Origin of the sequence: Aquamicrobium terrae, assembly GCF_040545735.1 — a bacterium.
In the GTDB taxonomy this organism is placed as follows: Bacteria; Pseudomonadota; Alphaproteobacteria; order Rhizobiales; family Rhizobiaceae; genus Mesorhizobium; species Mesorhizobium terrae_A.
The window spans coordinates 114,636-171,195 of record NZ_JBEPML010000001.1 but is presented as its reverse complement, the minus strand read 5'-3'; the positions used below and the strand labels follow the sequence as shown (position 1 = coordinate 171,195).

Sequence of the window (56,560 nt, the reverse complement as noted above, 5' to 3'; positions counted from 1 at the left end):
GCGTACGCGGTCCAGTTCCTTCTGGTCGCTGGTGGCGACAAGCGAGGAATCGCGATTGCGCAGGGCTATGCCCAGATGCTTCACGATCTTGTCCACCACCGCGGCATCCGCGCCGGCATCGTATTTCTTCACATCAGCCAGATAGTCGCTCATCGACATCCCCTCTCGGAGTTAGAAATCCCCACTTCCACGGTGATCCGCCGCTGCAACCTGTCGCCGGGCAGGATTCCCGTACCGATTGCGAGCCTGCAAGATATCGCGCGGCCAAGTCAAGCCAAAGAAATCCGTGCCGACACCGATAATTGCCTGCCTGCGCACTCTTCCATTTGCCGGCGGGACTGCCTATATTCGCACCGTCGGCTTGTCCGACTATGGCGATAAACGGGCGATGAAATAAACCGTTCGGACCCGGGGGCGGTACCCGGCGCCTCCACCAAAAACCGCCGTTACGGGCGGCTTTTGCTGGGGGCGAAACAGGATCGACGAAGGTGTAAAGATCGTACTTTCGCCCGGCATTGTACCACCGTTATCGGGCTAAACTTATAGTTGCCAACGACAACTATGCGGAAGCACGTCTCGCTGCGTAATGCGGTGCGACAGCTTCAAATAAACTCCTAGGGGTTCGCACCTCTAGGCGGGGTTCGGAGGTACCTGGCAACAGAAACCTCCACTTTCTCCCTCTCCTCTTTCATCTCCTCCTCTCCAAGGCCGCTGCGACGCGCCGCCGCGCGCGTTGGCGTGCCGGTTTTCCACCCTGACATTTCCAAGGAGTATCCGATGGGTTCCGAACGCTTCTTCGTCATCACCGGCGGTCCCGGCTCCGGCAAGACGACGCTGATCGAGGCGCTGGGTGCAAAAGGCCATTCGGCCATGCCCGAAGCGGGACGCGGCATCATCCGCGCCCAGCAGGCGATCGACGGTCCCGCCCTGCCGTGGCGAAGCCCGGCCCTGTTTGCCGAACTGATGCTGTCCTGGGAAATGCGCTCCCATGCCGCCGCGCGGGACATGGAAGGCCCGCTGGAAGGCCCGCTGTTCTTCGATCGCGGCATTCCCGACACCATCGGCTATCTGCGCCTCACCGGCCTGGCGGTGCCGGACCATATGATGAGCGCCGCCAGAACCATGCGCTACAACCGCCGGGTTTTCATCGCGCCGTTCTGGCCGGAAATCTTCGAGCAGGACGCCGAGCGGCGGCAGACGGCGGCCGAGGCGGAGCGCACCTTCGACGCCATGCGGACGGTCTATGAGGAACTCGGCTACGAGCTGCTGCACCTGCCGCTTGCGCCGGTCGACGAGCGTGTCCGCTTCGTGGCCGAGGCCGTCGGCCAACCGCCCCAAACATAGCCTCTGGCAGGGGTCGCCGATCAAATTTGCACGGCCTGGGCCCTGGAGGGGGCGTTGCCCCTCTATATGCGGTTTACGCCGTCGCCAAGCTTGATTACAGCTAGGCTGACGATTCAACGGAACTGTTCATGGCCGACGACCATATCAGATACGACATTCTGGCTCAGGAAGCCCTGCGCGGCGTCATGCGCAAGGTGCTGGCGGAGGTTTCGCGCACGGGCCTGCCCGGCAACCATCACTTCTTCATCACCTTCCTGACCGGCGCGCCGGGCGTGCGTATTTCCAGCCGCCTGCGCGAGCGCTATCCCGAGCAGATGACCATCGTCATCCAGTTCCAGTATTGGGACCTGAAGGTCTCCGATACCGGGTTCGAGGTCGGCCTTTCCTTCTCCGACATTCCCGAGAAGCTGGAGATTCCGTTCTCGGCGGTTCGCGGCTTCTACGATCCTTCGGTGAATTTCGAACTGGAGTTCGATGTCAGGACCGAACCGTCGGAGGCCGCCTTGCAGGAACCGCAGGAACCGGCCGCGCAGCCGCCGGCCGAGGTGAAACCCGCCACCAAGAAGAAGCCGGCCGAAGCCAAGAAGGAAGCGGCCGCCGCCGAGCCGGCGGCCGGCAAGGGCGCCGAAGTCGTATCGCTCGACGCCTTCCGCAAGAAATAGGGCGGGCACCGCCGTGGCCGAGATCGTCAACCTGCGCCAGGCCCGCAAGCGGAAGGCGCGGGAAGATCGGGAGCGCGTGGCAGCCGGGAACCGCGCCCTTCACGGCCGGTCGAAGGCCGAGCGGGAACGCGACCGCAAGGCCGATGAAAAGGCGGTCAGCTTCCTCGATGGGCACAGGCGTTCGCCGCCGCCCTCTTCCGACGATGCCTGAGTGAGCCTGCGGACAGTGCCATGGGCCTGGTGAAAAAACGTTCGGTCACCATTCGCGGCCACCGTACCAGCTATTCCCTTGAAGAGCCGTTCTACGACGATCTCGTCGCCATCGCCGTCACCCGCGACATGCCGCTTGCGGCGCTCGTGGCCGAGATCGACGCAAGCCGCCCGAGGGAGTCCAACCTGTCGTCAGCCCTGCGGCTCTATGTGCTCGACTGGGCCAAGGGCAAGCGGGGCTGATGCCCTCCGGCCTACGCATCGTCATCCCCGCACCCGCAGCCCGCGAGAACTTGTCCAAGTTCGGGCATGGATTCCCGACACTTTGCGCTCCCTGCGGTCGCTTAAAGGTCGGGAATGACGGATGTGCTTATACTTTTCCGTCATTCCCGGCCTCGCAATGAGCGAAGCGAATGGAGAGTGTCGGGAATCCATGCCGGAACGCTTCAAGATTCCTGAATCGCTTCCAACTCACGATCACTTCGCCTCCTCCTCGGGAGTGACGGCCGCAGCGCGATTCATCCGCCTTCGAGCGACCGCAACAGGTTCTGCAAGGTGAACGGTTCGGTTGCCGGGGGCACGGTGCCGTTGTCAGTGGCGGGCGGCGGCAGCGGCGCGCGCTCCAGCGCCGGCGGTTCCGGCGAACGGGCGGCCTCCGCCTCGCGGCGCGCACGCTCCTCGGCTTCCGTTGCGCGAGCAGCCTGCTCGGCCCGCAACTGCTCTTCACGCGCAAGGCGTTCCGCCTCGGCCCTTGCCCGCGCTTCCTGTTCGGCCTTCAGCCGTGCCTCTTCCTGCCGGCGCCGTTCCTCCTCGGCCGCGCGCTCGCGCTGCACCTGCAAGGCCGCGTAATAGCGCACTTCGCGCCGCAGCCGCTGCTTTTCGAGCAGGGCCGCCTGCATGGCTTCCACCCGCTGCTGCTCCCGCTCCAGCGCCCGCTGGGTCAGGAATTGCGCCAAGGGCGCGCTGTCGAGGCTGACCGTCATGGAAGCAAGGGGGCCGCCGACCGAGAAGTTGAGCACCGGCTCCGAGCCGACCAGCGCCTCGTTTCCGGCACGGTAGGCAACTGCGCCCTGGACCTGCGCGGTGCCGGCAGCCAGATCGGCGCCAAGATCGGCCGAAATATCCGCTGCCTTGCCAGACAGCTTGACCGGCGGCGCCCGCAGCACCCCGTTCGCGAGCGTGAAGGCAATGTCCGCGTCCTGCACGGCGAAGCTGCCTTTCGTTGCAATCGCCGGCGCGAACTCGGCCGTCCGGCGTGCATCGATGTCGCGGCCCGCGGCATCGGCCGCCGCCAGGAAGGCAGGCAGCGCATCGGCGTTGAGGTTGGCGACCTGCAGCCCCCTGAGCGAGGCCGTACCGGAGCCCGACAGCGAGGTCACCATGCCGTCGACCGACTTGCCGCTGGTCGACAGGGCGGCGGAGAGATCGGTCTTTCCGGACAGGCCGCTGTCCGGCAGGAGCGCGGCAAGGTCCGCGCCCCCCACGCTCATCTGTGCGCTCAGCAAGCCAGTCCCGCCGGAATTCTTGAGCTCGAACAGGCCGGACAGCGCCCCGCCGAACAGCCTGCCCGTGAGATCGGAAACCCGCAGCCCCTCGCCGTCCAGTTTCAGCGACAGGGAGGCATCGTATGCGGTGGCGAAATGCCCGGCCAGAAGGGCGGCCGTGGAAACGTCCAGCTCGGCGCTGACCGGTGCGGTGGAGGTGGCCGCGAAGGGCACTGTCGGCCAGCCCTCGGTGACGGACGCAAAGGCGGCATCGCCCATCAGCATCGCCGCCAGCGGGTCGAGGTTGAGTTCGTCGAGGACCAGCTCGCCGGTAAGATGCGGCTTGCCGTCCTTCACCTCGGCATTGATGTCGCCTGAAAAGGCGCTTTCATTCACTGCGCCGGAGAGGCCGTTGAGGATCAGCAGGCCGCTGCCATAATCGGCATCGGCGCTGAAAGACATCGAGGTTCCCGTGCCCATGCCGGGGATGGCGACGCCGGCCGTCATCAGCCAAGGCTCGATATCGGCCGCCTCCAGGCTTGCCCTGCCCTTCAGCGCCGCGCCCTGTCCGGCCGCCGAAACCGTGCCGTCGAACGAAGCCTTGAAATCGTCGCCGGTCAGCACCGCCATGGTGGCCATGCCGTCGCGCAGGCTGCCCTTGGCGGAGATATCCGCCACGCCGGGACCCGTCAGCCCGAGCGGCAGCGCCGGCAGGCCGGCCAGCGCCATCAGCGTCGTCGCATCGTCGTTGCGGATGCCCAGGGTGACGGACAAGGGCGTGTCCAGCATATCGCCGGCATCGCGCTGGCCCGAAAGGCTGGCTGAAAAGGCGGAACCGCCGGCGCTGCCTTGCGCCGAAAGGGCGAAGCTGCCGCCGCTGCCGTCCTCGGCCGCCACGCTCATCACCGCATCGATACGCGCATCCTCCAGCAACCCGGGATAGGCGCGCGCACGCGCCGCCAGCCCCTTAACCAGTGCCCCGACGATCGGCCCGCTGTCGCCTTGTCGGCCATCCAGAGCCTCGACCAGCGGCGCCAGATCGACGGCGACCAGCGAGGCATCGAGATTTCCGGCGGGACTGTCGGGAAAACCGGAAATGCGCCCGGTGGCGCTGACGGCAGCGCCGGCCAGTCCGGTCAGCGCCAGCCGGTCGACTTCCAGCACACCCTCGCGCAGCCGCAGCGCCGTATCCACCCGCTCGGCGGAAAGACCCCATGCCTCGACCGGGCCGGCCTTGATATCGAAATCGAGATCCTGCCCGGTGAAGCGGTTGGCGCCCTCCGTGCTGACGAAGATCGAGGCAAAGGCGGAAAGCCCTTCCAGGTCGAGCGCCCCGCCATCGAGCGTCAGCGCCACCGCCGGCCTCGCATCACCGGTCTGCACGGCCTCGATACGGCCGCCGAACTTGGCGCCGCCCAGCATCAGTTCCAGATTGCTGAACTTCTGGCGCGAACGCGTCAGGTCCACCTCGGCGCTGAAACCGGCGCCCGGCAGGCGGCGCACCGCCTCGTCGACGTCCCTCGCCAGCCATGCCGCGAACCCGGAAGGCTGCGCCACGGCAAGCAGCATCTTGCCCTTGAAGCCGAAGGACTCGCCGGTGCTCAGCAGGCCGTCGGCATCCAGCGTCGTGCGTCCGGGCAAGGTCGCGCCCAGCGAATGCACCATCCAGCCGGCTTCCGCCGGTTCGGCCGAGAGGTGCACGTCGCGAATGGTGGTGTCGCCGGCCACCACGGCCGGCAGTTGCACATCGACGGAGCCGGGGATCGTCGGGCGCGGCAGCCGCCGCAATGCCGTCTCCAGCGCGGCGATACGCGCTTCGGCGCTGAGCGCCGGCCCGCCTTCGCCCGAGACCGCTTCGTCGAATTGCACCTGCGCCCCCGACGCCTCGATGCGGAAGCGCGGCTCCGGCCCCAGATCGAGCGAGGCGGTGCCGTCCGCGGCATAGGGATTGTCGAGCGGCCCCGTCTCGAAACGGAATTCGTCGAGGGAAAGCCTGCGGTGATCGAGCTGGAACTTGCCGCTGGCCCGATAGCCGGGCACGGCCTTCACCGGCGCGACCGCCACAGCCTCGCCGTCGCTGCCGCGCAATTGCACCGGGCTCGCCTCGTCCTCCGTCAGCCTGAACTGGCCGGCATAGAACAGCGCGCCCTTTTCAATACGCGCATTGCCGTCGCTTTCCATGGTCGCGGCAAGGCCGTGGGGCCGGGCCCGCAGCCTCAGCCGCATGTGGCCGTCGTCGCCGACCCGGCCGGTGGAGGCGGAAATCTCGGTGCGCAGCCCGTCGAACAGCATGGCGCCGTCCACCCGCCATGGTCCCAGCAGCGACCTCGCCGAAACCGTGGCATCGACGCCCGACAGCGTGTGAACGCGCCCGCCCGCGCCGTGCCGCACTTCCACCTCGCCATCGGAAATGGTGAGCTTTTCGACGGCGATCTGGGCCGGATCGAAGGGCGAGGACGGCCGCATCGCCCAGTCGACCGTGCCGTCCTCGCCTATGGCGATGGTGGCGCGCGGCCGCTCCAGCCGCATGTCGAAGATCAGCACCTCGCCGCGCAGGAACGGCGCCAGTTCGGCATCCATGGAGAATGTATCGACGGTCATGGCCGGCTGGCCTTCGGCGCCGCCGGACACCACGACATCGGTGAAGGTGACGGATGGAAACGGCAACAGCCGGGCCGTGGCATCGCCGCGCACCGTGACGTTGCGGCCGAGGATGGCGCTCGCCTCACGCTCGAAATCGGCGCGGTAGCCGGTCCAGTCGATGAACGGCGGCACGGCCAGCGCCGCAAGCAGCACCAGAACCAGCAATCCGCCGACGATCACGAACAGGCGTGCGAGCATGTCCTCACTTGAGCCCTGGAGCATTTCCGCTTTCTGTGAATCGCGAAAACACCCCAACCCTTTGTTTGACGCAATTCCGATCGCAAAACCGCTTCGCACTTTTGCTGGAATTGCCCAGGAAGCAGCCCGATCCTATCCGGATATCGATGACGATAAAGAGGCAATGCCGGTTGCCCGCTGCAAAATGCTCTAGCCGGTGATGGTCTTGCCCGGGTTGAGGATGCCCTGCGGGTCGAGCGCCTGCTTGATCGCGCGCATGATATCGACGCCATGGCCGAGTTCGCGGCGCAGGAAACCGGCCTTGCCCTGCCCTATGCCATGCTCGCCGGTACAGGTGCCGCCCATGGCGATGGCGCGCATGTTGAGCCGGGCGACGAACCCCTCCACCCTGGCGATCTCGGCCGGATCGTCAGGGTCCATCAGCACCAGCGTGTGGAAATTGCCGTCGCCGGCATGGCCGACGATCGGCGCGACCAGACCGTTCTCGGCGATATCGACCTCGCTTTCGGCCACGCATTCGGCCAGCCGCGAGATCGGCACGCACACATCGGTGGAAAGACCCTTGGCGCCGGGCCGCAGCGTGAAGGAAGCCCAATAGGCGTCATGGCGCGCCTTCCACAGCTTGCTGCGCTCCTCGGCCACGCTCGTCCACAGGAACGGCCCGCCGCCCTGCTCCTCGGCGATCATGCCGAACAGATCGGCCTGTTCGGCAACGCCGGCCTCGCTGCCGTGGAACTCGAGGAACAGGCATGGGCTCTCGGGATAGTCGAGCTTCGAATGCAGGTTGATGGCCTTCATCTGAAGGGCGTTGACGAGTTCGATGCGGGCGACCGGAATGCCCATCTGGATGGTCGCGATGACCGCCTGGCAGGCTGCCTCCAGGGTCGGGAACGGGCACACCCCGCCCGAAATCGCCTGCGGAATGCCGTGCAGGCGCAGGGTCAGGCTGGTGATGACGCCAAGCGTGCCTTCCGATCCCACCAGCAGGCGGGTGAGGTCGTAGCCGGCGGCACTCTTCTTCGCCCGGCTCGCGGTCGTCACGACCTCGCCATCGGCCATCACCGCCGTCAGCGCGATCACGCTTTCGCGCATGGTGCCGTAGCGCACCGCATTGGTGCCCGATGCCCGCGTCGCCGCCATGCCGCCGAGCGAGGCGTTGGCGCCGGGGTCGATCGGGAAGAACAGGCCGGTGTCGCGCAGGTGCCGGTTGAGGTCCTCGCGCGTCACCCCCGGCTCGACCGTGCAGTCGAGATCCTCGGCATTGACCGCGAGAATGCGGTTCATGCGCGAAGTGTCGAGCGAAATGCCGCCACCCGGCGCGTTGACATGGCCTTCGAGCGAGGTTCCCGTTCCGAACGGGATCAGCGGCACGCGATGCGCGGCACAGGCCCGCACCACCTGCTGCACCTCTTCGATGCTTTCGGGAAAGACCACGCCATCCGGCATCTGGTTCGGCAGGTAGGTGGTCGTGTGGGCATGCTGCTCGCGAATGGAATGGCCGGTCTGGAACCTCTCCCCGAACGCATCGCGCAGCGTTTGCAGAACCGCCGCGATGCCTTCCTCGTTGCGTTCCACCGCGATCAGGTCGCTGAGAGCCATGCTTCCTCCGCCAACAGGACAGGCGGGCCTCCTGCTTGCGATTAAGCTCGGCCCGCGAATATGTTTCCTGATCTGCCTTTCCGGCAGCTTTGTCCAGCTTTGGAAGGACCCTGCATGACTGTTTCCGCACCCTTCGTCTCGCGCGTCATGGAGGTCGAGAAGGACTGGATCGACTACAACGGCCACATGAACATGGCCTACTACAATGTGCTGTTCGATCGCGGCGCCGACGAGGTGCTGAACCTGCTCGGCATCGGCGCGGCCTATGCCAGGGAGCGCAATCTCACCATCTACACGGCCGAGGTGCATGTCTGCTACGTGCAGGAACTGCACCAGGACGACAAGGTGACGGTGAGCTTCCATCTGCTGGACAGCGACGAGAAGCGCCTGCGCGCCTATCAGGAAATCCGCCATGTCGATGGCTGGCTGGCGGCCACCTCCGAAAGCCTCTCCTTGCATGTCGACATGTCCGGCCCGAAGGTTGCCGCCTTCCCCGAAGATGTCGCGGCCAATATCGAGGCGATGCGCGCGGCGCACAGCCGCCTGCCGATGCCCGAACAGGCCGGACGCGCCATCGGCATCCGCCGCAAGGCGACGGCCTGAAAGGGGCGCCCAAGCGCCCCGTTAACCCTAAGAAAGGATAAACGGGGGATAGGCCCGACGATGCCGTTGCAACGAATCGCGGCAACGGCCAATCCATTGGCATGGCTACGCAGAACAACCTGCCGCCTTCGTCCGCGACGGCCGGCCCCATACGCAGCGTCAAAATGGAAGCCGAGCGGCTGGCCGCCGATCCGCGCGTGACGGACTACGATTTCTGGCGCACGCTGCGCAATGTCGACAATTGCATCTTCGAGATCGCGGCCAGGGGCCAGCCCATTCCCTTCGACATGGTGCGCTGGCGCGCCATCCTCAAGCAGGCGCGCTCGCGGCGCGGGCACGCCTGACGGTCCGCACCACAAAACCCTTATCTGTCAAAGGTTTACGACCGTCCTTGGACTCCATGCCTCAGAACGCATAGGCGGCGGTCGAGGCCACGCCCAGCAGAAGCGCCACGCCGATCAGGATCGCATAGAGGCGCGGCAGGTCGAACAGCACCGCATAGCCTGCGACATAGGCCGTGAAGGCCGAGCCCAGCGCCAGAAGGAAGCCGTTGCGGTCGCCCGCCACCAGATTGGCCGCCATCAGTCCGCCGAGGATCAGCGCCCCGAACACGATGATGACCGCAATGCCGGCCTTGTCGAAATTGTCGTCCATGCCTCATCCCTTGCAACCGGTCCGCTGTCCCCGGGGGAATTCCGAGGCGGACCGGTGAAGCAGACTTAACCGAGCAGACGGCGGGAGCAAGACCAAACTGGTATTCACCGCCCCGGAAGCCGGATCGGTGTGGATTTCAGGAGACGGTCGGCCATTGCGGCATGGGCCGGAAGTGGGGCGATGAGCACCCGCGCCGGAGGCTTTGCTTGCCAGCCGCCCGCCTGCCGGGGTAATCGAGAGCGGTTGCCGGAACAAAACGGCGACACTTCTGGTCTTTCGGGACCGAATCACTACATTCGGGAACAATGTCCGGCTTTTCCGACGATATGCCCTTCTTTGACGAACCGGGCGCCAGGCCTCCGGCCGCCTCCGGCGACGCTCACGCGCCGTCCGGCATCGCCGCACGCGCCATGGCCGCGCGTCAGGCGCAGAGCGGCCCGCCCGACTATCTGAAGGGGCTCAATCCCGAGCAGCGGCAGGCCGTCGAGACCACGGAAGGCCCTGTACTGGTCCTGGCCGGGGCCGGCACCGGCAAGACGCGGGTGCTCACCACCCGCATCGCCCATATCCTGGCCACCGGCCGCGCCTACCCCTCGCAGATCCTGGCGGTGACCTTCACCAACAAGGCCGCGCGCGAGATGAAGCAGCGCATCGGCCTGCTGGTCGGCGAAGCGATCGAAGGCATGCCGTGGCTCGGCACCTTCCACTCCATCGGCGTCAAGATATTGCGCCGCCATGCCGAACTGGCCGGCCTGCGCTCCGATTTCAGCATCCTCGACACCGACGACGTCATCCGCCTCATCAAGCAACTCATCCAGGCCGAAGGTCTGGACGACAAGCGCTGGGCGCCGCGTACTTTCGCCCAGATGATCGACGGCTGGAAGAACAAGGGCCTCGGCCCCGAGGAGATTCCGGAAGGCGATGCGCGTGCCTTCGGCAACGGTCGCGGCCGCGAGCTCTATCGCGCCTATCAGGAGCGGCTGACCACGCTGAACGCTTGCGACTTCGGCGATCTTCTGCTGCATCCGATCCGCATCTTCCGCGCCCACCACGATATTCTGGCCGAGTATCACAAGCGCTTCAGATACATATTGGTGGACGAGTACCAGGACACCAACACCGCCCAATATATGTGGCTGCGCCTTCTGGCCCAGCGCCCCAAGAGCACCCATACCGGCTCATTGCAAACGGCCGAAGGCCGAGCGCGCGACGGCGCGCCGGGCGACGTTTCGTCCGCCCCCGCGGAGGGCCAGCCGCCGCAGGCGGCGATGCGGCCCGTGAGCGAAAACAAAGTCAATATCTGCTGCGTCGGCGATGACGACCAGTCGATCTATGGCTGGCGTGGAGCGGAGGTGGACAACATCCTGCGATTCGAGAAGGATTTTCCGGGCGCGACGGTGATCCGACTGGAGCGCAACTACCGCTCCACCGCCCATATCCTCGGCGCCGCAGCGCATCTCATCGCCCACAATGAAGGCCGGCTCGGCAAGACCCTGTTCACCGACAGGCCGGACCCGGAAGACCCCAAGGTCAATGTCCATGCCGCCTGGGATTCGGACGAGGAAGCGCGCGCCGTCGGCGAGGAGATCGAGGCGTTGCAGCGCAGGAGGCATGCGCTCAACGACATCGCCATTCTGGTGCGGGCCTCGTTCCAGATGCGCGCCTTCGAGGACCGCTTCATCGAGATCGGCCTGAACTACCGCGTCATCGGCGGCCCCCGCTTCTACGAGCGGCAGGAAATCCGCGACGCCATGGCCTATCTGCGCGTCGTGGCCAATCCGGGCGACGATCTCGCCTTCGAGCGCATCGTCAACGTGCCGAAGCGCGGCCTCGGCGAGGCCACCATCCGCCAGATCCACGACACGGCCCGCGCGCTCGGCGTGCCGATGCTTCAGGCTGCCGCCAACCTGGCGGAGAGCGACGAACTGAAGCCCAAGCCGCGCGCCGCCCTGCGCGAGGTCGCCGCCAATTTCGCCCGCTGGCAGGACCTTCTGGAATCGACGCCGCATACCGAGCTGGCCGAGACGATCCTGGAGGAAAGCGGCTATACCGACATGTGGAAGAACGACCGCTCGGCCGAGGCCCCGGGCCGGCTCGACAACCTCAAGGAGCTGATCCGCTCCATGGAGGAGTACGAATCGCTGCGCGCCTTCCTCGAACATGTCGCGCTGGTCATGGATGCGGAGCAGAACGAGGACCTCGACGCCGTTTCGCTGATGACGCTGCATTCGGCCAAGGGGCTGGAGTTCGAGACGGTGTTCCTGCCCGGCTGGGAGGAAGGCCTGTTCCCCCACCAGCGCGCGCTGGACGAAGGCGGCCGCTCGGGCCTCGAGGAAGAGCGCCGGCTCGCCTATGTCGGGCTGACGCGGGCCAAGAAGAACCTGCACATCTGGTTCGTCTCCAACCGGCGCATCCACGGCCTGTGGCAATCCACCATTCCCTCGCGCTTCCTCGACGAGTTGCCCGAGGCGCATGTGGAGGTCAGCGAAAGCGGATCGAGCTATGGCGGCTACGGCAACCCCTATGGCGCCTCGCGCTTCGACAATCTGGGCTCGCCGTCGGGCGGTTATGCCCAGAGAGGGGACCAGGCCTTTTCCAACACCTACGCCACCCCCGGCTGGCAGCGAGCCCGCCAGAACCGCACCGAAGCGACCAGCCGCAACTGGGGCACCCGGTCCGGCCATGCCGTCGAACGCATCGGCTATGGCGAGGCCGATTCCGGCTATGGCGCCGGCCGTGGCTCGGTGAAGGGCCGCACCATCGAGGGCGAACTGGTCGCGAAATCGGTGGCGGATGCCCCGTCGGCCTTCAAGGTCGGCGACCGGGTGTTCCATATGAAGTTCGGCAACGGCAATGTCGCCGCCATCGATGGGAACAAGCTAACCATCGATTTCGACCGCGCCGGCCAGAAGAAGGTGCTGGACAGTTTCGTGACCGCGGCCTGACAGGCGGGCTTACCCGCCCGAGCGCATGGCTTTCAGTTTTTCGGCGGCCGCGGCGGCAAGGTCTCCGAATCGTTCCTCCAGCCGCTCGGCCGCTTCGATGACGGAAAAGTCGTGGTCGAATTTCTCCAGCGTGGCGCGCAGGTCCTCGACGAATTCGGCCTGACGGTCGAGTTCCCCGAACAGCGCCCGCACCTGCTCCTCCGTCACATGCGGATTCTCAAGGATCGCGGGCACCTCGCGCGCCATCTTCTCGCCCGTCTCGGTCTGCTTGCGCAGGATTTCGACCCAATCCGCCACGATATCCTCGTTTCTGTTCCGGCAACCATGACCGCTTGGGCGCAAAGGTCAATCTCCGGTCGTGGGCTGCTCCTTTTTCCCGGCATTGCGCGCCTGCCGCCGAACCGCGCGCTCGCAGGTCTTGCGGATGTTCTCTACCTCCGTCTCGGTCAGATGCTCGATGCCGATGAAACGGTTGTTCGCCTTGGAGATGCGGATGAGTTCGTCCAGTTTCGCCTGTATCGCCACGCCGTCGCGGTTTTGCGTGTTCTGGATCAGGAACACCATCAGGAAGGTAACGATGGTCGTGCCGGTGTTGATGATGAGCTGCCACGTATCGGAGAAGCCGAACAGCGGCCCCGTCACCGCCCATATCACCACCACCGCCACGCAGGCGATGAAGGTGAACGGCATGCCGGCGATATAGGCGACGGCATTGGCAGCTTTGGTGAAGGGCTTCTCGAGCATCGGACTGTCCTCGGACCCATACAGAACAGCGAGGCATGGCAACCGGTTCCATCCCGCCAAACGACTACAACTTTATACAACTTTTAATTGTAAAACCCATATACTGCATCTTATGGATGATCGGCCACAGTTTTCATGCAGGCGATGGTGCCTGTTCTTTCCGCTTCAGCGGAACCTCCGGCCCCTTCCGCCTCGCCACCCCCGCACGGCGGAAGGGGTACCGGCCTCGGGAGGGAGACGACATGGCGCGAAAGCCGGAGCGGCGGCGAGCAGGCAATGCATCGTCCGGCCGAGCGCTCCTTCTCGCAGCCCCTGCCCTCCTGTCGCCCCTCATCGGTCCTGTTGCCGCCGGGGCTGCCGAACCGCAGCTATCGGCTTCCATCGAGCGTCACTGGACCAGCAACGCGTTGGACAGCGAGATCGCCGTGGCGGACTGGTACACGCTACTGCGCGGCGGCATGCGCCACCAGGTGGGTGACGACGACGCCAATGCCGGCATCGACGCCGAGTTCCAGCTTGCCCGCCATGATCGCATCGCCATCGAGGACGATCGCAGCCTTGCCGTCTCGGCCCACGCCTTCCGCCGTCTGTCGCCTGCGCTGGAGTTGCGCGGAACGCTCGCCTATTCCGCCATCAGCAAGGGCGACCATCTCGAAATCGGCCCGCTGGTCATCGGCACGCGCGCCCTCAAGCAGGTGGCGAGCGCGCAGGTGCAGATGGGCTTGGCGCTGGGCGGAGCCACTGCCCTCGTCCTCGATATGTCGAATGCCTTCGAGACGACGGGGCGCACGCATTTCGAGCAGGACCTCCTCGATCCGGTGCGGCTCGATCCCGATGTGAACAAGTTCAGGGCCGCGGCGCGCCTCATGCGCACCCTCGGCCCGCTCGCCGCCGGCGGATCGCTCTCCGCCCTGTTCGCAACGGTGGAAAAGCTCGGCTCGCCGCCTGTCGCCCTCTCCTATACGCTCTACGGCGCGCAGGGCGAACTGGAGCTGCGCACAGCCGCCGGCATCGCCTTCGGCATGGCGCTGGGTGCGGAGAACTTGCGCGGGGCGCATGGCATCTATGATGAGGTCCGCCCCGCCTGGCATGTGAAGGCATCCATGCCGCTGCCACGCGATTTCGAACTGCGCGGCGCCTGGTTCGGCCGCTTCGAGACCGCCGACAGCGATGATCCGCTGGCCTCCTGGCTCGACCGGACCGAGATCGAGCTGGGCTGGAAGGCGACGGAACGCCTCGCTTTTTCCGCCGGCGTCTATCGCGAAGTGAAGCAGAACCTGCTTATGGAAAACGAGGAGCGTGGCCGGGGCTTCTATGCGCAGGCCACCTATGCCTTCGGCAAACCGCTCAGCGCAATATTCCGGGTGGATGTGTCGAAGACGTTCAAGACCATCCTCGACATCCGGGAACGCACCACCGACGCCTTTATCGGCCTTCGCGCCCGGATTTGAACTGTACCTGCTCACGAGTGCGGGCAGGAGGGACGCGAACCTTCCTGCCCGCAGCCGGACCCGGACATCCGACTTATCGGCTTAGCGGCGCTTCTTCACCGCGTAGGACTTGACCGAATAGGTCGAGTAGGAGTTCCCGCTGTCGTAGGTGTTGCCGCTGTTGTCGGTGTAGCTGTTGCCGCCGCCGCCAATGCCCACCGACGACTTGGCCGAACCGTTGCCGATGCCGAGAACGCCGAGCCCGATGCCGCTCAGGATGCCGTTGCCGAGCACGGTGTTGTTGCCGGACAGGATCGGCGACTTGTTCAGGATCGAAAGGCCGTTGAGCAGCTTGACGTCGCCCAGCGCTATGGCAGGTGCAATATTGAGCAGGCCGCCACTGGAATTGTTGCTGTTGCCATTGGTGCCCCAACCGCCGGCATGTGCACTGAAAGTTGCAAAAGAAATAGCTGCGCCTGCAAGAATAACGGTGAACTTGTTCATGACACTCTCCTCTGTTGCTTCCGTTTGTCCTTGCGCTTCAGATAAATACCTCCGATGTCAGGATACGGAATCCCGATCTGGTTGCAACTAAAGATTGCTATATTTTAGTTCTTCAACCTATAAACAGAATTTTAACGCTAATGTTTTACGTTAAGGGATATGGTTAGCAGTGCTGACCTGAAATCAGCCGCGCTCGACTTCCCACCGGTCCAGGAAATCTTCGATCGACAGGTTCTGCATGTCGCCGATGGCGCGGCCGATCTTCTCCACCGGCCAGTCCCACCAGGCCAGTCGTTCGATGCGCCCGGCTGTTTCCGGCGCAAAGCGCCGGCGCAGCAGGCGCGCCGGGGATCCCGCCACGATCGCATAGGGTTCCACGTCGCGCGTCACCACGGCATTGGCGCCGATCACCGTACCGTTGCCCACGCTTACGCCCGGAAGCACGACGGCTCCGTGGCCGATCCAGACATCGTGGCCGATGGTCACGCGCTTTGCCTGCCTGCGCTCGCGAAAGCCGGCATCGACGCCGAGATAGCGGAAATACTCGTTCGCCCGGTAGCTGACCTTGTGCTGCGTGATGCGCTCGATGGGATGCTCCAGCGCATTGATGCGGGCATTGGCCGCCACCGAGCAGAACTTGCCGAGCGTGGCGTAGATGGCTTCGGCGTGGCGCTCGAAATAGGTGAAGGCGCCGACCGCCACCTCGCGCAGCACAACCCGCTCGCCGATCGCCACGTAAGGCTCCAGCCGGCAGCCCTTCAGCTCCGCCGTCGGATGGATGCGCGGTTGTGGCTCGCGCGGTTCTGGCTGTTGCGGCTCGTCCATCAGGCCGCTGTACGACGTGCCCTGCCCTTCGGCAAGCCTCGCGAGGTCCAAGCCTATTGGGGCTTGCCCTTGGCCCACTCCACCTGTTGGCCATAAAGCGGAACGGTGGTGATCGCCATCTTGGCCGATCCGTCCTGCACCTGCTGCGAATGGGCGACATAGACCAGCGTGTCATTGGCCTTGTCGTAGATGCGCCGCACCACCTGCTTCTTCCAGATCAGGCTGATCGACTGCCGGAACACCTCCTCGCCGCTCTGCCCGAGATCGATGTCGCCGATCCTGATCGGCCCCGTCTGCTGGCAGGAAAGCGCCGCATTGGACGGGTCCTCGAACCAGTTGCCTTTCTGGAGCCGGTCGATGACGCCGCGGTCGAAATAGGCGAGATGGCAGGTCACGCCCTCCACCTTGGGATCGGTCACGGCCTCGATCTTGATGTCGTTGCCGAACCAGTCGACGCCGATCTTGCCCACTTGTTCCGCATGAGCCGGAGCGAGGGTTCCGGCGACGGCCGCAGCGGCCATCAGGCTGGCAATCGTCTTGCGCAAGAGGATCTCCATGCTTTGCATTCGTCGCCAAGCAAGTGGGTTGAGCCTGCGCGCATTGCAAGCACAATAATGTGAAGCACCCGCATTGCGGCAAAGGGACCTCTTTGCCTGCCCCCGCCGGGCCACTAGAACTGGCGCATCTGTTCATCCTTGCGGCCGATGCCGCCTGAAAACCGGAATGTCCTGCCATGCGTAAGATCCTCGTCGGCATTCTCGTCCTCATCGCGGCCGGCATCGGCTGGCTCACCTACAACTGGTACGGCCAGCACTATGGCGGCGAACCCTTCGGCGCCGCCTTCGCGCTCACCGACCAGAAAGGCGAGCCGATCACCGAACAGGCCCTGCGCGGACAGCCGAGCGCCGTGTTCTTCGGCTTCACCCATTGTCCGGAAGTGTGCCCGACCACGCTCTACGAACTGGCGGGCTGGCTGAACGAGCTTGGCGACGAAGGCAAGAATATCCGCGCCTATTTCGTTTCGGTGGACCCCGAGCGCGACACGCCGGAGATCATGGACACCTACATCAGCAATTTCTCCGACCGTATCACCGGCATCACCGGCGACCCCGAAAAGGTCTTCGCCATGGCCAAGTCCTTCGGCATCTTCTGGAAAAAGGTGCCGACCGACGACGGCGACTACACGCTCGACCACACGGCCTCCGTGCTGCTGCTCAATTCGCAAGGTGACTTTTTCGGCACCATCGCCTATGGCGAGAGCCCCGATGCCGCCAAGGCCAAGCTGAAGCGGCTGGCTGCGGGAAGCTGACACCAACAGGCTCTCACCCCATGACCCAGACGCGCCTCCACTTCATCACCTCGAAGGAAGAGGCCGAGCGCATCTTCGCGGGCCTTGAAGCGGCCTTCGAGGACGACGGCTGGCCGATTGCCGTGCTGGAAGTCGACGAGGATCGCGATATCCACGAAGTCTCGCTCTACGCCGACGGCGATATCGACGAGGCGGAAGGCCGGTTGCGCGAGGTGCTGCGCTCCCTGTCCACGGATCGCCCGGTGGAGCGGGAAGAACTGCCGGACATCGACTGGGTTGCCCGCTCGCTGGAGGGATTGCAGCCGGTACGCGCCGGCCGTTTCTTCGTCCATGGCTCGCATGACCGCGACCAGCGCAGGGACGGCGACATCGCCATCGAGATCGAGGCGGGGCTGGCCTTCGGCACCGGCCATCACGGCACCACCGCCGGCTGCCTCGAAATGCTGGAGCAGGTGGTGGAGGCCGAGCACCCGGCCAACGCCCTCGACCTCGGAACGGGAAGCGCGGTGCTCGCCATCGCGCTCGCGAAACTTTCCGGCATCCCGGTCCTGGCCACCGACATCGACCCGGTTGCCACGGAAGTCGCCGCCGGCAATGTCCGGTTGAACGGCGTCGCCGGCCATGTCGAGGCCGTCACGGCCACCGGCTTCGATCATCCCGTCTTTGCCGAGCGCGGCCCCTTCGCGCTGATCGTCGCCAACATATTGGCGGGACCGCTGATCGAGATCTCGCCGCAGATGGCCGCACATGTCAGGCCCCGTGGGTCGCTCGTCCTGTCCGGCATTCTGGACCGCCAGCACGACGCCGTGGTGGAAGCCTATGTCGCGCAGGGCTTCTCGCACATCGCCACGCTGCACCGCGAAGGCTGGGTCACCATCCATTTCAAGCCGGCCGCCTGAAACCGGCTTCCAGCCGCAATTCACCGGCCGTAATTCAATTGTCAGGCCCGCGCCGGAAGGCTAGGTTTCCGCGAGATTCATTCCGGGAAAATCCTGACATGTTCCAGTCGTTCGATTCGACCAGCGATCCCTCGCTTGCCTCGCCGCGCATCGCTGCCCTGCGCGCGTGGCTGGCCGCAAACGGCCTCGACGGCTTTTTCGTGCCGCGCGCCGACGAGCATCAGGGCGAATATGTGCCGGCGCGCGCCGCCCGGCTGAAGTGGCTGACCGGCTTTTCCGGCTCGGCCGGCGTGGCGCTGGTATTGGCCGACCGTGCCGTCATCTTCGTCGATGGCCGCTACACCTTGCAGGTGCGCCAGGAAACCGACCCCGCCATTTTCACCTATGACAACCTTGTCGAGAACCCGCCGTCGGTCTGGATCGGCGACAATCTCGAATCCGGCACGCGCCTCGGCTTCGATCCATGGCTGCACACGACAGGCGAGACCGACACGCTGAAGAAAGCCGCAAAGAAGGCCGGTGTCGACCTTGTGCCGCTGGACAGGAACCCGGTGGATGCCGTCTGGGAAGACCAGCCCGCCCCGCCCGTCACCCCGGTGGAACTCCATCCCCTCGCCTTTGCCGGCGAACTGGCCAGGGACAAGCTGGCCAGGCTGGCGGCGGCGATCGAGGCGGAGGGCGCCACCCATGCGGTGCTGACCGACCCCTCCTCCATCGCCTGGGCCTTCAACATCCGCGGCAACGACGTGCCGCACACGCCGCTGGCGCTCGGCTTCGCCATCCTCGCCGCCGACGGCTCGCACCTCCTGTTCATGGACAAGGCTAAGTTCTCGCGCGAGGTTGAGGCCTATCTCACCCAGCTTGCCGAGCCGCATCAGCCGGATGAATTCGAGGCGGCAGTGGCGGCGCTGGCCAGGAAAGGCGCGCGCATTGCGCTGGATCCTGTCCTGGCGGCGGAAAAGCTGCGCATGCTGGTCGAGGACAATGGCGGCACCGTGGTTTCCGCACCCGACCCCGCCCGCATCCCGCGCGCCGCCAAGAACAAGGCCGAGCTTGACGGCAGCCGCGCTGCGCATCGCCGTGACGGGGCCGCGGTGGCCGCCATGCTGTGCTGGCTCGACCGGCACCGGCCGGGCGGCACCGACGAGATCCGCGCGGTCGAGGCCCTGGAGGATTTCCGCCGCCGCGCCGGCGAGGAAACCCAGATGCCGCTGCGCGACGTCTCCTTCGAGACCATTTCCGGATCGGGACCGAATGGCGCCGTCATCCATTATCGCGTCTCGCGCGCCACCAACCGCAAGCTGGGCGACGGCGAGCTGTTCCTGCTCGATTCGGGCGCGCAGTATCAGGACGGCACCACCGACATCACCCGCACCATCCCCATCGGCAAGCCGAGCGGGGAAATGCGCCAGCGCTACACGCTGGTTCTCAAGGGCCTGATCGACATCTCCATCCTGCGCTTCCCCGCTGGCACGCGCGGCAGCGACATCGACGCCCTCGCCCGCGTGGCCCTGTGGCGGCACGGGCTCGACTATGCCCACGGCACCGGGCACGGCGTGGGTTCCTATCTCGCCGTGCACGAGGGCCCCCAGCGCATCGCCAAGACCGGCATGGAACGGCTGCGCGAAGGCATGATCCTTTCCAACGAGCCGGGCTACTACAAGGAAGGCCACTACGGCATCAGGGTCGAGAACCTCATCGTCGTCACCCCTGCCGAGCCGATCGACGGCGGCGAAATCGCCATGCACGGCTTCGAGACGCTGACGCTGGCCCCTTTCGACCGGCGCATGATCGTGCCGGAGTTGCTCTTGCCCGAAGAACGGGACTGGCTCGACGCCTACCACGCGCGCGTTCTTGCCGAAATCGGCCCGATGGTCGACGGCGAAGTGCTGAAATGGCTGGAAAAGGCCTGCGCGCCACTTACGCCCGAAGCGTAAGGGTCAGGTCATGAAATGCCGGGCTATGACGAGCACGGCGGCACCCGCCAGGAACATCGACATCAGCCCGCCGCGCAGGGCCACGACGCCGGCTACGATGATGGCCGCCCATTCGGCCGGCCCGCCCTGCATGACGGCAGGGGCAACCAGGGTGGTCAGCACCGCCGCCGGTACGGCATTGAGGCCCGCTTCGACGCGGGGATGGATACGGTCGAAGCGCGACAGCACCAGATAGCCGCCGATGCGCGTGAAATAGGTCGCGACGGCAGCCGCGATTATGATCCAGACGGTGCTGCTCACGCCTTGGCCTCCGCCACGCCGACCCCGCTGAAGCGCGGCGGCATGATGACGGCCAGCGCCACTCCGGCCAGCCCGCCGATGGTGACATGCCAGGGCGAGCCCACCGTCCTGTAGGCCACCACCGACGCCACGGCGCTGATCGCCACGATGGGCAACCACAGCGGCCGCTGGCGGAAATCCATGACCAGCCCGAGGAAATAGATCGGCAGCAGGAAGTCGATGCCGAGCGCCGTCATATCCGGAATGAGCGTGCCGAACCACGCGCCGATCCCCGTATTGACCACCCACAGCGCATACATCGGCAGGGCCAGTCCCATATACCAGGCGAAGCTCGGCTGGTGGCGAAGGGCCCGCGTCTCGGTGAGCGCATATTGTGGATCGGTCAGCAGGAAATAGGCGACCCCCTGCTGCGGCTTCGTCCATGGCGCCAGATACCTGCCGACGGCGGCCGAATAGAGCACGTGGCGGAAGTTGACGGCGAAGATCGACAGCACGATCAGCCAGCCGGCCGCATGATGGCCGAACAGCTCGATGCCGACGAGCTGGCTGGCGCCGCCGAACACCATGGCGCTCATCAGCACGGCTTCGAAGACAGAAAAGCCGTTGTCGACCGCCAGCGCCCCGAACAGCATGGCGAAGGGAGCGGAAGCCACGAAAACGGGCACGCTGACGCGCACCCCGTCCAGGAATTCACTCCTCGTCGGCGATGCGGTGATGGCCTGTGCGCTCACGGAAATCCCTTTCAAGCGCCCGTATGTAGGCATTGCGCTGCGGCCTGTCATACGAAATCGATTGAACCAAGCGATCAGAACTAGTGATCTATGCGCCGGCGAGATGCGGGAGCAGCAGGTGTTCTGAACGGCCTCGCTGCTTCAACTTGTTTCTTCCAGCCGCATTTGTGCAACGCCAGGCGATTCCGTCTGGCGTTGCACAAATGCTCTAACCCTTGCCCACGCGTGCGAACCAGGCGTCCTCGTCGATCACCTCGATGCCGAGTTCCGTCGCCTGCTTGAGCTTCGAGCCGGCGCCCGGCCCGGCCACCACCAGATCGGTCTTCTTCGACACGGAACCGGAAACCTTGGCGCCCAGCTTCTCGGCCATGGCCTTGGCCTCGTCGCGCGACATCTTCTCCAGCGCCCCGGTGAACACCACCGTCTTGCCGGCCACCGGCGAATCGGTGGCACCGACCGGCTCCTCGTCGAGCGGCGTCACCTGCGCCAGCAGCGCGTCGAGCACCTGCCGGTTGTGATCCTCCTCGAAGAACTCCACCACCGCGCCGGCGACGATGGAGCCGATGCCGTTGATGTTGTTCAGCTCCTGCCATGCGGCATTGCCGGGATCGCCCTTGCCCTCGGGCATATCCGCTTCTTCGGCCACCTTGCGGAACGCCTCGAACGACAGGAAATGGCGGGCGAAGCGCTTGGCGTTGGTTTCGCCGACATGGCGGATGCCGAGCGCGAACAGAAAGCGCGAGAATTCGACCTCACGGCGCTCGTCGATGGCCGCAAACAGCTTCTTCACCGAGACAGCGCCGAACCCTTCGACATTCTCCAGCTTGGTCAGCGAATCGCGCTGGCGCTCCTTCAGCGTGAAAATATCGGCCGGCGAGCGCACCTGAAGGGCCCGATCGTCCGACTGGAAGAAGAATTCGATCTGCTTTTCGCCGAGCCCCTCGATGTCGAAGGCATTGCGCGACACGAAATGGCGCAGCCGCTCCACCGCCTGCGCCGGGCAGATCAGCCCGCCGGTGCAGCGGCGCACCGCCTCGCCCTCCTCGCGCACGGCATGGCTGCCGCAGGCAGGACAGGTATGCGGGAACTCGTAAGGCACGGCATGTTCGGGGCGCTTCTCCAGCACCACATCGAGGATTTGCGGAATGACGTCGCCGGCGCGCTGGATAACCACCGTATCGCCGATGCGGATATCGCGCCCCTCGCGGATCGGCTGGCCGCTGTTGCCGATGCCCTTGATGTAATCCTCATTATGCAACGTGGCGTTGGTGACGACCACGCCGCCCACCGTCACCGGCTCCAGCCGCGCCACCGGCGTCATCGCACCGGTGCGGCCGACCTGGATGTCGATGCCGTTCAGCACCGTCATCGCCTTCTCGGCGGCGAATTTGTGCGCCGTCGCCCAGCGCGGGCTGCGCGAGCGGAAACCCAGCCGCTCCTGAAGGTCGAGTCGGTCCACCTTGTAGACGACGCCGTCTATGTCATAGGGAATTTCGGCACGTTCCGCCTCGATGCGGTGATAATGCTCCAGCATCGCCTCAACCGTGTCGCAGCGCGCCATGAGGTCGTTGACCCGGAACCCCCAGTCGCCGAACCGCCTCACCACCTCATATTGCGTCTCGCCCAGCCGCGCGGACGTGTCCCCCCATGCATAGGCGAAGAAGCGCAACGGGCGCTGGCGCGTCACTTCCGGGTCGAGCTGGCGCAGGCTGCCGGCCGCCGAATTGCGCGGATTGGCGAAGACGCGGCCGGTTTCGGCCATGCGCTGGTTCAGCTCGAAGAAGTCGTCGCGGCGCATATAGACCTCGCCGCGCACCTCCACCACGTCCGGCGCGTCCTTTGGCAGGGTCTCGGGTATCTCGCCGATGGTGCGGATATTGGCCGTCACGTTCTCACCGGTGGTGCCGTCGCCACGCGTCGCCGCCGTCACCAGCCGCCGGTTCTCGTAGCGCAGCGACATGGAAAGCCCGTCGATCTTCGGCTCGGCGGTGAACACCAGCGACCGGTCCGCCGGCAGGGCCAGGAAGCGCCGCACGCTAGCCACGAAATCGCGCACGTCCCCGTCGGAGAAGGTGTTGTCCAGCGACAGCATCGGCACGGCATGGACCACCTTGCCGAAGGCGCCGGACGGCGCGGTACCCACCTTCAGCGACGGCGAATCCTCGCGCACCAGTTCGGGAAAGCGCGCCTCGATCTCGGCATTGCGGATGCGCAGCGCATCATAGTCGGCATCCGAGACGGTCGGCGCATCTTCTGCATAGTAGCGCCGGTCATGGTCCGCGATTTCCTTTGCCAGCCGCTCCAGTTCTGCGGCGGCCTCGCTCTGGGTCAGGGCGTCAACGGGTTTCTCGGACATGATGAAATCTCTCACCTCGGCACACGGGCCGGAACTGGAGAGAAGTATGTAGCGCGCGCAAAGCCATTGGGAAACACGTGCCTATGCCCGGCTCCTGAATCATCTTGTCAGTTGTGGATAGAGCATGGTCCCGCAAGTCGCGGACTTTTGGGATCAGGAAGCCGGAACGGTGTTTTCCCGCAGCAGCCGTTCGGCCGCCGCCCGCGCCTCGTCGGTGATGGTGGCGCCGGCCAGCATGCGGGCGATCTCTTCCTGGCGGGCATCGCTGTCCATGGCCACGATGCCGGTGGCCACGCGATCCGCACCACCGGATTTCGAGATCAGGAAATGCATCGAGGCGCGCGCCGCCACCTGCGGCGCATGGGTGACGGACAGCACCTGCACGCGCCGCGCCAGCCGGGCAAGCCGCTGGCCGATGGCGTCCGCCACCGCGCCGCCGACGCCCGTGTCAATTTCGTCGAAAACCAGCGTCGGGGCCGAGCCGCGATCGGCCAGCGCCACTTTCAGCGCCAGCAGGAAACGCGACAGCTCGCCGCCGGAAGCCACCTTCATCATCGGGCCGGGACGGGTGCCGGGATTGGTGCGCACCCAGAACTCGACCTGATCGATGCCCTCCTCCATGCGGCTGTCGGGCTCGCTCGACATTTCCACGATGAATTCGGCGCGTTCCAGCTTCAGTTCCGGCAGTTCGGCCATCACCGCATCGCGCAGGCCCCGGGCAGCGGACAGGCGCAGCGCGGAAAGATGCCCGGCAAGCTGGTCGTAGAGGTCGCGCGCCTGCCGCGCCTGTTGCTCCAGCACTCCGAGCCGCTCCTCGCCGGCATCGAGATCGGCCAGGTCGGCCGCCATGGTGTCGCGCAAACGGGCAAGGTCGTCGACCTGCACATTGTGCTTGCGGCCGGCGGCGCGCAGCGCAAACAGCCGCTCCTCGGCCTGCTCCAGCCGCTGTGGGTCGTATTCGGTGGCGCGCAGGGCCGCCTCGACGCCGGATTGCGCTGCATCGAGCGACAGCATCGCCTCGTCCAGCGATGTAACCACCTCGTCGAGCAGGCCGGGCACTTCCGCCGCCTTGCGTTGCAGGCGCCTGAGCAGGCTCGCCAGTTGCGGCAGGGGCGAGGACGGGCCGGACAGCACGTCCTGCGCGTCGCTGATCTCGGAGGCGATCTTTTCGGCGCGCATCATGGTGGCGCGCAGTTCGGCAAGCTCGCTTTCCTCGCCCGGCTGCGGATCGAGCTGCACGAGTTCGGCCACCGCGGCCCTGAGATAATCGGCCTCGCGCGCCGCCGCTTCCACCCGCGCCTTGTGGCGGGAAAGTTCCTGCTCGGCGGTGCGCCAGCCCCGCCATGCCTCCGCCGTCTCGCGCACCGCGCCGGAATGGCCGCCGAAGGCATCCAGAACTTCACGATGGGCGCTGGCGTCGACAAGCGCCCGCTCGTCGTGCTGGCCGTGGATCTCCACCAGCGCATGGCCGATGGCGCGCATCAGGGCCACGCTCGCCGGCTGGTCGTTGACGAAGACGCGCGTGCGCCCGTCCGCCGTCTGGATGCGGCGCAGGATGATGTCGCCATCGTCGTCTATGGCGTTCTCGGCAAGGATATCCCGGGCCGGATGGCCGCGCGGCACGTCGAACACGGCCGTCACCTGCCCCTGGACCGCGCCGTGGCGCACCAGCGAGGCATCGCCGCGCGCGCCGAGCGCAAGGGATAGTGAATCGAGCAGGATCGACTTGCCCGCCCCGGTTTCGCCGGTCAGCACGGAGAGACCCGGAGCAAAGTCTATGTCCAGCTTCTCGATCAGTACGATATCGCGGATCGACAGTCTGGCGAGCATGGCAGCCGTCAGCCGGTAATCAGCTTCCCGGCCTTCGATATCCACGAGCCGGCATTCTCACGCGGCGTCAGCCCGCCGCTCTGCAGCAGCTTGTAGGAATCCTTGTACCACTGGCTGTCGGGATAGTTGTGGCCCAGCACCGCGGCAGCCGTCTGCGCCTCGTCGGTCAGGCCCATCGCGTAATAGGCTTCGACCAGGCGCGCCAGCGCCTCCTCGATGTGGCGGGTGTTGGAATACTGCTCGACCACGGTGCGGAAGCGCTTGATCGATGCCAGGTATTCGCGCCGCTCCAGATAGTAGCGGCCGACCTGCATCTCCTTGCCGGCGAGCTGGTCGTTGGCGAACCGGATCTTGGTCCGCGCATCCTCGGCATATTGCGAGTCCGGCCAGCGGTTCACCAGCTCCTGCATGGCCTGGATGGTCTGGCGGGCTTCCTTCTGGTCCTGCGTCACGTCGCGGATCTGGCGGAAATAGCTGAGGCCGGCGATATAAACCGCGTAGTCGGCGTCTTCCGAAGACGGATAGAGGTTCAGATAGCGCTGGGACATGCTGATGGCGTCTTCGTAATTGCCCTGCCGATAATTGGTGAAGGCGCCCATCACCATGGCCTTGCGGGCATATTCCGAATAGGGGTGCTGGCGGTCCACGGCGGCGAACTTCTTCGACGCTTCGCCGAGGCGGCCGGCATTGAGGTTGGCGAGGCCCTGGTTGTAGAGCACGTCGGCCGGCTCGGTCTGGTCGACATAGGTCGACAGGTCGAGGTCCTTCTCCGAGGACATGCAGCCTGTCAGCAGCAGCGGCGCCGCGACGACCGAAACGGCCAGGACAACGCCCCTCATCGGGCTCTTCACTGGTGCCATCGATCGATCAGCCCGTTTGAACAACATGATTGGGATTCGCCCTTTCGGCACCGTTTCCTCGGTCAGCGTGCAGCCATAAACCATAACCGCCACGCGCGGCAACGCTATCGTCCGGCAATCGCACATTTTTGTGGCAGGCGTGGACTTTGCGCATCCATCCCCGCAAAAACTGTAAACCCTTGCAGATCAAGCGCTCAAATCGCCCAGGGCGCGAACACCGGCCCGCTCACGGCGCTGATTTCGGCGGACCGGCCACGATCGCGGCGCGTCGTCTCGACGATCTCGAAGGCGCTGCGGTCCGAAAGCAGCCGGCGCAGGGCCGCCGCATTGAGCCGGTGGCCGCCGCGATAGGAGCGGAAGCAGCCGATGAAGCGCGCGCCGGCCAGCGCCAGATCGCCCATGGCGTCGAGCGTCTTGTGGCGCACGAATTCATCCGGGTAGCGCAGGCCACCCATGTTGATGACGCGGTTGTCATGGCCGATGACGACGGAATTCTCCAGCGACGAGCCCAGCGCGTAGCCTGCCGCCCACAACCGTTCCACATCCTTGAGGAAGCCGAAGGTGCGCGCCCGCGCCACCTCGTTGCGGAACGAATCGCCGGTCAGGTCCATGGCGAATTGCTGGCGCCCGATGGCCCGGCTCTCGAAATCGATCTCGATCTCGAACCTCGTGCCGGAATACGGACGGAACTCCGCCCAGGAAGCCCCGCTCTCGATGCGCACGTCCTTGAGAACCCGGATGAAACGGCGCTTGAGCGGCTGGACGTCGAGGCCGGCCTGGTCGATCGCCTCGACGAACATGGCCGCGCTTCCGTCCAGGATCGGGATTTCGTTGCCCTCGATCTCGATGACGAGATTGTCGATGCCGACGCCCAGAACGGCCGCCATCAGATGTTCGACGGTCGAGACATGCACGCCGGCCGGGTCGCCCAGCAGCGTCGAAAGGTCGGTCGCGCCAACCTCCGAGACAAGGGCGCGCAATTCCTTGCCCGGCTCCTTGCCGCCGATGAAATGAAAGACGATGCCGGTGTCCACGTCGGACGGGACGAAGGTAACCGACACAGGCTTGCCGCTGTGCACGCCGGTTCCGGCCAGCGTCACGCGCGATTTTATCGTCGTCTGATAATCGTTCAAAACGATCCCCGTATGCCCGCCCATATGCCCGACTGCCCGTCGGCTTCATGCGCGCCGGTCGCCCGGCTTGTACAGCTACGGCAAGAAGGCATCTCCCCCAACCTGCAGGCCGCTTCAAGAATGCTGCCGGCGAAGATAGTGACGCGCCCAACTTCCTCCAAATCACGCTTTCTTACCCGATGTAATTGCGCGCGTCACCGGAAAATGCCTGGTAAATCCTTGTTTTCCAAAGCTTTCAACGAGAAAGGGCAGCCGGTTTCCCGGCTGCCCTTTTCGGATTTGTGACGCTTCTGCGGCGATCAGTTGGCCTGGCGGCGCAGGAAGGCCGGGATCTCGAGCTGGTCGTCCTCGTGAGTCGCGCGCGGCTGGGCGACGAGACGGCCCTGATCGTCGAGCTGGCCGCGGCGCGGCGCGTAGAGCTGCGAGTCATGGGCCGGCATGCGGCGCACTTCCGGACCGGCCTGGCGAAGCTTCGGCTCGCGCGGCTGGGCCGGCTGGAGACGGGCAGGCTCCTCCTCGCGGCGCGTCAGGCCATTAGTGAGGCGCTTGAGCAGGCCCATGGGGCCCCGCTCTTCGTGGCTGGCTGGATTGTTCTTGGCCTCGACCTCGGCGCGCACCACTGGCGGGAAATCCTCCACGCGCGGCATGCGCTGGGGCGCGGCCGGCTGGTGCATTTCACGCTGCTGCGGCGCGGGCTGCGGAGCCGGCTGCATCTGCACGGCGGCCTGCTGCATCACCACCGGCTGCTGGAACTGCTGGGCGGGCTGATGCGGCTGCGGCTGCTGGAACAGCTTGCTCTGCGGGTGGAAGCCGTCTGCGGCGGGAGCCGGACGATGGGCCATGGCGGCGGCGTTCTGCTCTGCCATCTGGAAGGCTTCGGCAACCGGATCGGCAGCGCGCGGCTCCTGCACCGGGGCCGGCTGCGGCGCCGGCTGGACCGGACGGGCTTCGGCGGCGGGAGCCGCCGGGCGCACGGCCGGCTTGGTCTGGGCCGGACGGATGGCGATCGGAGCGGCCGCGATGTCCTCGGCCGACTTGTCGATACCGGTCGCTACGACCGACACGCGGATGACGCCTTCCAGTTCCTCGTCGAAGGTGGCGCCCAGGATGATGTTGGCGTCCTGGTCGACTTCCTCGCGAATGCGGGTCGCCGCCTCGTCCACCTCGAACAGGGTGAGGTCCCGGCCGCCGGTGATCGAGATCAGCAGGCCCTTGGCCCCCTTCATCGAGGTCTCGTCGAGCAGCGGGTTGGCGATCGCGGCCTCGGCGGCGGCCATCGCGCGGCCCTCGCCGGAAGCCTCGCCGGTGCCCATCATGGCCTTGCCCATCTCCCGCATCACCGAACGCACGTCGGCGAAGTCGAGGTTGATGAGGCCTTCCTTGACCATCAGGTCGGTGATGCAGGCAACGCCCGAATAGAGCACCTGATCGGCCATGGCGAAGGCGTCGGCAAAGGTCGTCTTGTCGTTGGCCAGGCGGAACAGGTTCTGGTTCGGAATGACGATCAGCGTATCGACGCACTTCTGCAGTTCCTCGATGCCGAGGTCCGCCGTCTTCATGCGGCGCTGGCCCTCGAAGTGGAACGGCTTGGTGACGACGCCGACGGTCAGGATGCCCTTCTCGCGGGCGGCGCGGGCGACGACCGGAGCAGCACCCGTGCCGGTGCCGCCGCCCATGCCGGCGGTGACGAAGCACATGTGGGTGTTGGACAGGTGATCGTTGATCTCGTCGATGCACTCCTCGGCGGCGGCGCGGCCGACTTCAGGCTGCGAGCCGGCGCCCAGACCCTCGGTCACGTGCGCGCCGAGCTGGATGAGCCGCTCGGACTTCGACATGGTCAGCGCCTGGGCGTCGGTGTTCGCCACCACGAACTCGACGCCGCGCAGACCGGCGGTGATCATGTTGTTGACGGCATTGCCGCCGCTGCCGCCGACACCGAAAACGGTGATGCGCGGCTTCAGCTCGGTGATGTCCGGCTTTTGCAGATTGATTGCCATTGTCCTCGTCCTTTGCCTTTCCCGCCGCTTCGCCAAAGCGGCCGCCTGGGGGCTGTCCCCGTTAACTCTAGAAACTGTCTCTCAACCACTGACTTACGCGATACAGTCGCCCGTCCGTTCCGGTCATCCTGAACCCGGAACCCCCTTTTGCAGGGCGACTCTCGAAATTCGCCACTTGCGGATAGATCAGGAGCCCGACCACCGTCGAGAACGCGGGCCCCTTGGCTGCCTCGGGCAGCCCTGCGACGCCGAGCGGCCGCCCGGCGCGCACGTTACGTCCGAAAATGCGGCGCGCCGCTTCCGGAAGGCCGGCGAGCTGGCTGGCGCCGCCCGTCAGCACGATTCGCTTGCCGATCGCGCTGCCATAACCTGATTTGCCGATCCGGTCGCGCAGCATTTCCAGCGTTTCCTCGACGCGGGCGCGGATGATGCGCGTCATCACCGCACGCGGAATCTGCATCGGCGCGCCATGGTCGTCGCCGATCGGATGGATGGTGACCAAGTCGCGGTCGTCGGCGCTGCCGGGCAGCGCCGAACCGTGCATGACCTTCAGCCTCTCCGCCGCCTCGATGGTGGTGGACAGGCCCTTGGCGAGGTCCAGCGTCACATGGTTGCCGCCGACCGGAATCGCGTCGCCATGCACGAAATTGCCTTCGGAGAAGATGGATATGGTCGTCGTGCCGCCACCCATGTCGATGCAGGCCGCGCCCATCTCCAGCTCGTCGTCGACCAGCGCCGCAAGACCGCTGGCGTAAGGGGTGGCCACCATGCGCTCGACCGACAGATGCGAACGGTTGATGGCCAGTTCGATGTTGCGCAGCGGCGCGGCATCGCCGGTCAGCACATGCATGTCGACGCCCAGCGTGTCGCCCACCATGCCGCGCGGGTCTCGTACCCCGCGTTCGGCGTCCAGCGAGAAGCCCACGGGCAGCGAATGGATCACCTCGCGCTCCGACTTCAGCGCCTGCCGCGCGCCGGCCGCCAGGACGCGCTTGATGTCGCTTTCGTCCACCTCGTGACCGCCGAGGTTGACGGTGGCGGAGAAGGTCTCGCTCTTCAGGCGGCCCGCCGTCATGTTGACGATCAGGGAATCGACGGTCAGCCCGGCCATGCGCTCGGCCGAGTCCACGGCCAGCCGGATCGCGTGCTCGGCGCGCTCCAGGTCGATGACCACGCCGGACTTCATGCCCTGCGACTTCTGGTGGCCGATGCCGATCACCTGGATGCGGTGGGTACGCCCGCGCAGCAGATTGCCGTCCTCGCAGGGCTTCAGCCTGGCAACCACGCAGCATACCTTGCTCGACCCGACATCGAGCACGGTGAGGATGCCGGAGCGCCTGGCCGATGCGTCGCCGTTTCTACGCAGCCAGTTCATATGCGGCTCCCCGGTTTGCGCGCTGCTTTCTTGAGCGCCGCCATTCGTGCCTCGGAAGCATCCGGCGACAACGCCACCGCCACCCGGTCCGGAATGCGCAGATCAACCGCGACGATGTCGCGCCCCAGCAAATCCTGCTCGCGGTCCATGCTGGCCAGCCGCTCGAGGGCGGCATCAATGCCATGCTCTGGAAGCTTGACCGTCACGCCATTGTCGAGATGCAGGTCCCAGCGGCGGTCGCCGACGCGCACATAGCCCTTGACCCGCCCGGCCAGTTCCGGAACCTGCGCGATGCGGGCCAGCAGCACGGGCGCGTTTTCGGGCGCGCCACTGCCCACGATCAGCGGCAAGGAAGCCAGCCGGCCGCCAGTGTACGGCGCAATGATCCGGCCCGATTTCTCGATGACGCTCAGCACCCGCCCCTGCTGCCAGATGGCAAAGGGCTCGCGCTCATCGACGCGCACTTCCAGCGTGTCGGGATAGATCTTGCGAACCGTCGCATGCTCGACCCAGGGCAGCGACGCGATCCGGTCGCGCGCATCGCCCACATCAAGGCCGACCAGCGCAGTCCATCCATTCAGCTCCAGCCTGTCGAGAATATCGATCTCGGACGTGTATTGGTTGCCGACCACCTTGATCTGGTCGACGGCGAAGCCTGTCCGCGCCGTCACGCCCTGCACGAAGCCTTCGAGCTGGCCGCCGAGATAGGCGCCGTAAGTGGCGCTTGAAGACAGGAGCGCAGCCGACAGGATCGTCGCAGCGAAGGGCGGCGCCCGATAGGCGCCCTCGCCCAGCCGGGAAACCATGCGCAGGGGACGGCGCAGCCAGCGCGGCATGACGGGATGCATGGCAGGCAGCAGCCCTGCCAGCCCTCCTTCACCCATTCGGCCCGACCTCAACGAAGACACGAAGCGTCCTCCACCATCCAACTCAACAGATCGCCGAAGGAATGTCCTGCATGCGCGGCGATCTCAGGCACCAGGGACGTCGGCGTCATGCCCGGCTGGGTATTGACCTCCAGCCACACGACCTCGCCATTTTCGGAATGGCGGTCGTCGTAGCGGAAGTCAGACCGGGACACGCCCCGGCAGCCGATCGCTTGATGAGCCTTAAGCGCCAGTGTCTGTATTTTTTGGTAAATATTCGGTGAAACTTTCGCGGGGGTTTCGTGTTTTGAGCCACCCGGAACATATTTCGAATCGTAATCGTAGAAGGCGTGCCCGGTCGGAACGATCTCGCACACGCCAAGCGCCACATCGCCCATCACCGCGCAGGTCAGCTCACGCCCGTGGACGTAGCGCTCCACCATCACCTGCTCGCCGTAGCTCCAGTCCGGCGACGAGATGATCTGCGGCGGATGCGACTGGTCTTCCTTCACGATGACCACGCCGAAGCTGGACCCCTCGGCGATCGGCTTGACCACATAGGGCGGCGCCATCGGATGCTCGCCCTCGACGGCAAAGCGGTTGACGATCTTCGAGTCCGCCACGGGAATGCCGGCCGCGCGCGCAACCTTCTTGGCCTGCTCCTTGTTCATGGCAAGCGCCGAAGAAAGCACGCCCGAATGCGTATAGGGGATGGCCAGATATTCAAGGATGCCCTGGATGGTGCCATCCTCGCCGAACGGGCCGTGCAGCGCATTGAAGGCCACATCGGGCTTCAACTCGGCAAGCACGGCGCCGACATTGCGATCCACATCGACGCGGGTGACCCTGAAACCCTCGGCCTCGAGAGTGTCGGCGCACGCATTGCCCGAGGAAAGGGAGACCGGCCTTTCGGACGAGAACCCTCCCATCAGGACAGCAACGTGCTTCTTGGTCATATCCCGTCATCCCCTTGGCGGGCACTCATCCTAGTTTCCCGAGTCAGAGTCTGAGTCCATGGCCACAGCCCCGTCGGGGACCGCGACCTACGCGCCGAACGACTCAATCAGGAAACGCTTGAACCCAAAGAATCAGAGAGTTGATTCCGTGACAAGCCCTTAGGATTCCGAGAGATTCACTTTCTGCAAATTTGAATGAAAATTTGCGCTTCGTGAGTCCTCAAAGCAACTGTCCGAGGAACTCCTGGACCGTCTGGCCGGGACGGAATTCGCCGATGCGCCTGATCTCCCAATGCAGGCGGATGCCGGAATTCTCCAGCACGCGTGCGCGCACCGTCTCGCCCAGCGTTTCGAGGTCATAGCCGGTGGCCGAGCCGGTGTTGATCATGAAGTTGCAATGCATGGGCGACATCTGCGCCCCGCCGATCATCAGTCCACGGCAGCCGGCCTTGTCGATCTCCTTCCAGGCGGACGTGCCTTCGGGATTCTTGAAGGTCGAGCCGCCGGTCTTCTCCTTGATCGGCTGCACCGTCTCGCGATGGTGCTGGACCTCGTCCATCGCCGCGCGGATCACATCCTTGTCCTCGGCATAGCCTTCCATGACAACGGACGTGAAGATCAGGTCTTTCGGTGCCGAGCAATGGCGATAAGCATAGCCCATATCGGCATTGGTGAGGACATGCAGTTCGCCCTTGCGGTCGAGCGCCCTCACCTCGACCACCCGCTCGCGCGTCTCCACGCCATTGGCGCCGGCATTCATGCGCAGCGCCCCGCCGATGGCTCCGGGAATGCCGTGATAGAAATGGAAGCCGCCGATGCCTGCTTCCAGCGCCGCGGCGGCCACGCGCTTGTCCGGCACGGCCGTTCCGGCGCGAAGCCGGGTTTCCGAAATCGCCTCGACCGCCCCGAAACCCTTGGCCGAGAGCCGCACCACGAAGCCCGGAATGCCGCCGTCGCGCACCAGAAGGTTGGAGCCGATGCCCACGACCATCACCGGCACTTCTTCCGGCACCGCCTTGAGGAATGCCGAAAGGTCGTCCTCATCCGCCGGCTGGAACAGCGCGGCGGCAAGGCCGCCGGCACGGAACCAGGTGATCTTGTCCATTTCCGCATCGGGCGTGACACGGCCGCGCAGGCCGGAAAGCCTGTCGCCCAGACTGTCGAGCAATGCCTGGCCCCGGGTCAATTCACCGCTCCGTTCAGTTCCTTCGGCAGGGCATAGGCCCATTGGGTGATGTTGCCGGCCCCCAGGAACACGACGAAGTCGCCCGGCTGCGCCAGTTCGCGCACCAGCGGCGCGACGGCTGCCGCATCCGCGATATGGCGGGCATCGCGGTGACCGCCGGCACGCATGCGCGCCACCAGCGTATCGCTGGAAATACCGTCGATGGGGTCCTCGCCCGCCGCATAGACCGGAGCCACCATCACCGTGTCGGCATCGTTGAAGCAGACGGCGAAGTCGTCGAACAGGTCGCGAAGCCGGGTGAAGCGATGCGGTTGGGCAACGGCGATGACGCGGCCCTTGGTGGCGTCGCGCGCCGCCTTCAGCACCGCCTTGATCTCGACCGGATGGTGTCCGTAGTCGTCGAAGATCTCGACGCCGTTCCACGAACCGGTGTGGGTGAAGCGCCGCTTCACGCCGCCGAAGGAGGACAGGCCCTTGCGGATCGCCTCGTCGGTCAGGCCAAGCTCGCTGGCGACGGCAATCGCCGCCGTGGCGTTGGAGACGTTGTGGCGGCCCGGCATCGGCAGGCGCAGGTCGGCGATCGATTTCTCCGCGCCGGTCTTGCGGTTGCGGATGACCACGTCGAACACCGAGACGGCGCCGTCCATGCGATGGTTGGCGAAGCGCACGTCGGCCTGCGCGTTCTCGCCATAGGTGATGACGCGGCGGTCGCCGATTCGGCTGACCAGCGCTTGCACCTCGGGATGGTCGATGCACATGACGCCGAAGCCATAGAACGGCACGTTCTCCACGAATTGGCGGAACGCCTCGCGCACCTTGTCGAAGGAGCCGTAGTGGTCGAGATGCTCGGGGTCGATATTGGTGACCACGGCGATATCGGCGGGCAGCTTCAGGAACGTGCCGTCGCTCTCGTCCGCCTCGACCACCATCCATTCGCCGTCGCCCATGCGCGCATTGGTGCCATAGGCGTTGATGATGCCGCCATTGATGACGGTCGGGTCGAGCCCGCCCGCTTCCAGCAGCGTCGCCACCATCGAGGTGGTGGTGGTCTTGCCATGGGTGCCGCCGATGGCGATGGCGTTGCGGAAGCGCATCAGCTCGGCCAGCATCTCGGCCCGGCGCACCACCGGCAGCAGCTTCTCGCGCGCCGCCACCAGTTCGGGATTGTTGCCGCGGATGGCGGTCGACACCACGACCACCTCGGAATCGCCGATGTTTTCGGCCCGGTGGCCGACGAAGCATTCGATGCCCTTGTCACGCAGCCGCTGCACATTGGCGCTGTCGTTCTGGTCGGAACCCTGCACCTTGTAGCCGAGATTGTGCAGCGCCTCGGCAATGCCGCTCATGCCGATGCCGCCTATGCCGATGAAGTGCACGAGGCCTATCGTCTGCGGCATCTTCATGCGTTGTGTTCCTTCCTGAACTGGTCGAGCGATTGGCCCGACGCAATAGCCTCTGTCAGATCGGCGAGCAAGCCGGCGGCATTGGGGCGGCCGACCGAGCGCGCCGCCCCGGCCATCGTCCGCAACCGTTCGGGCGCGGCCATCAGCGCACCGATCAGCCCCGCCAGCTTCGCCGCGTCGAGCGACGATTGAACGTGAACCTCCGCCCCGCCGGCCGCGGCAAGCGCCGCGGCGTTGGCGGCCTGATCGTGGTCCAGCGCATGCGGATAGGGAACCAGCAGCGCCGGCCGGCCGATCACCGCGATTTCGGAGACGGTCGAAGCGCCCGAGCGCGAAATGACGAGTTGGGCATTGACCATGCGCTCGGCCATGTCGGTGAAGAAGGGCGATATTTCGGCGGGAAGCCCGAGTTCCGCATAGGCGGCCGCCACCCGGTCCACATCCTCCTTGCGCGCCTGCTGGGTCACGACGAGCCGGTTGCGCAAGGCGTCGGGAAGCTGCCTCACGGCCGCAGGCATGGCATCGGAAAAGAACTGCGCGCCCTGGCTGCCGCCGAACACCAGAAGCCGGAAGGGCTCGCCTTCCTGCGAAACCTGATAAGGCTGCGCGGCGGCTTCGATCACCGCCGGCCGCACCGGATTGCCGGTGGTGACCGTCTTGCGCCCGGCGGCACTCGCATCCTCCGGCAGGAAGCCGCCGGCGATCGCCGTCACCCGGGCCGCCAGCGCCCGGTTGGCGCGGCCCATCACCGCGTTCTGCTCATGGACCAGCGTCGGGCGGCCACGCCGCGTCGCGGCATAGAGCGGCGGCAGGGTCGGATAGCCGCCGAAGCCGACGACAGCCGCCGGCCTGATCCTCGCGATGACCGTCGAGGCCTGCCGCACACCCTTCCACAGTTTCCAGAACGTCCTCGCCAGTGCCAGCGGGTTCTTCGAGCCGATGGTGGCGGACGGGATCGGGTGGATGGCATCGGCCGGAAACTGCCCGGCAAAGCGCTCGGCCCGGTCGTCGGTGGCCAGATGCACGCTCCAGCCGCGCGCCTTCAGCTCATGCGCCAGCGCCTCGGCCGGAAACAGATGGCCGCCGGTACCGCCGGCGGCCAACAGAATGGTGCCCTTCGCCATTTATTCCGCCGGAAGGATGGAACTGGAAAAACCGTAGGCGAGCGGCTTGCGCTTCTGCGGCTTGCGGCGGGTCAGCGCCAGCACCATGCCCATGGAGATGGCGATGGCGATCTGCGAGGAGCCGCCATAGGAAATGAACGGCAGCGTCATGCCCTTGGCCGGCATCAGTTGCAGGTTCACGCACATGTTGATGACCGACTGGAAGCCGAAGATGGTGACCAGCCCGCCGATGGCATAGCGGGTGAAGTCGTCATGCTCCTTCAGCGAGACGGACAGGCCGCGCAGCACGATGAAGGCAAAGATCAGCATGATGACCATGCAGGTGATCAGGCCGAACTCCTCGCCGGCCACGGCGAAGACGAAGTCGGCATGGCTGTCGGGGATCAGGCGCTTGATGCTGCCCTCGCCCGGCCCGAGGCCGAACCAGCCGCCATTGACCAGCGCCTCATGGCCCATGTCGACCTGGAAGGTGTCGCCCTCGCCGGTCAGGAAGCGGTCGATGCGGCCGGCAACGTGTGGGAATATCTCATAGGCGGCGAACAGCCCGACGACGCCCAGCCCGCCAAGCGCGACGATCCATATCCACGACAGCCCGGCCATGAAGAACATCACGCCCCAGGTGCCGACCACCAGAAGGGTCTGACCCATGTCCGGCTGCGCCAGCAGCAGCGCAAGAACGAGGCCGAGCAGGATCATGGCGAAGAGGTTTCCCGGGATTTCGGGCTGCCGCTTGTGCTCGGCGAACAGCCAGGCGCAGATGACGACGAAGGCCGGCTTGAGGAATTCCGAAGGCTGGATCGACAACCCGGCCAGCGACAGCCACCGCCGCGCGCCCTTCACCTCGACGCCGACATAGAGCACGGCCACCATCATCACCAGCATCACGCACAGCATGCCGAGCGCCAGGCGCCTGATCTGGCGCGTGTTGAGGAACGACACGGCCAGCATCACGCACAGCGCGGGAATGGTGAAGATGATCTGCCTCGTGGCGAAGTGGAAGGAATCGAGCCCGATACGCTCGGCCACGGCCGGGCTCGCGGCGAAGGACAGCACGATGCCGAGGCCCAGCAGCGACAGGAACGCTGCCAGGAACCATCGGTCGATGGTCCACCACCAATTGGAAACGGGGCTGGTGTCGAGACGGCTCTGCATTATCGTGTCCCTCCGATGGGTTCGATCCCATCAATGGCATGGACGGCTTGCCTGAAGGCTTCGCCGCGCACCTCGAAATTCCTGAACTGGTCGAAGCTGGCACAGGCCGGCGACAGAAGCACCACGCCTTCGCTGCCGCCCTCGCGCCCGGCATCTGCGGCGGCATGTTCCACGGCGGCCGCCAGCGTGCCGGAAATCTCGTAAGGCACCGCCTCGCCCAGCGTCACCGAAAAGGCGGGCGCCGCCTCGCCGATCAGATAGGCCTTGGCGATGTGGGGGAAGAGCCCGCGCAGCGGCTCGATGCCGCCTTCCTTGGGCAGCCCCCCGGCGATCCAGTAGATGCGTTCGAAGCTCGACAGGGCCGGTGCGGCCGCATCGGCATTGGTCGCCTTGGAATCGTTGACGAACAGCACATGCCCCTTGCGGCCCACCTGCTCCATGCGGTGCGCCAGTCCGGGGAAGCTCTCGAGCCCGGCCTGTATCTCCTCCACCGTCAGCCCCACGCTGCGGCAGGCGGCAAGCGCGGCCAGCGCGTTCTGGGCATTGTGCTGGCCACGCAGCGAGCCGATGCCGTCCAGCGAGGCGACGCGGGTGTGGCGGCCGTCCACCGCCTCGAGCAGATCGGTTCCTTCGGCGAAATAGCCGTCCTTGAGTGGCAGGCGCTTGGAGATGCGCACCACCTTGCGGCCGGCGCGCTCCAGCCGCTCGGCGATCTGCGCGCACCAGCTGTCGTCCACCCCGATGATGGCCGTGTCGGAGCCCGCCACCAGCCGCTCCTTGATTTCGGCATAGTGCTGCATGGTGCCATGGCGGTCGAGATGGTCGGGCGTCAGGTTGAGCAGCACGCCCGCCGTCGGGTTGATCGAGGGGGCGAGGTCGATCTGGTAGGACGAGCATTCCACCACATAGTGGCGCTGCGGCGCGGGCGGATCGAGCGTCATCACCGCGCGGCCGATATTGCCGCCCATCTGGGTGTCGCGGCCGGTCGCTTGCAGGATATGCGCGATCAGCGCCGTGGTCGTGGACTTGCCGTTGGTGCCGGTGATGGCGATGAAGGGGGCGCCGGGCGCGCGGGCATTGCGCTCGCGCACGAACAGTTCGACATCGCCGATCACCTCGACGCCGGCGGCCCGCGCCAGTTCCACCGTCCAGTGCGGCTTGGGATGGGTCAGCGGCACGCCGGGGGACAGCACGAAGGCGGCGAAGCGCGACCAGTCGGCCTCGCGCAAATCGCCGGTGGCGATGCCCTCGGCACCCGCCTTCTCCACGCTTTGCGGATTGTCGTCCCACGCCAGCACCTCGGCACCGCCTTCGACCAGCGCATGCGCCGTCGCCAGCCCCGAGCCGCCGAGCCCGAAGAGCACCACCTGCCTGCCTGCGAAGGAACTGGCCGGGATCATCTGGCGCCTACCGCAGCTTCAGGGTGGAAAGCCCGATCAGGGCGAGGATGACGGCGATGATCCAGAAGCGGATCACCACCTGGCTCTCGGTCCAGCCGAGCTTCTCGAAATGGTGATGGATCGGCGCCATCAGGAAGACCCGCTTGCCGGTCATCTTGAAATAGCCGACCTGGATGATGACCGACAGGATTTCGACCACGAACAGGCCGCCGATGATGGCCAGCACGATCTCGTGCTTGGTGGCCACCGCGATGGTGCCGATCAGCCCGCCCAGCGCCAGCGAGCCGGTGTCGCCCATGAAGATGGCGGCCGGCGGCGCGTTGAACCACAGGAAGCCGAGCCCCGCCCCGATCACCGCGCCGAGGATGACGGCCAGTTCACCCGTGCCGGGCACGAAGTGGATTTGCAGGTAGTCGGCGAAGATGGCGTTGCCAGACAGATAGGCGATGACGCCGAAGGACGCGGCCGCGATCATGATTGGCACGATGGCAAGCCCGTCGAGCCCGTCGGTGATGTTGACGGCGTTGCCCGCCCCCACCACCACGAAGGCGGCGAAGGGGATGAAGAACCAGCCGAGATTGATGATGAATTCCTTGGCGAAGGGGAAGGTCAGCGAGGAGGAGAACGGCTCCTGCCCGTTATGCATGATGACCCAGGCGGCGATGCCGGCGATCAGGAACTCGAAGGCCAGCCGCGCCTTGCCGGAAAAGCCGAGATGCGACTGCTTGGTCACCTTCAGATAATCGTCGTAGAAGCCGATGGCGCCGAAGCCAAGCGTCACCAGAAGCACGACCCAGACGTAGACGCTGGAAAGATTGGCCCACAGCAGCGACGAGATGATGATGCCGGTCATGATCATCAGCCCGCCCATGGTCGGCGTGCCGGCCTTCTTGAAGTGGGTCTGCGGGCCGTCCGCGCGGATCGGCTGGCCCTTGCCCTGCCGCAGGCGCAGCGAATCGATGATGGCCGGGCCGAAGATGAAGACGATCAGCGCCGCCGTGATCAGCGCGCCGCCCGTGCGGAAGGTGATGTACCGGAACACGTTGAAGACCGTGATCCGGTCCGCGAATTCCACGAGCAGCGTCAGCATGCGTTTTTCGTCCCCTGGGCCGACCTGGCCCCTTCATCAACTCTCGGCGTATGCCGGAAACCTGTTCACCAGCGCCTCGACGATCCCGGAAAAGCCGATCCCCTTCGATGACTTCACCATGATCACGTCGCCCGGCTGCACCGTATCGAGGAGCAGCCGGCTGAGATCGTCGGCCGCATCGCGGTGGACGACGGCGATATCGCTCGGCAGAACCTCGGCCAGCGCCTTCATATGCGGTCCGCCCAGCAGCACATGGCTGATGCCCGTGCCGACGATCAGCTCGGACAGGTCCGCATGCAGCTTCTCGGAGTGCTCGCCCAGCTCCAGCATGTCGCCCAGCACGGCGATGCGGCGGCCGTCGCCGGCAACGGGCGTGGCGTCGAGCAGGTCGAGCGCCGCCTTCATCGAGGCCGGATTGGCGTTGTAGCTTTCGTCGATCAGCGTGAAAGGCCCGCCCGCATGGGACAGCACGTGGCGTCGGCCGCGCCCCTGCTGTGTGGGCAAGGTGCCCAGCGCCATCGCCACCCGGTCGATGTCGGCGCCGACCAGATCGGCCGCGCCCAGGACCGCCAGCGCATTCTGCACCATGTGGCGGCCGGGCGCGCCGATGCGCGCCACCAGCTCGCGACGGCCGATGCGGGCCGTCATCGTCGAATGATCGGCGTTGAGCACGCAATCGATGAGCCGGTAGGTCGAGCGCTGGTGCTCGCCGAAGCCCAGCACATGCTCGACGCCTGCCTGCCGCGCCATCTTGCCCAACAAGTTGGCGCGCGGATCGTCGCGGTTGAGCAGCGCGGTGCCGCCCGCCTCGATGCCCTCGAAAATCTCCGCCTTGGCGGCGGCGATCTCGTCGAGGTCGCGGAAGAAACCGAGATGCGCGGCGGCCACCAGCGTGACGATGGCGACATGCGGGCGCACCATCTTCACCAGTGGGCGGATTTCGTCCGGATGGTTCATGCCGATCTCGAAGACGGCATATTCGGTGTCTTCCGGCAGGCGCGCCAGCGTCAGCGGCACGCCCCAATGGTTGTTGAACGACTTGTCGGAAGCATGGACGGAACCGACCGAGCCAAGGACATGGCGCAGCGCCTCCTTGGTGGTCGTCTTGCCGGCCGAGCCCGTCACCGCGATGACCCGGCCCTTCGCCCGCGCCCGCGCGGCGACGGCCAGCTTTTCCATGGCCGTCAGAACGTCCGGCACGACGATCTTCGGCGCCGTCAGGCGCCCCAGCGCCGGCAGCTTGCCCTCGGCGACGACCAGCACCGCCGCTCCCGCCTTGACGGCAGCGGTGGCGAAGTCGTGCCCGTCCATGGTCTCGCCCTTGATGGCGAAGAAGGCATCGCCCGGCTCAAGGGTCCGGGTATCGATGGAAATGCCGTGCACCCCGTCCGGCATCTGGCCGAGCGGGCGTCCGCCCATCGCCTCGACCAGCGCCTCGATTGTCCAGAGATAGCTCATCCGGCCACCTCCTTCAGCGCCGCGCGCACCTCCTCATGATCGGAGAAGGGGAACGTCTCGGCGCCGATGGTCTGGCCTTCCTCATGGCCCTTGCCGGCCACGATCAGCGTGTCGCCGGCGCGCAGCATGGCCACCGCCTCGTGGATCGCCTTGCGGCGGTCGCCGATCTCGATGGCGCCCGGAGCCGCCGCAAGAATGGCGGCACGGATTTCGGCCGGCACTTCCGTGCGCGGATTGTCGTCGGTGACGATGGTGACATCGGCGAGCCGCGTGGCGATCTCACCCATGATCGGACGCTTGCCGCGGTCGCGGTCGCCGCCGCAGCCGAACACCACCACGACGCGGCCTGTGGTGAACGGGCGGACCGAGGCCAGCACATTCTCCAGCGCATCGGGCTTGTGGGCGTAGTCGACATAGACCGGCGCGCCGGCGGGCGTGACACCGACCAGATCGAGCCGCCCCGGCGCGCCTTTCAGTTTCTCCAGCGCCGCCATGACAGTGGGGGCGGAAGTGCCCGTGGCGATGGCAAGGCCGGCGGAAACCAGCGCATTGGCGATCTGGAAATCGCCGGCCAGCGGCAGGTCGATCTCGTAGATCTCCCCGTCATGCACGATTTCGGCGCGCTGCTTGGCTCGCTCGTGCTCGACGCGGTTGAGCTTGAGGAACGTGCCCTTGCGGCCAACGGTCAGCACCTCGATGCCGGCAACGGTCGCCGCATCGATGGTGGCCTGCGACCAGGGATCGTCGGCGAAGACGATTGCCGGCATGCCCCTGGGCAGCAGATCGCGGAACAGGCGCATCTTGGCGGCGTGGTATTCCTCGACCGTCGGATGATAATCCATATGGTCGCGGCCGAGATTGGTGAAGGCGCCGGCGGCGAGCCGCACGCCGTCCAGCCGGTGCTGGTCGAGCCCGTGGCTGGAGGCTTCCATGGAGGCGTGGGTGACGCCGGCCCCGGCCAGTTCGGCCAGCAGCTTGTGCAGTGCGACCGGATCGGGCGTGGTCAGCGAACCATATTCATTGCGCCCCGGCGCGACGACGCCGGTGGTGCCGATGGAAGCGGCGGCAAAGCCGGCATGTTCCCAGATCTGGCGGGTGAAGGCGGCCACCGAGGTCTTGCCGCTGGTGCCGGTCACCGCCACCATCGTATCGGGCTGGGCGCCGTAGAATTTGGCGGCGGCCAGCGCCAGCGCCCGGCGCGGGTCCTCGACCTCGATCACCGGCACGGAAACCGCCCCGTTCGTGCGCCCTATCGCGGCAACAACCGCGAGCGCACCCCGGGCCGCCGCATCGGCGACATAGTCGGCGCCGTCCGCCTTGGTGCCGGCGAGCGCGAAGAACAGCATGCCCGGCTGGACGGTGCGCGAATCCGACGACAGGCCGGCAATCTCCGTATCGGAGGGAAACGCCTCGTGGAGAGGCACTATGCCGGTCAGATCATCGAGTTTCATCTGGTTCTGGTCACCTCTTGAAAGCGGCGCATCCGCCGCAGAATCACTTAATAGGACGCAAGCGTTGCCGTATTTTCATGGCCGAAATCCGGCTCCACGCCAAGCATCGCGGCCGAGCGGCGGATGATGTTGGCGACGATCGGAGCGGCGTTGAGGCCGGCGGTCGCGCCCATGCCCGGCTTCTCCGATTGCGGCTCGTCGATGACCGACAGCACGATATATTGCGGATCATCCATCGGGAACGCGGCGAGGAAGGCGTTGAAGCGCTTGCCGCTGACATAGCGTCCGTTCACCACCTTCTCGGCCGTGCCGGTCTTGCCGCCGACGCGGTAGCCGGGCACCTCGGCGCGCTTGCCGGAGCCCTTTTCGGCGTTGAGGCGATAGAGATAGCGCATGTCGGCGCTGGTCTTCTCGTTGATGACGCGCTTAGCGTTCGCCATCGCCTCCTCGGCGCTGCGCATCAGGAAGGTCGGGTTCATCAGGTAGCCGCCGTTCATCAGCGCCGCTGCGCCCACCGCCGTCTGCAAGGGCGTGGTGGTAAAACCATGGCCGAAAGAAGCGGTTATCGAATGAACCTTCTTCCAAACCTTCGGCTCGACCGGCCGCGCCACTTCCGGCAGCTCGGTCTGCATCCGCTCCAGGATTCCGAGGCGGTGCAGGAATTCGCGGTGTCCCTCGATGCCGACGATATCGGCCTCGCGGGCAGAGCCGATGTTGGAGGAGTAGATGAACACCTCCGGCAGCGTCAGCACCCGGCCCTTGCCGTGGAAGTCGCGGATGGTCTGGCGGCCGATGGTGATGGGCCGCGTCGCGTCGAAGGTCGAATTCAGCGTTGCCTTGCCGGAATCCAGCGCCATGGCGGTGGTGAAGCTCTTCACCGTCGAGCCCATCTCGTAGAGGCCCGCCGACATGCGGTTGAGGCGGTCCTTGTCCTGCGCATGGATCGGATTGTTGGGGTCGAAATCCGGCACCGAGGCCATGGCGACGACCTCGCCGGTCTTGGCGTTCAGCACCACGGCGCCGGCGGCGATCGCCTTGTAACGCTCCATGGCGGCGGTGATCTCGTCATGCACGATGTGCTGCACGCGCAGGTCGATCGACAGGCGCACCGGGGCCAGGTCCTTCGGCAGCGCAAGGCCGCTCTGCTGCAGGTCGGCCAGCCCCTGCCCGTCTATGTACTTCTCGAGGCCGGAAATGCCCTGGTTGTCGATATTGGTGAGACCGACGATATAGGCGGTGGTCGGGCCGGCCGGGTAGAAACGCCGCGTCTCTGTGCGGAAACCGACGCCGGGAATGCCGAGCTGCATGATCTCGCTCTGCTGGCGCGGCGTGAGCTGGCGCTGGAGCCAGACGAAGCCGGCGCCGCTTTTCAGCTTGTTGTAGGTCTGCTCGTAGTCGATCTCCGGCAGCACCGTGGACAGCTTCTCGATCGCCTCGTCGGCATCGACGATGTGGCGCGGCTCGGCGAACAGCGAAGACGTCTTGATGTCGGTCGCCAGCACCTCGCCGTTGCGATCGACGATATCGGGGCGCGCCGCCGTCACCCGGCTTGCGGGCGCACCGGAGGGCATCGGGTCCTGGAAGCCGAGATAGACGAGGCGTCCGCCGATGATGGCATAGATGCCGAAGAACACCGCCATGGTCATGACCACGCGGTTGCGCGTGCGCCCGCCGGTCGACTTGCGGGCCGAATCCATCACGATGGAGGTGTCGTCGGCCGGCTGGCGCGTGCGCCGGAAGGGATTGAGCTTGCCGATCATTCGACGGCTCCGGTCTGGGTTGGATCGATAAGCTTGCCTGCGGCATCGGCGGCGGTGATGTCCTCGATGGTCAGCGGCCGCTGCGGCAGGCTGTCCACGCGGGCGAACTGATGCGGCGTGGCCGGTTCCAGCCCGAGCTGGTCCTGATAGCGCTCGACCAGCCTTTGCAGCCGCCCCGGCTGGGTAAGCAGGCTCCAGTCAGCCTTCAGCAAGTCGATGGTTTCTTCCTCGGTGCGGATCTGCGCCTGAATCTTGCGCACCGTGGCAAGCTGCTCGCCGGCATCGCGCTTGATCGTGTAGGTCATGGCTGCCGCGGCCACCATGACGCCTATCAGGACGATATCGCTGGTGCGGAACATGATCTCACCTCTCTCCCGAAATGGCGGGAAGCTTTGGAAGCCCGAAAACCGAAGGATCGTCGCCGCGTGGCGATGCGTCTGTGCGCACCGCCGCCCGCAGCCTTGCCGAGCGGGCGCGCGGATTGCGCTCGACTTCCGCCTCGCCGGGGGCGATGCCGCCGCCCTTGCGCCTGAAGGTCGCCGCCTTCACCACGACCTGCGGCAGATGGCGCGAGCCGGCGACCGTCTCGTCGCGGTCGGCAAGGAAGCGCTTGACGATGCGGTCCTCCAGCGAATGGAAGGTCACCACCACCAGCCGCCCGGCGGGCTTCAGCGCCCTTTCGGCCGCGACCAGCGCGCGCGACAGCTCGCCCAGTTCGTCGTTGACATAGATGCGCAGCGCCTGGAACACGCGCGTGGCGGGATGGATCTTGTCCTTGGGCGAGCGCCCGACCAGCGTCTCGATGGCGTCGGCCAGTTCCAGCGTGCGGGTGAAGGGTCGCTTCTCCCGCCGCGCCTCGATCATGCGGGCGATGCGCCCGGCATGGCGCTCCTCGCCCAGCAGCCCGAAGATGCGGGTGAGGTCCGAAGCCTTATAAGTGTTGACGATATCGGCGGCAGTCGGCCCTGCCTGCGCCATGCGCATGTCGAGCGGCCCGTCGGCGCGGAAGGAAAAGCCGCGCTCGGCCTGATCGAGTTGCATGGACGAAACGCCGATGTCGAGCACCACGCCGTCGACCTGCTCCACATGTTCGTCGAGCGAGGAGAACGGCGCCTGCACCAGCCGCAGCCGGCCCTCATGCCCGGCTTCCAGCGCCCTGCCCGCGGCGATGGCGTCGGGATCGCGATCGATGGCGACGACGGATGCGCCGGTGGCGAGGATGGCGCGCGTGTAGCCGCCGGCCCCGAACGTGCCGTCGACGATCACCTCGCCCGGCTTCGGCGCAAGCGCCGCGATGACTTCGTCGAGCAGGACCGGAAGGTGCGGCGCTTCGGCGTCGGAACCGGTCGTCATCACGCCTGCCCTCCGCTTGCCGCCTGCCTGAGTTTCAGAAGCCGCTCGCGCACCTTCGCGCCATGCGCAGCCAGCCGCTCCGGCTCCCAGATCTGGAAGAACCGGCCTCGCCCAACGAAAGCCACCTCCTGGCCGATACCCGTATGCTCGCGAATGAAGTCCGTCACCGTGATGCGCCCGTCCTGATCCAGCTTCAGGAAGGCGCCGTCGCCATGGCAGAAGAAGGACATGTCGTCCGCCGCCTGCCGGAAAGGGTCTTCCTGCGCGATGCGCTGCTCGTAGCGGTCGAGCAGGTCGAGCCCGCCGACATCCATGGCCGGCTGATCCAGGCACCGCAGCGCATAGAGTTCCGCATAGCCCCGCTTGAGCACCACGGAGCGGAAATGGGCCGGCACCGACACCCGTCCCTTGGCGTCGATCCGGTTCACAGAGCTTGACAGAAAACGGTCCATGACGCGCTACAGCCGCTTTTGCCGCCGCACCCCTTTCCATCGTCGCACCCGCGCCGCCGCGGTGCGGTCCCTCGTCCACGTTCCAGCCATCCGTCGCGCAGGCGCGCGCCATCGCACGAACGGCCGCCGCGGCCGCCCATCCGGCATACGCTTCACCCTGACACGAAACGAAAGCTTGAAACTGCAAATGGGATAACATGGGGGTTTATGGGCGTCAACGGGAACAACATGCACGATCACACCGCCCGGCCCCACCTCGGCGGACACCTGCGGTATCCTCCTTTATCTTCCATTAAGCCTAACGAAGTGTTTAGATTTTCCCGCCGCGCCCGCATGCGCGCCCCGGCCGCGAAGGCCGGAGCGATGCACAATGCGCAAGTAAGGAGACAAGGTGCCAGCCGGCCTGTAAGCCGGGTTCTGTATGGCCTCCGCGCCTTGCGGCGCGGAAACGTGGCGGCCATTCATCTTGGGCGCCCGTTGCCGGACGCCTCACGCAACCTACCCGGACGGCGGGCTGGAAACAGCCCCCGAGGGTCGCCCCTCGCGCCGCCCCTATTCGGTCTTGCTCCCGGTGGGGTTTACCGTGCCGCTTCCGTTACCGGTCGCGCGGTGGGCTCTTACCCCACCCTTTCACCCTTGCCGCACAAAATGCGCGGCGGTTTGCTTTCTGTGGCACTTTCCCTAGGGTTACCCCCGCCGGCTGTTAGCCGGCACCGTGTTTCCATGGAGCCCGGACTTTCCTCACCCGCAGCCTTTCGGCATCATGGGGTGCGGCCGCCCGGCCGGCTGGCAGATGCGTATAAAGGTATTCCGCAGCCAAAAGGCAACAGAAAAGCTGCCGCCACCCTCAGCTTGAAGGGGCGAGCGAGGCGATATGCACCTTCACCTTGCTGCAATAGGCGGAAGAAACCGGGTTCATCCGTTTGGCGGCATGGCCGGCATTGTATTTGAGAATCGTGCCGCAGGTCGTGCCGCCGCCCAGATTGTGAGCCTTCGCCAGGTACTTCATGCCGTACTTTATATTGGTATCGGGGTTGAAAAGGCCCTTCGCGGTACCGCTGTAGCCCATCATGCGGGCCGTGGACGGCTTGATCTGCATGAGGCCGATCTCGCCGGCACTGCCGACCACGTTCGGACGATAATTGCTTTCCACCTTGACCACGGCATGGGCGAGCGAAACCGGAACGCCATAGGCCACGGCATAGTGGTCGATGATCTTGGAATAGGTGGTGCCGGTGGTTTCGACTGCCACGCTGGCCGTGCGCGAAGACCGCTTCACGACCTTCGTCGACTTCGCTGCCTTCTTGGAAACCGCAGGCTTCTTGGAAACCGCCTTTTTGGAAACCACCTTCCTGGATGCCGCCTTTTTCGTGGGTGCCGCCTTCTTCGCAACTGCCTGCTCGGGCTTTGCCTCGGCCTTTTCGGTTTCGGCCGCCTTCTTCACGACGAGGCCGCGCCCGCCGAGTTGCGGGTCGAAACGGTCTGCCATGGCAGAGCCTGAGGCAACAGTGAGCATAGCGGCAGCAACAGCTGCCGTAAAAACGGTCAACTTCTTCATTTGGTCCTGTTCTGTATCAGGCGCGCAAGGAAAAGTGCGCGCCGGGGGCTTCGACGCGACCGGGAGTTACTTGGGGGCATGTCCGGCCGGCTCGGGCATTCCTCTGGAGTGAGATGCCGGGCCAAAAATGGCAGCGCCGTTCAATTTGAGTTAAATTATATTACAACGAAAACGATTGTGCTGCTTATTCAAGATCTTGCGCGACGGAAGCCAGAAGTCGCTCGAGGGTACGAAATGTGGAACCGTCGGCGATTCCATCCACCCGGCGGGGCCGAAAATGGCGCTGGAACGCCTCGACAACGATGCGCGTCTGCGCATCGTAGGCGCCGGTGATCTCCACGCCATAGCCGTAGAGCGCCAGCATGGACTGCAGTTTTTCCACGTCCGGCCCGCTGTCGCCCTCGCCAAGGCACGGCCCCGAAGAGATCGGCGACGGCTCGACCAGATGGCCGACACCCGCCTCGAACAGGCTCTGCCAGGGAAACTTCTCGCCCGGATCGACCTTGCGCCCCGGGGCGACGTCGGAATGGGCAAGCACCTGCACCGGCGGCACCCGATGCCGCTCGACGATGCCCCGGCACAGCGCGATGACGGCCTCGATCTGCCGTTCCGGAAAAGGGGCGTAGCCCAGTTCATGGCCCGGATTGACGATCTCGATGCCGACCGAACAGGAGTTTATGTCGTTCACGCCCCGCCACGAGCTCTTGCCGGCATGCCAGGCGCGATCGCTCTCGCGCACCATCTGCACGATGCGGCCGTCCTCATGCACCAGGTAGTGCGACGAGACCTCGCTTTCGGGATCGCACAGCCGCTCCTCGGCCGCATGGCCGCTCGCCATGCCGGTGTAGTGCAGGATGATCATGTCCGGGCGCTGCCCGTCGCGCCTCGGCCCGAAATTGGGCGAGACCCTGACTTCCGCTCCTGGATGGTCGGGGGCGAAGCCGCTCATGCCGCCTGCAGGCTCCGCTCGATGATCTCGTAGGCGGCATTGATGGCCGCCAGCCGCGTGGTGGCGATGGCGATGAATTCCTGCGGCAGCCCGCGCCCCATCAGCTTGTCAGGATGGTTTTCCGCCACCAGCCGGCGATAGTGCTTCTTCACTTCGGCCAGCGGCCGGCCGCGTTCGATGCCGAGCACGACATAGGGATCGGCGACGCCAAGCTGGACATGGCGCGCAAGTATCGTCTGGTAGTGGTCTTCCGCGATGCTGAAGATCTCGGCCACCCGATGCAGGAAGCCTTCCTCGCGTTCATGCAGGACGCCGTCGGCGGTTGCGATGTAGAACAACCCGTCGAGTATGTCCTCCAGCATCATGCAATTGGGGCCGCCATTGCCGCAGAGCCCCGCCATCTGCCGCGCATAGGCTTCGAAACCGGCCGTATCGCGCTTGGCGAGGTCATAGAGGCGGGCGACATTGTGCGCCTCCTGCGGCGGCACCTCGAAAATCGCCTGGAAGGCCCGCACCTCGTCCTGCGTGACGACGCCGTCGGCCTTGGCCATCTTGGCGGAAAGCGCGATCATGGCGACTGAAAACGCCACTTTCCGGCGCAGTTCGGGGTCGCCTGCAAACAGGGTGCGCACCGCCTCCACCATGTCGGCCACTCCGGCGGCCGTAGAGGAGGAAAGACGCTGGATGAAATCGCCAATGCGGTTCCAGATGGACATGGGGGCTGTTTAGAGCATCGAATCGAAAAGGGGAATCACTCCCACAAAAAAAGCCGGCGCGAAAAAGGCCGGCATGAAAAAGGGCCGGCAAGGCCGGCCCCTTCGGGAGGATGGCAACAGAGCTTATTCCGCAGGCTGAGGCGTTGCATCGGGCTGCGAGCCGCCGTCGCTCGGCGCCGGCGTGATGCTCTGCGTGGTCGAGCCATCCGTGGCCGGAGGCGTGGCGGGAGCCGTGGAATCGGGAGTCATCGGCTGCTCGCCCGCCGGCGGCGTGGTGCTCTGCGTCGTAGTGGCGTCGGAACCGCTGTCGCTGCACGCGGCGATGCCGAACAATGCCAGAGCGGAAACCGATGCAAGAACGAGCTTCTTCATTTTATGTCTCCTTACAAACATTCACACCCCCCCCTCATGGACGGTTGCAAATGTAATGCCGAAAGACGCTATCTGTTTCATAACGTTGCGTTTCGGCCTGTAACAGCTTCTTGCGGCGGCCACTCCTGCCTATTCGACGGAACGTATTTCACCCGCCTCGAAGCCGCCTTGAATCATCGCATGAGCTTCCAGACTCCAAATCTGTGCAGTACGGCGCAAGCCTTTGCTTTTGCATTATTATCGGCAATGATCTTCTATTCTTGCCCGCCCGGCGGGTTGAGCGCCGCCACCAAGGCCGACACCAGAAGCTCCGGCCCGTAGCCGAGCTTCTTCGGCGTCAGCCCCATGCGCACCACCACCATGCGTTGTGAAGGGATAACGGCAACCGTCTGCCCGTCATGGCCCTTCAGCCAGAACGTATCTGCCGGCACGCCCATCCGGCTGCCATTGCCGCCCGGCACCTCCAGCCAGACCTGGCCCCGGCCATAGACGCCATCCGAGGCCGGCGCCGGCTCGCGCATCCAGGACACGAAGCCCGGCGGCAATATCTGCTCGCCGCTCCACACGCCGCCCTGCAACAGGAACTGGCCGAGGCGTGCCCAGTCGCGGGCGGTGGCATAAATGTAGGAGGAACCGACGAAAGTGCCGCTCTCATCTGCCTCGATCACCGCGCTGTCCATGCCGAGCGGCGAAAACAGCGCCCGGCGCGGCCATTGCAGCGCCTCGCCGGCATCGCCCAGAGCCTCCTGCCACAGCCGCGAAAGCAGCACGGCGGTTCCGCTCGAATAGGAAAACACCTCGCCCACCGGCGCCGCCAGCGGCTTGGCGCCGGCGAAGCCCGCCATATCCGGTTCCAGATAGAGCATGCGGGTCACATCGGTGACATCGCCATAATCCTCGTTGAACTCGAGGCCGCTCGACATGGCCATCAGGTCGGCAAGGGTGATCGCCGCGCGCCCGTCCGCCTCCCAGCCTGGAAGCAGGCGATCCTTCTCCAGCGACATCCTGCCGTCGCGCAGCAGCGTGCCGATGATCGCGGCATTCACCGTCTTGGACATGGACCAGCCGAGCAGGGGCGTATCTGCTGAAAAACCCTCGCCATAGCGTTCGCCGGCGATGCGCCCGTCACGCACCACCACGATGGCCCGCAGGCCCTCGCCCGCAAGGTTGTCGTCGGCCAGAACGGCGGCAACCTCCGCCGTGGCCGGCTCGACCCGTTCACCCTCAGGCCACGCCGCATCCGGCGGCGGCGACGGCATCGGCATATCCGGCAATTGCGCAGCGCTGGCCCGCGCCAGGTCGCCGTCCGGCACATTGGCGCAGCCGAGCCCGCCGCGCGCCACAGCCACGCTCTCGCCCAGAAAGCCGAGCAGCCCGGCGCGCACGACCTTTTCGTCCCGGTCCACCGAAACCCGCATCAGCTTCAGCAGCGGGTGGCCCGGCGCCTGCACATCCACTTCCAGCACCTGTTGCGGGTCGCGGCCGGCAAGGAAGACATTGGAGCAGACGATCTTGGCGGCATAGCCGGAACCGACGCGGATCAGTTCCGGCGGCGCCGCATAAAGCCACGCGAACAGCCCTGCAATGGCGACGAGAAGGAGCAGCACCAGCGTCCGCAACAGTCTGAAGATCAGCCGCATCGCTTCCCGCCCCTCGATTCGCCGCGCATTTCCCCTCATATTTGCGGTTCTGCCGGTGGCCATCAACCGAATATCAACCATGTTCGGCAATCACCGGGACAGGGCAATTCCAGAAAACGGAAGCGCTCCGAAGCGGCTCGGGCATCCACCGCAGCCATCAACGGGTTTGGGGAACACGATGCGCCGACTTGCACCGCTTCTTGCACTGGCTCTGCTCGGCGCCTGCTCCGCCACGCTCGAGGACATGGCTCCGACAGGTGCGCCCTCCGCATCGACGCCGGCCGGCACCGCCGGCAAGGCGCCCCGCTTCGGAGACAGCGACCCCCACGACTGGCAGGGCGCAGCACCTTGGCACTATGCCGTGCACGGAACCGACGTCTCCAAATACCAGACCTCGGTCGACTGGAATCAGGCCAAGGCGGCCGGCATCTCCTTTGCCTTCATCAAGGCGACGGAGGGCGGCGACCGGCTGGACGACTATTTCAAGCAGCACTGGCGCGACGCCAAGGCGGCCGGCGTGCCGCGCGGCGCCTATCATTTCTACTATTTCTGCCGGCCGGCGGCCGAGCAGGCGCGCTGGTTCATCGCCAATGTGCCGAAGGACCCCGCCGCGCTGCCGCCGGTGCTCGACATGGAGTGGAACCCGCATTCGCCGACCTGCAGGCTGCGCCCGCCGCATGAAACGGTCCGCCGCGAAATGTCCATCTTCCTGTCCATCGTCGAGAAGCACTACGGCAAGAAGCCTATCATCTACACCTCGATCGACTTCTTCGACGACAACAAGCTTTCGACCTTCCACGGCTATCCCTACTGGCTGCGTTCGGTCGCCGGCCACCCTTCCATGCGCTATGGCTCGCACCCCTTCACCTTCTGGCAATATACGGGCACCGGCATCGTGCCAGGCATCAGGGGCAATGCCGACATCAACGTCTTCAACGGCACCCAGGCCGCCTGGCAGAAATGGCTGCGGCAGAACACCCGTTGACAGCGTAAAGCCAATCGCATTCATGGTTCCGGCCATGGCTCATGCCCGCTTTTCGACATAAGCGGCGGCCATAGAGCACGCCTTGAGAGCAATTCCAGCAAAAGTGCGAAGCGGTTTTGCGTTCGGAATTGCGTCAAAATTAAAGGATTGGAGCGTTTCTGCGATTCGGAGAAATGCGGAAATGCTCCAAAGAGGCACTGCCCAAAACCGTCGAGCAGGAAGGACACCCATGCGACCGCCTATTCTTGCCATCGCCACGCTGCTGACGGCATTTTCCGGAGTTGCCGCCGCCCAGGAATGCGGCATCGATTTCGAGGCTTGGAAGCAGGGCGTGGCCGAAGAAGCCCGTGCCGCCGGCGTCGGCGAAGCCGGCCTGGGGGCGCTGCAGGGGGCCGACATCGACACCCGCGTTCTGGCCCGCGACCGCTCGCAAGGCGTGTTCTCGCAGACCTTCGTCGAGTTCTCCGGCCGCATGATCTCGGACTACCGCCTCAAGCACGGCGCGGCCAACATGCGCAAATACGCCTCCGTCTTCGACCGGGCCGAGCAGGAATACGGCGCGCCGGCGCCGGTCATCACCGCCTTCTGGGCGCTGGAAACCGATTTCGGCGCCGTGCAGGGCGAATTCCCGACGCTCAACGCGCTGGTGACGCTGGCCCATGATTGCCGCCGCCCGCAACTGTTCCGCCCGCATCTGGTGCCGCTGCTGACCCTGATCGACCGGGGCGTGCTGCCCGCCGATGTCAAGGGCGCCTGGGCCGGCGAGATCGGCCAGACCCAGATCCTTCCGGCGGATTATCTCAACAACGGTGTCGATGGCGACAATGACGGCATCGTCGACCTGCGCAACAGCGCCCCCGACGCCATCATGACGACGGCCAAGAAGATCCAGTCGCGCGGCTGGGTCCCCGGCCAGCCGTGGATCGAGGAGGTTCGCCTCCCCGACGACCTGCCCTGGGAAGAGACCAGCCGCACCAACAAGCTGCCCATTTCGCGCTGGAACGAATGGGGCGTGACCCATCGCGACGGCAGCCCGCTGGAGGACAACGGCCTGACCGCCGGCCTCGCCCTGCCCATGGGCCGCAAGGGTCCCGCCTTCCTCACCTATGATAATTTCGAAGTCTACCTGAAGTGGAACCAGTCCTTCACCTACGCGCTGACGGCGGCCGTGCTTGCCACGCGCCTCGACGGTGCGCCGCCCTACGATCCGCGTTCGCCGGAGCCGGGCCTCAGCATGGAGCAGATGAAGGAATTGCAGCGCAAGCTGGAGGCCAGGGGCCACGATGTCGGGACCGTGGACGGCATCCTCGGCACCAACACCCGCGATGCGGTGCGCCAGGAGCAGATGCGCCTCGGCTTCGCCGTCGACGGATGGCCGACCCCCGACCTTCTGATGAAGCTGTAGGCCGGCTGCCGGGACCGAATCCGGGTTGCCGCCGCAGGCCGCATCCGCCGAAAGCGGTAACAGGCAACCGGGCGGCGAAATGCCGGATTTACGGATTCCAGCCGCACCCCGTCACAATTTATGCACAAAGCTTAAGGGCATTTTCGCCAGCAATTTCAACGCATGTACGGAAAACGATCCACAAATCCGCCGCAATGCAGCAAAATTTTCGCTTGTCTGTTGGCCGAATATTTCTAGATTCCATGAATAGCTTTTCAGAAGGAGGCTATCCATGGGACTTACAAGGCCGCTAAACGCATTGATAGTTTGCGCCGCTTTCGCTTTCGTCGGCGCTCTGATCATAGGCGTTCTTCCTTGACCCGCATAAGCCGGTAGGCCAGTTAAAAAGACCCAGTACCTGAAAACATGGATCAAGCGAAAGGCCGGGCTCCACCCCCGGCCTTTCTTGATTCTGCCTTATCAAAGGTTCGAAACGGCCTTTCAGGCGGCAGCGGACTTCGCACTGGCACCCTCGTTCGGGCGCGGGCGGATGCCGATCATATGGCACACGGCATAGGCGAGGTCGGCCCGGTTCATGGTGTAGAAGTGGAAATCCCCCACCCCGCGCTCGATCAGGTCCTGCACCTGCTCGGCGGCCACAGCGGCGGCGACGAGCGCGTGGGTCTGCGGGTCGGCCTCCAGCCCGTCGAAGCGCTCGCGTAGCCACGCCGGCACGTGCGCGCCGGCCCGCGCCGAGAAATTGGCGACCTGCACAATGTTGTGCACCGGCAATATGCCCGGCACGATGGGGATATAGATGCCCGCCCGGCGTACCCGCTCGACATACCGCTCATAGATGTCGTTGTCGAAGAAGAACTGGGTGATCGCCCGCGTGGCGCCATTGTCGACCTTGCGCTTGAGCATGTCGATGTCGGTGGCGAAATCCGGGCTCTCGGGATGCTTTTCCGGATAGGCGGAAACGGAAATGTCGAAATCGCCCTGGCGGCGCAGCGCCGCCACCATTTCCGCGCCGTTGGCATAGCCTTGCGGATGCGGCTGGTAGCCGGTGCCGACGCCGGAGGCCGGGTCGCCGCGCAGCGCCACGAAGCGCTTCACGCCGAGTTCCGCGAACTGGCGGATCACCGCATCGACCTCGTCGCGCGACGCGTCGATGCAGGTCAGGTGCGCGGCGGGCGCAAGATGCGTCTGATGCAGGATGCGGGCGACGGTGCGCGCCGTGCGCTCGCGCGTCGAGCCGCCGGCGCCATAGGTCACCGACACGAAATCCGGGTGCAGCGGCTTCAGGCGGGTGACGGTCTCCCACAGGCGCGCTTCCATCTCGTCCGTCTTCGGCGGGAAGAATTCGAAGGAAACGCGGATGCTGTCGCCGAGATCGGGGCGACGCGAGAAACGGAACTGACTCATCAGGCAACTTCCCCGATCTGGGCTGCATGTAGGGTTTGTGCGGGATCGGCGATCAGCAGGCGCCGATCGCGGCCGAGCCACAGCTTGACGATGAGCTTGGCGCCGTTGTTGCCGCGCGGCTCGAACTCCTGGCTGCTTTCAAGGTCGAGCCCGGCTTCAGCGAACCATTCCTCGATCTGCTTGTCCGAGAAGCCGAGCCGCTGGTGGGCGTGCTCCTCACGCAGGAATTCCAGCGTGTGCGGCGCGAAATCGACGATGATCAGCCGGCCGGACGGACGCAGCAGCCGCGCCGCCTCGGCGATGGCGCGGGCGGGATCGTCGAGATAGTGCAGCACCTGGTGGATGGTGACGAGGTCATAGGCATCGCGCTCGACCGGCGGCGCGAAGATATCGCCCTGCCGCACCTGCGCATTGGTGATGCCGGCGTGGTCCAGATTGGCGCGCGCCACGGCCAGCATCTCGCGCGACATGTCGATGCCGACGCCGCGCCGGTAGAGCGGGGCGAGAATCTCGAGCAGCCGCCCGGTGCCGGTGCCGAGGTCGAGCATGGACTGGAACGGTCGCTTCCCGACCAGCTCCAGCAGCGCCGCCTCCACGGCCCTGTCGGGCACATGCAGGGAGCGGATCTCGTCCCAGCTCGCGGCATTCTGCGAAAAATACTCCGTCGCCCTCTCCTGCCGCCGGCGCTTCACCGTGGCGAGCCGCTCCATGTCGCGCTCGACCTGCGGATCGGCGGTATCGATGCCGGCGATCAGCCGCAGCACGAAGGCGCGCGCCATATCCTGGTCGGAAAGGCGGAAGAACGCCCACGAGCCCTCCTGGTAGCGGCCGATCAGTCCCGCTTCCATGAGCAGCTTGAGATGGCGCGAGACGCGCGGCTGCGACTGGCTGAGGATTTCGGTAAGGTCGGAGACGGTGAGGTCGCCCTGCGCCAGCAGCACGAGGATGCGCAGCCGGCTGGATTCGGCAGCCGCCTTCAATGTATCTACCATCGTATCGAGCGCGACGTTCATGTCCTTGCCCATCCGGAAAGCCACTCAAGAAAGATATAAAGATATGTTTATGTCATTTTCGGCAAAAGTGCAATGGGTGATTTGCTCTGCCCTGTGGACGGGCGGGAGGCGCTAGCCATGTTCGAGCCACGCACGGACGAACGGACCCTGGCTGACGATCCCGCGCGGATGGAGCCGGACGGCCATGTCGTCTTCATCGGCCGCATTGCCTCCCCGTGGACGGAGCGCGCGGACTGCCCGAAGAACATGCGCCAGGCGCGCGAGCGCAATGCGACGGCGACTCTTGTGCTGGACC

Annotated in this window: 53 protein-coding genes and 2 other RNA genes (2 of these 55 only partly in view); 15 read left to right on the top strand and 40 right to left on the bottom strand. The window is 65.6% G+C overall.

Features of this window, described 5'->3' with window-relative positions; genetic code table 11:
* Positions 1-153, bottom strand: the start of a protein-coding gene (locus ABID37_RS00760; protein ID WP_354192043.1) for a DUF2853 family protein. Its footprint begins 156 nt before the window's first position; only the first 153 of its 309 coding nucleotides appear in the window; its start codon is at positions 151-153; its stop codon lies off the left edge, out of view.
* A gap of 163 nt (positions 154-316) precedes the next feature.
* Between ABID37_RS00760 and ssrA the strand changes: the two genes are divergently transcribed.
* The 5 genes from ssrA to ABID37_RS00735 all read left to right on the top strand — a co-directional run bounded on the left by ssrA (position 317) and on the right by ABID37_RS00735 (position 2,459).
* Positions 317-672: a transfer-messenger RNA gene (gene ssrA / locus ABID37_RS00755) on the top strand.
* 105 nt (positions 673-777) lie between these two features.
* The gene (locus ABID37_RS00750) at positions 778-1,344 is read left to right on the top strand and encodes an AAA family ATPase (RefSeq protein ID WP_354192042.1); all 567 of its coding nucleotides are present in this window, start codon (positions 778-780) and stop codon (positions 1,342-1,344) included.
* Positions 1,345-1,472: 128 nt separating this feature from the next.
* Entirely contained in the window at positions 1,473-2,006 is a 534-nt protein-coding gene (locus tag ABID37_RS00745; protein ID WP_354192040.1) for an SspB family protein, read from the top strand.
* 13 nt (positions 2,007-2,019) lie between these two features.
* Positions 2,020-2,217, top strand: coding sequence for a DUF4169 family protein (locus ABID37_RS00740; protein ID WP_354192038.1), 198 nt, complete (start codon positions 2,020-2,022; stop codon positions 2,215-2,217).
* Positions 2,218-2,237: 20 nt separating this feature from the next.
* Complete coding sequence (locus ABID37_RS00735; protein WP_354192037.1) at positions 2,238-2,459, top strand: ribbon-helix-helix domain-containing protein; 222 nt, start codon at positions 2,238-2,240, stop codon at positions 2,457-2,459.
* A 275-nt stretch (positions 2,460-2,734) separates the two neighbouring features.
* Here ABID37_RS00735 and ABID37_RS00730 read toward each other — a convergent pair whose 3' ends face one another.
* Together ABID37_RS00730 and ABID37_RS00725 are read right to left on the bottom strand one after the other, a co-directional pair.
* The gene (locus ABID37_RS00730; RefSeq protein ID WP_354192439.1) at positions 2,735-6,541 is read right to left on the bottom strand and encodes an AsmA family protein; all 3,807 of its coding nucleotides are present in this window, start codon (positions 6,539-6,541) and stop codon (positions 2,735-2,737) included.
* 189 nt (positions 6,542-6,730) lie between these two features.
* On the bottom strand, positions 6,731-8,140 hold the full coding sequence (locus ABID37_RS00725) for an FAD-binding oxidoreductase (RefSeq protein ID WP_354192036.1): 1,410 nt from the start codon (positions 8,138-8,140) through the stop codon (positions 6,731-6,733).
* Positions 8,141-8,254: 114 nt separating this feature from the next.
* On the opposite strand from ABID37_RS00725, the gene ABID37_RS00720 reads away from it, so the two are divergent.
* Both ABID37_RS00720 and ABID37_RS00715 read left to right on the top strand, forming a co-directional pair.
* Positions 8,255-8,743, top strand: coding sequence for a thioesterase family protein (locus ABID37_RS00720; RefSeq protein WP_354192034.1), 489 nt, complete (start codon positions 8,255-8,257; stop codon positions 8,741-8,743).
* A 101-nt stretch (positions 8,744-8,844) separates the two neighbouring features.
* Positions 8,845-9,087, top strand: a complete 243-nt coding sequence (locus ABID37_RS00715; protein ID WP_354192033.1) for a hypothetical protein — start codon at positions 8,845-8,847, stop codon at positions 9,085-9,087.
* Between the two features lie 61 nt (positions 9,088-9,148).
* Here ABID37_RS00715 and ABID37_RS00710 read toward each other — a convergent pair whose 3' ends face one another.
* Entirely contained in the window at positions 9,149-9,397 is a 249-nt protein-coding gene (locus ABID37_RS00710) for a hypothetical protein (RefSeq protein ID WP_354192032.1), read from the bottom strand.
* A 305-nt stretch (positions 9,398-9,702) separates the two neighbouring features.
* Between ABID37_RS00710 and ABID37_RS00705 the strand changes: the two genes are divergently transcribed.
* A complete protein-coding gene (locus ABID37_RS00705) occupies positions 9,703-12,342 on the top strand; it encodes an ATP-dependent helicase (protein WP_354192031.1) in 2,640 nt (879 codons plus the stop codon).
* Positions 12,343-12,351: 9 nt separating this feature from the next.
* Here ABID37_RS00705 and ABID37_RS00700 read toward each other — a convergent pair whose 3' ends face one another.
* Both ABID37_RS00700 and ABID37_RS00695 read right to left on the bottom strand, forming a co-directional pair.
* Positions 12,352-12,639, bottom strand: a complete 288-nt coding sequence (locus ABID37_RS00700; RefSeq protein ID WP_354192030.1) for a hypothetical protein — start codon at positions 12,637-12,639, stop codon at positions 12,352-12,354.
* 48 nt (positions 12,640-12,687) lie between these two features.
* Positions 12,688-13,086, bottom strand: a complete 399-nt coding sequence (locus ABID37_RS00695) for a low affinity iron permease family protein (RefSeq protein ID WP_354192029.1) — start codon at positions 13,084-13,086, stop codon at positions 12,688-12,690.
* A 242-nt stretch (positions 13,087-13,328) separates the two neighbouring features.
* Here ABID37_RS00695 and ABID37_RS00690 point away from each other — a divergent pair, with 242 nt between their 5' ends.
* Complete coding sequence (locus tag ABID37_RS00690) at positions 13,329-14,537, top strand: hypothetical protein (RefSeq protein WP_354192028.1); 1,209 nt, start codon at positions 13,329-13,331, stop codon at positions 14,535-14,537.
* A gap of 81 nt (positions 14,538-14,618) precedes the next feature.
* Here ABID37_RS00690 and ABID37_RS00685 read toward each other — a convergent pair whose 3' ends face one another.
* The 3 genes from ABID37_RS00685 to ABID37_RS00675 all read right to left on the bottom strand — a co-directional run bounded on the left by ABID37_RS00685 (position 14,619) and on the right by ABID37_RS00675 (position 16,366).
* Positions 14,619-15,020, bottom strand: a complete 402-nt coding sequence (locus tag ABID37_RS00685) for a hypothetical protein (protein WP_354192027.1) — start codon at positions 15,018-15,020, stop codon at positions 14,619-14,621.
* Between the two features lie 183 nt (positions 15,021-15,203).
* Complete coding sequence (locus ABID37_RS00680; RefSeq protein ID WP_354192438.1) at positions 15,204-15,845, bottom strand: DapH/DapD/GlmU-related protein; 642 nt, start codon at positions 15,843-15,845, stop codon at positions 15,204-15,206.
* Positions 15,846-15,898: 53 nt separating this feature from the next.
* A complete protein-coding gene (locus ABID37_RS00675) occupies positions 15,899-16,366 on the bottom strand; it encodes a CreA family protein (RefSeq protein WP_354192437.1) in 468 nt (155 codons plus the stop codon).
* Positions 16,367-16,578: 212 nt separating this feature from the next.
* Between ABID37_RS00675 and ABID37_RS00670 the strand changes: the two genes are divergently transcribed.
* The 3 genes from ABID37_RS00670 to ABID37_RS00660 all read left to right on the top strand — a co-directional run bounded on the left by ABID37_RS00670 (position 16,579) and on the right by ABID37_RS00660 (position 19,990).
* Positions 16,579-17,154, top strand: a complete 576-nt coding sequence (locus ABID37_RS00670; RefSeq protein WP_354192026.1) for an SCO family protein — start codon at positions 16,579-16,581, stop codon at positions 17,152-17,154.
* Between the two features lie 20 nt (positions 17,155-17,174).
* Positions 17,175-18,053 (top strand): 50S ribosomal protein L11 methyltransferase, encoded by an 879-nt coding sequence (locus ABID37_RS00665; RefSeq protein WP_354192025.1) that lies wholly within the window; start codon positions 17,175-17,177, stop codon positions 18,051-18,053.
* A 98-nt stretch (positions 18,054-18,151) separates the two neighbouring features.
* Positions 18,152-19,990 (top strand): aminopeptidase P family protein, encoded by a 1,839-nt coding sequence (locus ABID37_RS00660; RefSeq protein ID WP_354192024.1) that lies wholly within the window; start codon positions 18,152-18,154, stop codon positions 19,988-19,990.
* 3 nt (positions 19,991-19,993) lie between these two features.
* Here the strand turns inward: ABID37_RS00660 and ABID37_RS00655 are convergent, their stop codons facing one another.
* The 28 genes from ABID37_RS00655 to ABID37_RS00520 all read right to left on the bottom strand — a co-directional run bounded on the left by ABID37_RS00655 (position 19,994) and on the right by ABID37_RS00520 (position 51,458).
* Positions 19,994-20,290 carry an AzlD family protein gene (locus tag ABID37_RS00655; protein ID WP_354192023.1) on the bottom strand — a complete coding sequence of 99 codons (297 nt, stop codon included), beginning with the start codon at positions 20,288-20,290 and terminating at the stop codon, positions 19,994-19,996.
* Positions 20,287-21,021 carry an AzlC family ABC transporter permease gene (locus ABID37_RS00650; RefSeq protein WP_354192022.1) on the bottom strand — a complete coding sequence of 245 codons (735 nt, stop codon included), beginning with the start codon at positions 21,019-21,021 and terminating at the stop codon, positions 20,287-20,289. Before ABID37_RS00650 ends, ABID37_RS00655 begins: the two co-directional genes overlap by 4 nt.
* A 208-nt stretch (positions 21,022-21,229) precedes the next feature.
* Entirely contained in the window at positions 21,230-23,377 is a 2,148-nt protein-coding gene (ligA, locus tag ABID37_RS00645) for an NAD-dependent DNA ligase LigA (protein WP_354192021.1), read from the bottom strand.
* A 153-nt stretch (positions 23,378-23,530) separates the two neighbouring features.
* On the bottom strand, positions 23,531-25,207 hold the full coding sequence (gene recN / locus ABID37_RS00640) for a DNA repair protein RecN (protein WP_354192436.1): 1,677 nt from the start codon (positions 25,205-25,207) through the stop codon (positions 23,531-23,533).
* A gap of 8 nt (positions 25,208-25,215) precedes the next feature.
* Positions 25,216-26,094: an outer membrane protein assembly factor BamD gene (locus ABID37_RS00635; protein WP_354192019.1), complete on the bottom strand. Its 879-nt coding sequence runs from the start codon at positions 26,092-26,094 to the stop codon at positions 25,216-25,218.
* Positions 26,095-26,261: 167 nt separating this feature from the next.
* Positions 26,262-27,224 (bottom strand): UDP-3-O-acyl-N-acetylglucosamine deacetylase, encoded by a 963-nt coding sequence (gene lpxC / locus ABID37_RS00630; protein ID WP_354192018.1) that lies wholly within the window; start codon positions 27,222-27,224, stop codon positions 26,262-26,264.
* 275 nt (positions 27,225-27,499) lie between these two features.
* Positions 27,500-29,197: a cell division protein FtsZ gene (gene ftsZ, locus ABID37_RS00625; protein ID WP_354192016.1), complete on the bottom strand. Its 1,698-nt coding sequence runs from the start codon at positions 29,195-29,197 to the stop codon at positions 27,500-27,502.
* A 67-nt stretch (positions 29,198-29,264) separates the two neighbouring features.
* Entirely contained in the window at positions 29,265-30,572 is a 1,308-nt protein-coding gene (ftsA, locus tag ABID37_RS00620) for a cell division protein FtsA (protein WP_354192015.1), read from the bottom strand.
* Positions 30,569-31,480, bottom strand: a complete 912-nt coding sequence (locus ABID37_RS00615; protein WP_435521514.1) for a cell division protein FtsQ/DivIB — start codon at positions 31,478-31,480, stop codon at positions 30,569-30,571. The genes ftsA and ABID37_RS00615 overlap by 4 nt, the downstream gene beginning before the upstream one ends.
* Positions 31,468-32,394, bottom strand: coding sequence for a D-alanine--D-alanine ligase (locus ABID37_RS00610; protein WP_354192013.1), 927 nt, complete (start codon positions 32,392-32,394; stop codon positions 31,468-31,470). Before ABID37_RS00610 ends, ABID37_RS00615 begins: the two co-directional genes overlap by 13 nt.
* Before the next feature lie 220 nt (positions 32,395-32,614).
* Positions 32,615-33,580 carry a UDP-N-acetylmuramate dehydrogenase gene (gene murB / locus ABID37_RS00605; protein WP_354192011.1) on the bottom strand — a complete coding sequence of 322 codons (966 nt, stop codon included), beginning with the start codon at positions 33,578-33,580 and terminating at the stop codon, positions 32,615-32,617.
* On the bottom strand, positions 33,577-34,983 hold the full coding sequence (murC, locus tag ABID37_RS00600) for a UDP-N-acetylmuramate--L-alanine ligase (protein WP_354192010.1): 1,407 nt from the start codon (positions 34,981-34,983) through the stop codon (positions 33,577-33,579). Before murC ends, murB begins: the two co-directional genes overlap by 4 nt.
* Complete coding sequence (murG, locus tag ABID37_RS00595) at positions 34,980-36,107, bottom strand: undecaprenyldiphospho-muramoylpentapeptide beta-N-acetylglucosaminyltransferase (RefSeq protein WP_354192008.1); 1,128 nt, start codon at positions 36,105-36,107, stop codon at positions 34,980-34,982. Before murG ends, murC begins: the two co-directional genes overlap by 4 nt.
* Positions 36,108-37,259 (bottom strand): putative lipid II flippase FtsW, encoded by a 1,152-nt coding sequence (gene ftsW, locus ABID37_RS00590; RefSeq protein ID WP_354192006.1) that lies wholly within the window; start codon positions 37,257-37,259, stop codon positions 36,108-36,110.
* On the bottom strand, positions 37,259-38,659 hold the full coding sequence (gene murD, locus ABID37_RS00585; RefSeq protein ID WP_354192005.1) for a UDP-N-acetylmuramoyl-L-alanine--D-glutamate ligase: 1,401 nt from the start codon (positions 38,657-38,659) through the stop codon (positions 37,259-37,261). The genes ftsW and murD overlap by 1 nt, the downstream gene beginning before the upstream one ends.
* Positions 38,660-38,666: 7 nt before the next feature.
* Positions 38,667-39,749, bottom strand: coding sequence for a phospho-N-acetylmuramoyl-pentapeptide-transferase (gene mraY / locus ABID37_RS00580; protein ID WP_354192004.1), 1,083 nt, complete (start codon positions 39,747-39,749; stop codon positions 38,667-38,669).
* A gap of 36 nt (positions 39,750-39,785) precedes the next feature.
* A complete protein-coding gene (locus tag ABID37_RS00575; protein WP_354192003.1) occupies positions 39,786-41,207 on the bottom strand; it encodes a UDP-N-acetylmuramoylalanyl-D-glutamyl-2,6-diaminopimelate--D-alanyl-D-alanine ligase in 1,422 nt (473 codons plus the stop codon).
* The gene (locus tag ABID37_RS00570; protein WP_354192002.1) at positions 41,204-42,658 is read right to left on the bottom strand and encodes a UDP-N-acetylmuramoyl-L-alanyl-D-glutamate--2,6-diaminopimelate ligase; all 1,455 of its coding nucleotides are present in this window, start codon (positions 42,656-42,658) and stop codon (positions 41,204-41,206) included. The genes ABID37_RS00575 and ABID37_RS00570 overlap by 4 nt, the downstream gene beginning before the upstream one ends.
* 47 nt (positions 42,659-42,705) lie before the next feature.
* Positions 42,706-44,418, bottom strand: a complete 1,713-nt coding sequence (locus ABID37_RS00565; RefSeq protein ID WP_354192000.1) for a peptidoglycan D,D-transpeptidase FtsI family protein — start codon at positions 44,416-44,418, stop codon at positions 42,706-42,708.
* The gene (gene ftsL, locus ABID37_RS00560; protein WP_354191999.1) at positions 44,415-44,777 is read right to left on the bottom strand and encodes a cell division protein FtsL; all 363 of its coding nucleotides are present in this window, start codon (positions 44,775-44,777) and stop codon (positions 44,415-44,417) included. The genes ABID37_RS00565 and ftsL overlap by 4 nt, the downstream gene beginning before the upstream one ends.
* Before the next feature lie 4 nt (positions 44,778-44,781).
* A complete protein-coding gene (gene rsmH / locus ABID37_RS00555) occupies positions 44,782-45,771 on the bottom strand; it encodes a 16S rRNA (cytosine(1402)-N(4))-methyltransferase RsmH (protein WP_354191998.1) in 990 nt (329 codons plus the stop codon).
* Complete coding sequence (gene mraZ, locus ABID37_RS00550; RefSeq protein WP_354191997.1) at positions 45,771-46,223, bottom strand: division/cell wall cluster transcriptional repressor MraZ; 453 nt, start codon at positions 46,221-46,223, stop codon at positions 45,771-45,773. The genes rsmH and mraZ overlap by 1 nt, the downstream gene beginning before the upstream one ends.
* 390 nt (positions 46,224-46,613) lie before the next feature.
* An RNA gene (gene rnpB, locus ABID37_RS00545) (RNase P RNA component class A) lies at positions 46,614-47,013 on the bottom strand.
* A 57-nt stretch (positions 47,014-47,070) separates the two neighbouring features.
* Positions 47,071-47,712, bottom strand: a complete 642-nt coding sequence (locus tag ABID37_RS00540; protein WP_435521513.1) for a lytic transglycosylase domain-containing protein — start codon at positions 47,710-47,712, stop codon at positions 47,071-47,073.
* 253 nt (positions 47,713-47,965) lie between these two features.
* Complete coding sequence (locus tag ABID37_RS00535) at positions 47,966-48,730, bottom strand: N-acetylmuramoyl-L-alanine amidase (protein WP_354191995.1); 765 nt, start codon at positions 48,728-48,730, stop codon at positions 47,966-47,968.
* Positions 48,727-49,446 (bottom strand): TerB family tellurite resistance protein, encoded by a 720-nt coding sequence (locus ABID37_RS00530; RefSeq protein WP_354191994.1) that lies wholly within the window; start codon positions 49,444-49,446, stop codon positions 48,727-48,729. Before ABID37_RS00530 ends, ABID37_RS00535 begins: the two co-directional genes overlap by 4 nt.
* A gap of 123 nt (positions 49,447-49,569) precedes the next feature.
* Complete coding sequence (locus tag ABID37_RS00525) at positions 49,570-49,818, bottom strand: hypothetical protein (protein ID WP_354191993.1); 249 nt, start codon at positions 49,816-49,818, stop codon at positions 49,570-49,572.
* Positions 49,819-50,072: 254 nt separating this feature from the next.
* The gene (locus ABID37_RS00520; RefSeq protein WP_354191992.1) at positions 50,073-51,458 is read right to left on the bottom strand and encodes a serine hydrolase domain-containing protein; all 1,386 of its coding nucleotides are present in this window, start codon (positions 51,456-51,458) and stop codon (positions 50,073-50,075) included.
* Positions 51,459-51,636: 178 nt separating this feature from the next.
* Between ABID37_RS00520 and ABID37_RS00515 the strand changes: the two genes are divergently transcribed.
* Positions 51,637-52,443: a glycoside hydrolase family 25 protein gene (locus tag ABID37_RS00515; RefSeq protein WP_354191990.1), complete on the top strand. Its 807-nt coding sequence runs from the start codon at positions 51,637-51,639 to the stop codon at positions 52,441-52,443.
* 229 nt (positions 52,444-52,672) lie between these two features.
* A complete protein-coding gene (locus ABID37_RS00510; RefSeq protein ID WP_354191989.1) occupies positions 52,673-53,848 on the top strand; it encodes a lytic murein transglycosylase in 1,176 nt (391 codons plus the stop codon).
* A gap of 111 nt (positions 53,849-53,959) precedes the next feature.
* On the opposite strand, the gene ABID37_RS00505 is transcribed toward ABID37_RS00510, so the two are convergent.
* The 3 genes from ABID37_RS00505 to ABID37_RS00495 all read right to left on the bottom strand — a co-directional run bounded on the left by ABID37_RS00505 (position 53,960) and on the right by ABID37_RS00495 (position 56,265).
* A complete protein-coding gene (locus ABID37_RS00505) occupies positions 53,960-54,190 on the bottom strand; it encodes a hypothetical protein (RefSeq protein ID WP_354191988.1) in 231 nt (76 codons plus the stop codon).
* A 138-nt stretch (positions 54,191-54,328) separates the two neighbouring features.
* Complete coding sequence (gene metF / locus ABID37_RS00500; protein WP_354191987.1) at positions 54,329-55,252, bottom strand: methylenetetrahydrofolate reductase [NAD(P)H]; 924 nt, start codon at positions 55,250-55,252, stop codon at positions 54,329-54,331.
* On the bottom strand, positions 55,252-56,265 hold the full coding sequence (locus ABID37_RS00495; protein ID WP_354191986.1) for an ArsR/SmtB family transcription factor: 1,014 nt from the start codon (positions 56,263-56,265) through the stop codon (positions 55,252-55,254). Before ABID37_RS00495 ends, metF begins: the two co-directional genes overlap by 1 nt.
* A 117-nt stretch (positions 56,266-56,382) precedes the next feature.
* Between ABID37_RS00495 and tsaA the strand changes: the two genes are divergently transcribed.
* A protein-coding gene (gene tsaA / locus ABID37_RS00490; protein WP_354191985.1) for a tRNA (N6-threonylcarbamoyladenosine(37)-N6)-methyltransferase TrmO crosses the window boundary here: on the top strand, positions 56,383-56,560 show its beginning. 329 nt of this gene lie beyond the right edge of the window; 178 of the gene's 507 nt are visible here — the first part of the coding sequence; it begins with the start codon at positions 56,383-56,385; its stop codon lies beyond the right edge, outside the window.

Coding starts and splice junctions, on each gene's coding strand:
- ABID37_RS00730 (WP_354192439.1), bottom strand. CDS start 6,541: ATGCTCGCACGCCTGTTCGTGATCGTCGGCGGATTGCTGGTTCTGGTG.
- ABID37_RS00530 (WP_354191994.1), bottom strand. CDS start 49,446: ATGTCCATCTGGAACCGCATTGGCGATTTCATCCAGCGTCTTTCCTCC.
- mraY (WP_354192004.1), bottom strand. CDS start 39,749: ATGCTGACGCTGCTCGTGGAATTCGCGGACCGGATCACGGTCTTCAAC.
- ABID37_RS00675 (WP_354192437.1), bottom strand. CDS start 16,366: ATGGCCGCTGCGGCCGTCGCCGGAACCCTCGCTCCGGCTCATGCGGAA.
- ABID37_RS00725 (WP_354192036.1), bottom strand. CDS start 8,140: ATGGCTCTCAGCGACCTGATCGCGGTGGAACGCAACGAGGAAGGCATC.
- ABID37_RS00660 (WP_354192024.1), top strand. CDS start 18,152: ATGTTCCAGTCGTTCGATTCGACCAGCGATCCCTCGCTTGCCTCGCCG.
- rsmH (WP_354191998.1), bottom strand. CDS start 45,771: ATGACGACCGGTTCCGACGCCGAAGCGCCGCACCTTCCGGTCCTGCTC.
- mraZ (WP_354191997.1), bottom strand. CDS start 46,223: ATGGACCGTTTTCTGTCAAGCTCTGTGAACCGGATCGACGCCAAGGGA.
- ftsZ (WP_354192016.1), bottom strand. CDS start 29,197: ATGGCAATCAATCTGCAAAAGCCGGACATCACCGAGCTGAAGCCGCGC.
- ABID37_RS00745 (WP_354192040.1), top strand. CDS start 1,473: ATGGCCGACGACCATATCAGATACGACATTCTGGCTCAGGAAGCCCTG.
- ABID37_RS00570 (WP_354192002.1), bottom strand. CDS start 42,658: ATGAAACTCGATGATCTGACCGGCATAGTGCCTCTCCACGAGGCGTTT.
- ABID37_RS00665 (WP_354192025.1), top strand. CDS start 17,175: ATGACCCAGACGCGCCTCCACTTCATCACCTCGAAGGAAGAGGCCGAG.
- ABID37_RS00670 (WP_354192026.1), top strand. CDS start 16,579: ATGCGTAAGATCCTCGTCGGCATTCTCGTCCTCATCGCGGCCGGCATC.
- ABID37_RS00735 (WP_354192037.1), top strand. CDS start 2,238: ATGGGCCTGGTGAAAAAACGTTCGGTCACCATTCGCGGCCACCGTACC.
- ABID37_RS00705 (WP_354192031.1), top strand. CDS start 9,703: ATGTCCGGCTTTTCCGACGATATGCCCTTCTTTGACGAACCGGGCGCC.
- ABID37_RS00525 (WP_354191993.1), bottom strand. CDS start 49,818: ATGAAGAAGCTCGTTCTTGCATCGGTTTCCGCTCTGGCATTGTTCGGC.
- metF (WP_354191987.1), bottom strand. CDS start 55,252: ATGAGTCAGTTCCGTTTCTCGCGTCGCCCCGATCTCGGCGACAGCATC.
- ftsL (WP_354191999.1), bottom strand. CDS start 44,777: ATGTTCCGCACCAGCGATATCGTCCTGATAGGCGTCATGGTGGCCGCG.
- lpxC (WP_354192018.1), bottom strand. CDS start 27,224: ATGGGCGGGCATACGGGGATCGTTTTGAACGATTATCAGACGACGATA.
- ligA (WP_354192021.1), bottom strand. CDS start 23,377: ATGTCCGAGAAACCCGTTGACGCCCTGACCCAGAGCGAGGCCGCCGCA.
- ABID37_RS00695 (WP_354192029.1), bottom strand. CDS start 13,086: ATGCTCGAGAAGCCCTTCACCAAAGCTGCCAATGCCGTCGCCTATATC.
- ABID37_RS00690 (WP_354192028.1), top strand. CDS start 13,329: ATGGCGCGAAAGCCGGAGCGGCGGCGAGCAGGCAATGCATCGTCCGGC.
- recN (WP_354192436.1), bottom strand. CDS start 25,207: ATGCTCGCCAGACTGTCGATCCGCGATATCGTACTGATCGAGAAGCTG.
- ftsA (WP_354192015.1), bottom strand. CDS start 30,572: ATGAACTGGCTGCGTAGAAACGGCGACGCATCGGCCAGGCGCTCCGGC.
- murG (WP_354192008.1), bottom strand. CDS start 36,107: ATGGCGAAGGGCACCATTCTGTTGGCCGCCGGCGGTACCGGCGGCCAT.
- ABID37_RS00575 (WP_354192003.1), bottom strand. CDS start 41,207: ATGAGCTATCTCTGGACAATCGAGGCGCTGGTCGAGGCGATGGGCGGA.
- murD (WP_354192005.1), bottom strand. CDS start 38,659: ATGATCCCGGCCAGTTCCTTCGCAGGCAGGCAGGTGGTGCTCTTCGGG.
- ABID37_RS00635 (WP_354192019.1), bottom strand. CDS start 26,094: ATGTTGTTCAAACGGGCTGATCGATCGATGGCACCAGTGAAGAGCCCG.
- ABID37_RS00535 (WP_354191995.1), bottom strand. CDS start 48,730: ATGAGCGGCTTCGCCCCCGACCATCCAGGAGCGGAAGTCAGGGTCTCG.
- ABID37_RS00505 (WP_354191988.1), bottom strand. CDS start 54,190: ATGATCAGAGCGCCGACGAAAGCGAAAGCGGCGCAAACTATCAATGCG.
- ABID37_RS00515 (WP_354191990.1), top strand. CDS start 51,637: ATGCGCCGACTTGCACCGCTTCTTGCACTGGCTCTGCTCGGCGCCTGC.
- ABID37_RS00680 (WP_354192438.1), bottom strand. CDS start 15,845: ATGGACGAGCCGCAACAGCCAGAACCGCGCGAGCCACAACCGCGCATC.
- ABID37_RS00540 (WP_435521513.1), bottom strand. CDS start 47,712: ATGGCAGACCGTTTCGACCCGCAACTCGGCGGGCGCGGCCTCGTCGTG.
- ABID37_RS00685 (WP_354192027.1), bottom strand. CDS start 15,020: ATGAACAAGTTCACCGTTATTCTTGCAGGCGCAGCTATTTCTTTTGCA.
- ABID37_RS00610 (WP_354192013.1), bottom strand. CDS start 32,394: ATGACCAAGAAGCACGTTGCTGTCCTGATGGGAGGGTTCTCGTCCGAA.
- ftsW (WP_354192006.1), bottom strand. CDS start 37,259: ATGCAGAGCCGTCTCGACACCAGCCCCGTTTCCAATTGGTGGTGGACC.
- ABID37_RS00495 (WP_354191986.1), bottom strand. CDS start 56,265: ATGAACGTCGCGCTCGATACGATGGTAGATACATTGAAGGCGGCTGCC.
- ABID37_RS00750 (WP_354192042.1), top strand. CDS start 778: ATGGGTTCCGAACGCTTCTTCGTCATCACCGGCGGTCCCGGCTCCGGC.
- ABID37_RS00565 (WP_354192000.1), bottom strand. CDS start 44,418: ATGATCGGCAAGCTCAATCCCTTCCGGCGCACGCGCCAGCCGGCCGAC.
- ABID37_RS00710 (WP_354192032.1), bottom strand. CDS start 9,397: ATGGACGACAATTTCGACAAGGCCGGCATTGCGGTCATCATCGTGTTC.
- ABID37_RS00520 (WP_354191992.1), bottom strand. CDS start 51,458: ATGCGGCTGATCTTCAGACTGTTGCGGACGCTGGTGCTGCTCCTTCTC.
- murC (WP_354192010.1), bottom strand. CDS start 34,983: ATGAAGATGCCGCAGACGATAGGCCTCGTGCACTTCATCGGCATAGGC.
- ABID37_RS00715 (WP_354192033.1), top strand. CDS start 8,845: ATGGCTACGCAGAACAACCTGCCGCCTTCGTCCGCGACGGCCGGCCCC.
- ABID37_RS00720 (WP_354192034.1), top strand. CDS start 8,255: ATGACTGTTTCCGCACCCTTCGTCTCGCGCGTCATGGAGGTCGAGAAG.
- ABID37_RS00510 (WP_354191989.1), top strand. CDS start 52,673: ATGCGACCGCCTATTCTTGCCATCGCCACGCTGCTGACGGCATTTTCC.